Origin of the sequence: Ruminococcus sp. AM31-15AC (assembly GCF_003462045.1) — a bacterium.
In the GTDB taxonomy this organism is placed as follows: domain Bacteria; phylum Bacillota; class Clostridia; order Oscillospirales; family Ruminococcaceae; genus Hominimerdicola; species Hominimerdicola aceti.
Genome location: NZ_QTYG01000009.1, coordinates 1 through 57,671, shown reverse-complemented (window position 1 = coordinate 57,671; position 57,671 = coordinate 1). Strand labels below are relative to the sequence as shown.

Below are 57,671 nucleotides of genomic sequence, written 5' to 3'. Positions count from 1 at the left end.
GGCGCATAAATATACGGAAGTTCTTTTCGGTGAGGACCATGTGTTCAAAGCCGGTACTATCGGCATGATCCAGGAAAAGACAGCTTTCGGATACGTTATGAAATATCTTGACGAGCGTGGAAAAACAGTGCCAAAGGCTGAGATAGAGCGTCTTAAGCTTGGTTGTTGCGGCATAAAGAGAACGACTTCTCAGCATCCGGGCGGAATGGTCGTTATCCCAAGCGACTATGAGGTTTATGACTTCACACCTGTTCAGCACCCTGCGGAAAAAGTGGACTCTGACATGGTAACCACCCACTTCGACTTCCATTCTCTCCACGATACTATCTTGAAGCTTGACGAGCTTGGTCACGATAACCCGACAATGTATAAGTATCTGGAAATGTTCACAGGTCGAGATATTCTTGACTGCCCCATGTCTGACCCTGCGGTCTATTCGCTGTTCACTTCCCCTGAGTCACTTGGCGTGACGGAGGAGGATATAATGTGTCAGACGGGAACGCTCGGTATACCTGAAATGGGTACGCCGTTCGTAAGACAAATGCTTCTTGACTGTCAGCCGAAAAACTTCTCTGACCTTTTGCAGATATCAGGACTTTCACACGGCACTGACGTATGGCTCGGCAACGCACAGGAGCTTATCAAAAACGGAACCTGCGATATCTCAAATGTTATCGGTACTCGTGACAGTATCATGACATATCTGCTTTATCATGGCGTTGAGCCAAAGCTGTCATTTAAGATAATGGAAATAACCCGTAAGGGTAAAGCTCCGAAACTGCTCACAGAGGAAATGAAAGAGAATATGCGTCAGCATGATGTTCCTGAGTGGTATATCGACAGCTGTTTGAAGATAAAATATATGTTCCCGAAAGCCCATGCGGCGGCATATGTTACGGCAGCTATAAGACTTTGTTGGTTCAAGGTGCATGAGCCGCTTGCGTTCTATGCAACTTATTTCACAGTTAAGGGCGAGGATTTTGATGCAGAGATCGCTCTCAAGGGAAAATATATCGTCAGAAGCAAGATAGAAGAAATAAAGAATAAACCAAAAGACGAGGTGTCGGGCAAGGACAGCGGTGTGCTTGAAATTCTCATGCTTGTGAATGAAATGCTCAGCCGTGGATATGACTTTTTGCCTGTAAACATCAAAAAATCTCACGCAACTATCTATCAGATAGAGGACGACAAGATAAGGCTTCCGTTCTGTTCACTTAACGGAGTGGGCGAGTCTGCGGCGATAAGCATTTACGAAAAGGCGCAGAACGGCGAATTTATCTCTATCGAGGAGTTCCAGCAGCAGAGCGGAGTGTCCAAATCTGTTATCGAAACTTTGGAGAAAAACGGAGCTTTCGGCGATATGCCTAAATCTAACCAGATATCGTTGTTCTGATAGTTACTATGCACAATTTCATACTTTGCCCTTGTAACACTATTGACAAACAAGGGCGGGTGTGATAAAATTATTTGTGTTGATACTATGCTATCACTTTACTACGATAAAGTGAGTAAAGGCGTTACATAACAACATAGAAAGTACAATCTATAATTTATATACAGGAAGGAAAAGTGTATGAAAAGATATGATCTTATAACCCCTGAGGGTACGAGAGATCTGCTGTTTGAGGGCTGTCTGGCACGAAGAATGGTGGAGGACAGGCTGTCAAAGCTGTTTGAGGGCTTTGGCTACAGCGAGGTGGTAACACCGGGAATAGAGTTTTACGATCTGTTTATGGGAAGCTCGAGAAACTTCCAGCAGGAGAGCCTTTATAAGCTTACAGACTCAAAGGGCAGACTTATCGTTATGCGTCCTGATTCCACGATACCAATAGCAAGACTTGCTTCCACAAGACTAAAGGGAGCAAAGCTTCCCCTTAGACTATACTACAATCAGAGCATTTTTGAAAATAACTCCCTGCTCAAAGGACGTTCAGACGAGGTAGTTCAGGCAGGCATCGAGCTTATTGGCGGAGAAAATTCCAAGAGAGCAGATTACGAGGTGCTATGCACTGCTGTTGAAGCCCTTTCAAGCTTTGATAAGGAGAATTTCAGACTTGAGATAGGTCATATCGGATATTTCAAGGAGCTTGTGGCTCAGCTTGACGTTGACGACGCAGTAAGAGAGGAGATAAGACTTCTTATCTCTGCAAAAAACTATCCTGCACTTAACGATATTCTTGACGAAGTGGGCGACAATCAGGTGACTAACGCGCTCAGACAACTCCCAAGACTTTTTGGTGGTGTTGAGGTGTTCGACAAGGCTGCGGATATTTATACTGACGATAAGATAACAGGCATACTTTATAACCTTAAAGAGGTCTATACCAGACTTTCAAGCCTTGGTTATGAGGGCAAGATATCTGTTGACCTTGGCATCGTGAGCCATGCGGATTACTACACAGGCATTGTGTTCAAGGGCTATCTTTCAGAGGTCGGTCAGTCGGTGCTTAAAGGCGGAAGATATGACAGACTTCTTGCAGAGTTCGGCAACGATTGCCCGGCGGTGGGCTTCGGCATAAGCGTTGACTCTGTTGCAAGACATATCGAAAAGCTTGGCGGCGCACCAAAGCTCAGAACTCCTGACGCAATTGTGTTTGGCGAAAAGGGCTATGTGGTTGAAGCAATGAAATATGCTCAGACGCTCGTAAGAGAGGGTCTGACAGTTGAAAACTCGCTTTTCAACACCCTAGATGAAACAAAGGCTTACGCAAAATCAAAGGGAATAAAGAAGCTTGTGGCAGTTGGCAGCGAGATAACAGAGCTTGATATATAGTTTGGAGGATAAGTTAAAATGAACAGACCCCTTAGGATAGCTCTTACAAAGGGCAGACTTGAAAAGGATACAGTCGGTCTTTTAGAGAAGATAGGCTATGACTGTACCGCAATAAGAGAAAAGGGAAGAAAGCTTATTCTTCCTGTACCTGACGGAAACCTTGAAGTTGTGCTTGCAAAGGCAAACGACGTTATCACATACGTTGAGCATGGCGTGTGTGATATGGGCGTTGTTGGCAAGGACACTATCATGGAAATGCAGGGCAAGTTCTTTGAGCTTGTTGATATCGGCTTCGGCAGATGTAAATTTGCACTTGCCACAAAGAAAGGCTCAAAGTTCTACGGCGGATTTGATGTCAAGACAGTTGCAACAAAATACCCTAACATCACAAGAAGATTTTTTGAAGCAAAGGGAATGGACGTTGACATCATCAAGATAGAAGGCTCAGTTGAGCTTGCACCGCTCCTTGAGCTTGCAGACGGTATCGTTGATATAGTTGAAACAGGCACGACACTTAAAGAAAACGGTCTTGAAGTCATCGAGGACGTTTGCCCTATCTCTGCAAGGCTTATCGTAAATATGGTAAGCATGAAAATGCGCCAGCAGGAGATCGAGAATTTTGTAAAGCTTGTTGAAGAAAATATTGACAAGTAGTTTATATATACGGAAAGGACAGTATTGAAATGGCTGAAATAAAGAAGATTTTTGTCAACGGCAAAGACGAGGTAGAGTTTTTCAAGCAGCTTGAAAAGAGAAGCGGCGAAACAAATAAGAAGGTCACAGCCGTTGTTAATGAAATAATCGAAACTGTCAGAGAGGGTGGCGACAACGCTGTAAAGGCTTATACAGAAAAGTTTGACGGCAAGCTCCCAGAGTATTATGAAGTTCCAAGAGATGTTATAAACGACGCACTCACAGAGGCAGATCAGGACTTTGTTGACGCAATGCTCAACGCAGTTGCGAACATCACAGATTTTCACCAGAGACAGAAGTCACAGAGCTTTATAAACGCTAAGGATAACGGCTGTATTCTCGGTCAGAAGGTAAGAGGACTTAACAGAGTTGGTCTTTATGTTCCGGGCGGCACAGCAGCTTATCCATCAAGCGTGCTTATGAATGCAGTTCCTGCAAAGATAGCAGGCGTTAAGGAGATAATCATGGTGACCCCTCCTCTCAAAGACGGCACACCAAATAAGGATATCCTTGTGGCAGCAGCTCTCTGCGGAGTTGACAGAGTGTTCATGAGCGGCGGCGCACAGGCTATCGCTGCCCTTGCCTACGGCACTGAGGAGATACCAAAGGTCGATAAGATAGTAGGCCCTGGAAACATTTACGTTGCAACAGCAAAGAAGCTTCTTTATGGTGTTGTTGATATCGACATGGTGGCAGGTCCGAGCGAGATACTTGTTATGGCTGACGAAAAGGCTAACCCTAAGTTCATTGCCGCAGACCTTATGTCACAGGCTGAGCATGACAAGCTTGCTTCTGCTATCCTTGTTACAACAAGCGAGAGCATTGCAGACAGAACTATCGAAGAGATAAACAGACAGGTGCAGAGTCTTTCAAGAAAAGAGATAATCGAAAGCTCTCTTGAAAATTACGGTGCTATCCTTATCTGCAATACAAAGGACGAAGCTTGCAACCTTGCAAACAGATTTGCTCCTGAGCACCTTGAAGTGCTTTTTGAAAACCCTATGGAGTATCTTGGCAGACTTGATAATGCAGGTTCAATATTCCTTGGTCAGTATGCTTCAGAGCCGCTTGGCGACTACTATGCAGGCCCTAACCACGTTCTTCCAACAAGCGGCACAGCTAGATTCTTCTCGCCTCTGTCAGTAAACAGCTTTGAGAAGCGTTCAAGCTTTACATACTATACTGAGGACGCTCTCAGAGAAGCAAAGGACGATATCGTCCTTATTGCAGAAAAAGAGGGTCTGACGGCTCACGCAAATGCAATAAAGGTAAGATTTTAAGCGGTAAAGGTGATGAAAATGCGTACAGCGGAGATAAAAAGAAAAACTAAGGAAACTGATATAGAGGTGTTCGTGAAGCTTGACGGTGAGGGCAAGGTAAGTGTAAACACAGGCATAGGCTTTTTTGACCATATGCTTACAGCCCTTGGAGTACACAGCGGAATAGACATGGACATTGAGTGTACAGGCGACCTTTATGTTGACGGACACCACACCGTTGAGGACGTTGGCATATGCTTGGGCAAAGCCTTTGCGGAAGCATTGGGCGACAAAGCAGGCATTGCAAGATATGGCTCGGCTTTCGTGCCAATGGACGAAGCTTTGGCATTCTGCTCACTGGATATAAGCGGCAGACCTTTCCTTGCGTTCAATGCTGAGTTCCATGACGACAGGATAGGTCAGTATGACACCTGCCTGACAGAAGAATTTTTCAGAGCCTTTGCATTCAACTCTGGCATAACACTGCATATCCGTGAGGAGTACGGCAAGAACGACCACCATATTGCAGAAGCAATGTACAAAGCAGTGGCTCACGCTTTGAAGGACGCTGTAAAAATAACAGGAACAGGAGTTTTATCCACCAAAGGAGTGCTTTAAATGATAGCAATAATCGACTACGGTGCAGGCAATATATTCTCTGTAAAAAACGCTCTGGACTATCTTGGATTTGAAAACAAGCTCACAGACAAAAAAGAAGATATCGAAAAAGCCGACGCAATTATCCTCCCCGGCGTGGGAGCGTTCCCATGGGCAATGAATATGCTCGGTCTTAGCGGTCTTATCAACACTATCAAGGAGCAGGCTAAAATAAAGCCATTCCTTGGCATATGCCTTGGAATGCAGCTTCTTTTCGAGAAAAGCTATGAGTTTGAGGAGTGCAAAGGTCTTGACCTTATCGGCGGCTATGTTGACAAGATAAACGAGCCTGACCTTGTTATCCCACACATGGGCTGGAACAAGCTTGTGTATAACCACGATTGTCCTCTTTTTGACGGTCTGGGTGATGACGAATATGTCTATTTCGTACATTCATACAAGGCTTTCTGCGATAATAAAAATCTGTATGCCTACTGCGAATACGGCTCAAAAGTCCCTGCGGTGGTATCGGACGGAAGATATATCTTCGGCTGTCAGTTCCACCCTGAAAAGAGCGGAAAGACCGGTCTTAAAATACTTGAAAACTTTGCGAAACTGTCACAGGAGGTAAAATAATATGCTTGCAAAAAGAATTATACCATGCCTTGATGTGCGTGACGGAAAGGTAGTAAAGGGCGTAAATTTCGAGGGCATAAAAGAAGTCGGCGACCCTGTTGAATGTGCATATGAATATAATTTGCAGGGTGCAGACGAGATAGTTTTCTATGACATAACAGCCTCTCACGAGGGCAGAGGAGTTATGCTTGACGTTGTTCGTGAAACAGCAAAAAAGGTATTTGTACCGCTCACTGTTGGAGGCGGTATCAAAACTGTTGACGATATAAGAGATACTCTCCGTGCAGGCGCAGACAAGGTGTCTGTGAACTCTCAGGCAGTGCAGAATCCTCAGCTTATAAAAGACGGAGCGGATATTTTCGGCTGTCAGTGCATCTGCGTTGGCGTTGACGCAAAGAAGGTCGCTGATAACAAGTGGACAGTTTATATAAATGGCGGCAGAGTGGATATGCGAATGGATCTTATCGACTGGGTTAAAAAGTGCGAACAGCTCGGTGCAGGTGAGATATGCCTTAACTCTATCGACACAGACGGTGTAAGGGGCGGCTTTGATCTGCCTATGCTGAAAGCTGTGTGCAGTGCTGTAAAGATACCTGTTATCGCAAGCGGCGGAGCAGGAAAGCTTTCAGACTTTGCTGACGCTTTTCTTGAAACTGATTGCTCGGCGGCTCTTGCGGCAAGCCTTTTCCATTTCAAAGAGCTGACAGTTGGACAGGTAAAGGACGATTGCAGGAGCAAGGGAATTATCGTGAGGTGAGCATAATGATTGTTTTCAATATCGTATTTACTTTGTTTATACCAGTGCTTATGATATTGTGCGGCTATCTGATGTATAAGCATACACCGAAAGATATCAACGGCTTGGTGGGCTATCGCACTGCTATGTCAATGAAAAATCAGGAAACGTGGGATTTTGCCCACAATTATTGCGGACGTCTGTGGGTAAAGGTCGGAGCGGTCATGACGATAATTTCGGCATTGGTCTGTGTTCCATATTTCTTTATGAGCAGCGGCAAGGCGACTGTGATAATGTGCATAGCTGAAGTGATACAGGTGGTAGTTTTGTGCTGGACGATAGTACCAACAGAACGAGCACTCAAAGATAATTTCGACCAAGACGGCAACAGAAAGGACAAATAATGAACCCAATAAAAGTTGATATAAACGATCTGGATAAATACTTTGTAAAAAGTGAGCTTACACCTGCTATCGCATTTGATGTGGATACAAAAACTGTGCTCATGCTTGCTTATATGAATAAGGAGAGCCTGAAAAAAACGCTTGAAACAGGCTATACATGGTATTGGAGCAGATCAAGACAGGAGTATTGGAACAAGGGTGCAACAAGCGGTCATCTGCAAAAGGTAGTTTCTATCTATGCGGACTGCGATAACGATACCCTGCTCCTTAACGTAAAGCAGACAGGTGTAGCCTGCCATACAGGCTCATATAGCTGCTTTTTCAATGAGATATATAATACGGAGGAAGAATAAAATGACAGTTTATCAGGAAATTTTCGAGGTAATAAAACAGCGTAAAGCTGACTATGAAGCAGGCAAGGCGCAGGAGAACAGCTACACAGCTTATCTTTTTGACAAGGGCGTAGACAAGATTTGCAAAAAGGTGGGCGAAGAGGCTACAGAAACAGTTATCGCTGCCAAAAACGGTGACAATGACGAACTGAAAAACGAGATAAACGATCTTCTCTATCACGTTATGGTGCTTGCGGCAAATCAGGGACTTGAGTGGTCTGACGTTGAAAAGGTACTTGACGAGAGAAACGAAAAGATAGGCAATCTGAAGAAATTTCATCAGGTAGACAAGAACACCTGATTATGTGTATCCAAAGCTCTGCGTTCATGCGCAGGGCTTTTTTTTGCTTTATGAGAGGATTTTCAGAAATTTAAGCACACAAAAGCCTTTTGCCGAATAGAATATAGCGAAGTAAAAAAACTTCCATGATTTGATTTATAGGAGGACTTACTATGAGCGATTTTAACGGCAAACCTTTCAAGGAAGCAATGTGTATCGAAGCAATGCGTGTGTTTGATTCATGCTCGTCACAGGATTGTCTGGAGGATCTTGCGTTTACATTCAGCCAGGCAGACCAGACCGTGATAAACGCTGCGGCGTATATCAAAAGCACTTGTATCGACGTGACAGACGTAAGCTTTGCAATATCACCGGTGGCATTCAACCACGGCTTTTACGCAGTTGACGTTACTTACACATTCAAGGCGCAGATAGAAGCATATGAAGCGGCAGGCGCAGCTCCAACAGTAGTTTACGGCACATCATCATTCACAAAAAAAGTTATACTTTTCGGCAGCGACGGCGGCACACAGAGATTTTCGACCTGCGAAGCCGATCAGATCGTCACCACCTCGCCTACAAGCGGCTGCTCATGCTGTTGCTGCACAGCGGCAATGCCTTGCGCTTCTGTGAGCGTAGCAGCGCCAATGTGTCTTGACGCAAAGCTTGTCGCAGAGCCTGCACCAAGCGAGGAAAAGAACGTTCTTATCACTATCGGACTTTTCGCTATCATTCAGTTGTCAAGACCTGTGCCTATAATGGTGCCTGTATATGATTACTGCGTACCTGGCAAGGAGTGTTCCACAAACGGTGACAGCCCATGCGAAATGTTTGAAAAGATAGCATTCCCGACAGTAGAATTTTTCCCAAGAGGACTTGAAGAACCCCACTGCAAGGAAGAAAATGATACAGAGGGTCAGGGCGAAGCTCAGGGATAATATGTGATCTATGGGGGCGGAGTTTTCTGCCCCTTTTTGTTTTGAAAAGCGACCTGTTTGGCTCTTCGCTCCCAAAACGCTTGACAAGAAGCCTGAAAAGATTTATAATTAAAGGGAATGTACGAAATGAAATGAGGATATCAATGACTGAGAATTTTTCGGAAATAATAAATGAGGAAACAGCTCCGCAGAAGCTGCTCCAATGGTCTGGTGAATACGAAAGAACTTGCGGTCACAAGCCACTTGCCCTTATCCATTCATACGGATGTCAGCAGAACGTCAGCGACGGCGAGAAGATAAAAGGTATGCTCTCAAAGGTGGGCTATGAGTTCACGTCCGATGTGAACGAGGCTCAGCTTATACTGTATAACACCTGCGCTGTTAGAGAAAATGCCGAGGACAAGGTGTTCGGCAAGCTTGGCGACCTTAAACATCTCAAAGAAAACAATCCCGAGCTTATTATAGGTATCTGCGGCTGTATGGCTCAGCAGAAGCACGTTGCCGAGAAAATAAAAAAGACCTATCGTCAGGTGGATCTTGTTTTCGGAACTTTTGCATACAACGATATGTATAATATGCTGTGGGAGATAATATCAAAGCATGACAGGATATTCAATCTGTCAGAAAATCATGTTGACATAAACGAGGATTTCTTGCAACTTCGTGACGATAAGATAAGAGCGTTCGTGCCTATCATGTATGGCTGCAACAATTTCTGCACCTATTGCATAGTGCCTTACGTCAGGGGCAGAGAACGCAGCAGAAAGCCTGAGTCCGTTATCGCAGAGGTAAAAGCACTTGTGAAAAACGGCTATAAGGAAATAACATTGCTTGGTCAGAACGTTAATTCATACAGCTATGGTTTTCCTGAGCTTTTGAGAGAGCTTGACAAGATAGAGGGGGACTTCCGCATAAGATTTATGTCAAGCCACCCAAAGGACGCAAGCCATGAGCTTATTGACGCTATACTTGAGTGTAAAAAGGTGTGCAAGCATTTGCATCTTCCTGTGCAGGCAGGCTCAGACAGGATACTAAAGCTTATGAATCGCCGCTATACCACGGCGGATTATCTGAAAATAATCGACTATGCCAGAAGCAAAGACCCTGAGTTTTCATTCACAACAGACCTTATCGTAGGCTTCCCAAGTGAAACATACGAGGAGTTCTGCGAAACTAAGGAGCTTATCAAAAAGGTAAAGTACGATAATATCTATTCTTTTGTGTATTCAAGACGAAGCGGCACAAAGGCTGCCGAAATGGAGGATCACATCTCAGATAAGCAGAAGGGTCTGTGGCTGAGAGAACTGCTTTTGGAGCAGAGAGAGGTGTCAACAGCGTGGCTTTCAAGATTTGTGGGAAGAACTGTCACCGTGCTGCCAACAGGCGAGGGCAGAACCGGCGCTGATTATCTCACAGGCAAGAGCGACGAGGATATGATCGTCGAGGTGAAAGCAGATAAAAAATATATCGGTAAATTCATTCAGGTTCGCATAACAAAAGCAATGAACTGGGCTTTGAGAGGCGAGCTTGTTGAAGATAAATAACAGCGAAAGCTGAATAATATTTAAAGGAGAATTACCATGGATGTAATCGAAATGACAAGAAAGCTTGGACAGGCTATTCAGGAAGACGAGAGATACAAGGCTTATATGGAGGCTTGTTCTATCAATGATACAGATGTTGAGATACAGAACAAAATAGGCGAGTTCAATCAGCTCCGTTCACAGCTCAGCGTTGAGATGCAGAAGCCTGATAAGGACGGCGAGAAGATGACAGCACTTGACACTCAGATCAGAGAGCTTTATGACGAGATCATGGCTATGCCTAAGATGATCGCATTTAACGAAGCTAAAGAAGTTATGGATAAGCTTCTTGGCTCTGTAAACTATATCATCTCAATGGCTGCAAACGGCGAAGACCCAATGACTTGCCCGGAGGAAGCTCCTCATAGCTGTTCAGGAAGCTGCGCATCATGCGGCGGCTGTCACTAAGACAGTATCAAAAGACGAATAACAGTCAGGGGGAGCTTATCCCCCGTCTGCCCGAATCTGAAGACCACTTCAGACTGGGGCGGATAATTTCTATAGGGATATGTGCGTGGATAAATATATGAAACGGAGTGAGTTTGAGTGGAAACCAAAGATATAGATTTTTCAAAGCTGTCACCAATGATGAAGCAGTATTTTGAAGTAAAGAACAAATATAAAAACCATATACTGTTCTACAGACTGGGAGATTTTTATGAAATGTTCTTTGATGACGCTATCATTGCGTCAAGAGAGCTTGAACTTACTTTGACAGGTCGTGACTGCGGACTAGAGGAAAGAGCGCTATGTGCGGTGTGCCTCACCACGCCTGCGACGTTTATCTGAAAAAGCTTATAGAAAAAGGCTACAATGTTGCTATCTGTGAGCAGACCATGGACCCTGCTATGTGCAAGGGCATAGTGCCGAGAGAGGTCATAAGAGTAGTCACCCCCGGCACGCTTATCGAAAGCAGTATGCTTGATGAAACGTCCAACAACTATATCTGTGCATTTTATATGAGAGCCAAGGAAAGCGCATTGTGCCTTGCGGATATTTCCACAGGCGAGGTGCATCTGTTTGAGTTTGAGGGCAAGGAAATGACAAGCTCGGCTATAAATGAGCTGTCGAGATTTTCCCCTGCGGAGATTCTTATAAATGACGCTTTTCTTTCAAATAAAGAGCTTTCAAGCTTCATAAGAGAAAAGCTCAAGACCAGCGTTCAGCTTTTGGAGGAGAACGATTTTTCCCCTGAGATACATACAGAAGAGGTGCTGAAACAGTTTTCCACAAACAGCCTTGAATCTATTGGCGTTAAGCCTGACACAGTTGCAGCATTTGCGGTGTGCGGACTTTTTGCATACATACACGATACACAGAAAGCATTGGTGGGCAGATTTTCCGAGATAATAAAGCATGACGCCGACCCTATCATGACTATCGGCTTCACTGCAAGAAGAAATCTGGAGCTTACAGAAACTCTCAGAAATAAAGAGAAAAAAGGCTCGCTCCTATGGGTGCTTGACCATACCAAAACTTCAATGGGCAAGCGTATGCTAAAATCCTTCCTTGAACAGCCCCTTGTCAATCCTGCAAAAATAATCGACAGACTTGACGCTGTTGAACAGCTCACAATGAAGCCTGTTGAGCTTGGCGAGCTAAAAGAGATACTGGGCGGAGTCTATGACCTTGAAAGACTTATGACAAGGGTAATGTATAAGACCGCTACCCCCAGAGATCTTAAATCACTGTCGCTGACAGCACTTAAACTCCCTGAGATAAAGGAGCTTCTCAAAGGTTTTGATTCAAAGCTTCTTGCAAACTGCAACAATAAAATATCCACCCTTGAAGCTATCTCAAACCTTGTTGAGAACGCCATTGTTGACGAACCGCCTGTTAATGTCAAGGACGGCAACGTTATCAAAGACGGCTTCAACGAACAGCTTGACGGACTGAGAAATATAATCTCAGGAGGCAAGGGTATAATTGATGATATCGCAGAGCGTGAAAGAGAAAAAACGGGTATCAAAAATCTGAAAATAGGCTATAACCGAGTTTTCGGATATTATATCGAGGTAACAAAGTCTTACTATGACCTTGTGCCTGACAACTATATAAGAAAACAGACCCTTGCCAACTGCGAGCGTTTTATCACGGACGAGCTTAAAGTCGCAGAGAACACTATCCTCGGTGCAAGCGATAAGATAGTTACCCTTGAGCAGGAAATATTTGCGGAGATAAGAGATTTTGCAGCCACACAGCTTAGACTTGTGCAGGAAACTGCTACAGCAGTGGCGCAGATAGACGTGCTTTGCTCGTTTGCAACTGCGGCGGTGAACAATAACTATACAAAGCCTGAAATAGCCATTGACGGCATTATTGATATCAAAAACGGCAGACACCCCGTTGTTGAGCTTATGCAGAAAGACGAGGTTTTCGTGCCTAACGACACATATCTTGATCTTACAAGCAACAGAATGGCTGTCATCACAGGTCCGAATATGTCAGGTAAATCAACTTATATGCGTCAGGTTGCTCTTATCACCCTTATGGCGCAGATAGGCTGCTTTGTACCTGCGGACTATGCAAAAATATCTGTGGTCGACCAGATTTTCACAAGAATAGGCGCTTCTGATGACCTTACCGCAGGACAGTCTACCTTCATGGTGGAAATGAGCGAGGTAGCAGACATCGTAAAGCACGCCACCAAGAACAGCCTTGTTATCCTCGACGAGGTGGGCAGAGGTACTTCCACATTTGACGGAATCTCCATTGCAAGGGCAGTGTCAGAGTATATCTCCACAAACAGATCAATGGGCTGTAAGACCTTGTTTGCAACACACTATCATGAGCTTATAAGCCTTGAAAAAGAGCTCGAGGGTGTGAGAAATTTCTCTGTTGCAGTAAAGCGTCAGGGAGATAGTATCAAGTTCCTTAGAAAGATAGTTCCAGGCGGAGTTGACGAAAGCTACGGCATAGAAGTTGCAAAGCTTGCGGGTCTGCCAAACAAGATAATAAACAGAGCCAAAGAGCTTCTCGAACAGCTTGAAGCGGAAAACAAAAAGGCAAGAATTGCCGCTGAGCAAATGGAAAGCGACCAGATATCCTTTGACAAAATAAGCGACAGCATCGTTACAGACAGGCTTAGAAAAACCAACATAGATGAAATGACCGACAGCGAGCTTAGAGATTTTGTGAAAGACTTGCTGAGATATGTTTAGGTGAGCGTCATGAAAAAATGGTATGATGAAGAGTACGAGTTTGAAATAGAGGTCACGGGATTTCTCCGTGGCGACCATACTGAAAGATATTGCCGAAACGGCGAGGAGATAGGGGATAAATATTTCTGCACCTATGGTTGTCCTGTGAATAAGAACGGCTATGGCATTTGCAGTAAAACAATGATGATGCTTTATCCCATTATGGAAGCTGTCCGCAGCGGAGGAGATCTCACTAAGATAGGCGGCGACAGCAAATATACAAAAACTATCGTCTGTCCTGACGGCTGTGTCATGTTCCGCTTGACAGCAAAGCCGACAGGCAAGAAAAATTTTCATACAGGCGGCTTTTGGAAAGAGCCATAGAAAAGGATAGAAAAATGTCAGAAATAAAAGTTCTGAGCAAGGAAGTTTCCGAGCTTATTGCGGCAGGCGAGGTAATAGACAGACCTGCTTCAATAATAAAGGAGCTTCTTGAAAACGCAATAGACGCAGGTGCGAACGTCATAACAGTTGAGATAAAAAACGGCGGCCGCACCTATATAAGAGTGACGGATAACGGCAAGGGTATCTCAAAAGATGATCTGCCTATAGCCTTTCTTCGTCATGCAACAAGTAAGATATCAGTAAAAAATGACCTTGACAGTATTATGACCCTCGGCTTCAGAGGTGAAGCACTTGCTTCTATCTGTGCCGTATCCAAGGTAGACGTGCTTACAAAACGTCCCGAGGAGGATTATGGAACGCATTACGTTATCGAGGGCGCAGTGGAAAAGACCTGCGAGGAGTGCGGCTGTCCTGACGGCACAACTTTCGTTGTCAGGGATATTTTCTACAACGTTCCTGCAAGACTAAAGTTTCTGAAAAAGGACGTTTCAGAGGGCAATTTTGCCGCAGACCTTGTTACAAAGCTCACCCTTTCACACCCTGAGATATCATTCAAATTCATCAGGGATAATAAAGTTGAGATATTGACAGCAGGGGACGGCAAGATATATTCCGCAGTTTATTCAGTTTATGGCAGAGATTTTGCAAACTCCATGCTTGAAGTTGACTATACATGGCAGGGTATGCACATAACAGGCTTCACTGTGAAGCCTCTGTCTGCAAAGCCTAACAGACGTTTTCAGAATTTCTTTGTGAACAAAAGATATGTGAAATCAAGGGCTTGTGCGGCAGCACTTGAAGAAGCCTACAGAAATCTTCTTATGACGGGAAAATTCCCGGCTTGCGTGCTTTATATCGATATCCCACCGAACACCATAGATGTGAACGTCCACCCTACTAAAATAGAAGTGCGTTTTTCAGACGAAAAGCTTATGCACGAGGCTGTGTTCTTTGCGGTGAAAAATTCCCTTATGAAGAATGACAGACCTAATGAGATGCACCTTGAAAATAAACGGAATTTCACCGACAGAGAGCTTTTTGATATACCAAAAAAAGATAACAGCGTTCAGCTTAAATTCGCCATGGAGGATAATAGTCAAAAGCCTGCTGCCTCAAAGGCTGAGATACCTGCCCCAAAGCCGCAGACAGAAAAGCAGTACGAAAATTCGTACAGCTATCAAAAGCCCGCACCAACGCTAAAACTGTGGAGAGCAGGAGCATAACTGAGGAAGAAAAAGAAAAGCTCAGCGGCAGTGACGATATGTTCCTTGCAAGCCTTGAACAGCCTGCAAAGAAAGAAACAGCAGCAACAGTCCTTTCAGGCCCTGAGCCAAGACCCCATAAGGTGACAGTGGAGGAGATAAACAAGGCGATAAGCGAGATACCTCTCCCCGAAGAGCCGGAGGAGCAGAGCGGAGAAGCTTTCAAGTTTATCGACGCTCAAAGCTTCACAAAGAAAAAGCCTGTTTCCGTTATCGTGGAGGAGAAAGAGCCTGAAAAGCCGAAGCCGGTTGTGGTGGGCGAGCTTTTCAAGACCTATGTTGTGGCACAGGTGGGCGACGAAATGATACTTATGGATAAGCATGCCGCCCATGAGAGATATATTTTCGAGAGGATAAAAAGCGATGCCGAACAGCTTGAAACGCAAATGTTCCTAGAGCCTATCATGGTGTTGCTTTCCTATGACGAGTATGACGCTCTCACCGCAAACCTCGATAAGGTGTCACAGCTTGGCTTTGAGATAGAGCCTGACGTTGCGCCAACTGTTGCAGTAAAGGGCGTGCCTATCATTCTTGGTGACGATAACCCTGCGGACATAATCAGCGAACTTGCAAAGAATTTTATCGAGAATAAACTCAATCCGCAAATAGAGCTTTTTGACGACCTCTACCATTCTATCGCCTGCAAAGCGGCAATAAAGGCGAACGATACCAACAGCGGAATAGAATTGCAGGCGCTCGTGAACGCCGTTTATGGTCAGGAAAATATCAGATATTGCCCTCATGGCAGACCTGTTATGATAACCCTCACCAAAAGAGATATCGAAAAGCAGTTCAGACGAGTTCTATAAAAAAATGCAGGAGGCGAAAGCTATGGAAAATAAAATACCTCTCCTTGTCATTGCAGGGCCTACCGCCAGTGGAAAGACCGCCTGCGCAGTGGAGCTTGCAAAGATATATGACGGTGAGATAGTTTCCGCAGATTCTATGCAGATATATAAGGGTCTGAGCATCGCCACTGCAAAGCCTACCAAAGAGGAAATGCAGGGTGTGCCACATTATCTTGTAGATTTTCTCGAGCCTGAGCAGGCTTTTTCCGTGGCGGATTATGTGAAGCTCGCAGGTGAGCGTATCAGAGAGATATACAGCCGTGGCAAAGTTCCTATTCTCTGCGGGGGAACAGGACTATATATAAGCTCACTTGTGAACAACGTAATCTTTGACGATACCGAAACGGACGGCTCGGTCAGAAAACGTCTTGAGGAGGAAGCCAGGACGCTGGGCGGTCACGCTTTGTGGGAAAGGCTCAGAGAGGTCGATCCCGAAACTGCTGAGAAAGTCCATGAGAACAACCTGCCAAGGGTCATACGAGGACTTGAAGTCTTTGAAACTACAGGTATACCGCTTTCACAGCATAAGGTGAACAGCCGCCGTGAGAAGTCGCCATATAACGCCTGCATTATCGGTCTTACAGCTTCCGACAGACAGTATCTCTATGACCGTATAAACCGCCGTGTTGATGTAATGGTGGAAAACGGGCTTATAGAGGAGTGCAGAGCCTTTTATGACAGCTTTACCCCTGCTACGGCTTATCAAGCGATAGGCTATAAGGAGCTCGTGCCGTATTTTGAAGGCAAAGCTGAGCTTTCCGAATGCCTCGACAAAATCAAACAGGAAAGCCGTCATTATGCCAAAAGACAGCTTACTTGGTTTAGACGAGTTGACGGAATTCAGTGGGTGGAAACAGATAAATTTGATAGTTTTCAAAAAATTATAGAAAATATCAAAAATATTATAGCCAAATCGGAAATTATGTGATATAATATAATTTGAAAGATTTTATAGTAAAAAAAGCAATACATTGCTGTAAAAATTTTTAGGAGTGTTATTTATGAATAAGAATCTTAATCTTCAGGACGTTATACTCAACCAGATCAGAAAAGACAAGATAGCGTCTACTTTTATCCTTATGAACGGCTACCAGTTCAAAGGCGTTGTAAAGGGCTTTGACAGCTATGTTGTAGTTCTCGATTGCGAGGGCAAGCAGAACATAGTTTATAAGCATGCTATCTCACTATCGTTCCGTCAAGATATATCAACGTTCTTGACGCCGCAGGCAATTCAGATATTTAAGAGGGCAGTAAAAAATGAATTCTCTGACCGTTAAAATACTTACCGGTCTGCTTTCTGTGCTGATAATCACAACTATCGGCAGTCAGATATACAGTGCACTTACAGAGCGTCATGACACCGAGGAAGCTGTGCTTGTTACTATCAATGAGGATATTGCTTTTAAGGGCGTTGTAATCAGAGATGAAAAGGTTGTCACCTATGACGGCGGCGGAGTTTTGGATTATACCTATTCCGACGGCAGTAAAATATCTGTTGGCAATACCATAGCGTCAGTTTATTCTTCCGAGGACGCTGTTACAGCGAAAAACAAGATAAAGATACTTGAAAGCGAGATAGCCGCCCTTGAAAGAGCACAAAATCCGGGTACAACGAATTATGTTCAGCCTGAAACGCTCAAAAGCAAGATAGATAAGGAATATAAGGAGCTTCTCTCATATTCTTCTCAGGATAATTTCTCTGAGTTTGCAAAAACAAGAGAGGATATGTCCCTTGTGATGAATATTTATAATATCGTCACAAAGACCGAGCAGAGCTATGACGAAAGGATAAGCCAGCTTCAGGCGAAAGTCAAGGAGCTGGAGGAACAGACCTCAGGCTCAGGAAAAACGATCACTGCTGATGAAACAGGCTATTTTGTTTCCTATGCAGACGGCTATGAGAGCGAGCTTACTATGGAGAACGCTTCCCAGCTCACCGACAAGGATATCCAAAAGGTCATCGACCAGCCTAGTAAGGACGCACCGAACGCCATTGGCAAAATGTTTTCCGACTATTCATGCAGGATAGCAGGGATCATGGAAAACGATAAAAGGATAACAGAGGGCGCATGGCTTAGAATGACGCTCAGTACCACAAAAAACATCTATGACGTTAAGGTGGAGTCTGTTAAGCCTTGTGAGGACGATGAGAACAAAGTGGTCGTCGTGCTTTCATGCGACAGACTTGACGAAGCCCTTGTTGAGTCAAGAGTGCAGTCTGCGGAGCTTATCTTCGACGAGTATCAGGGTCTTAAAGTTCCAAGAAGTGCGATACGTTTTCAGGGCGATCAGAAGGGCGTTTATGTGATACTCGGCAAGGACGTTACCTTTAAGAAGATCAATGTTATTTACGAGGGCGATGATTATGTGCTCTCTGAAAATACCTCAAACGAGGATTATCTGCTGCTTTACGATCAAATTTTGTTAGAGGTGGTATCAGATGAAGATGTGCAGCAAAGTAGATCAGACAGCAACGCTGTCACCTCAGGATAATTATTTTCCGGAGGTTCTTGAAAACTGTAAGGAAATATGTTATAATGTAGAGAACGCCAAAGCAAAATGGCGTAAGCCTGACGAAGAAGTCAGGATAATGGCTGTCACAAAGACAGTGCCGCCTGAAAAGGTGAATTTTGCTGTGGCTCAGGGCTTTAAGCTGCTGGGCGAAAACAGGGTGCAGGAGTTTCTTTCCAAGAAGGAAGCTTACGATAAAAGTGCAGAAGTGCAGTTTATCGGACATTTGCAGACCAATAAGGTGAAATATATAATCAATGATGTTACTCTGATACAGTCTGTCGATAACCTGAAGCTTGCTCATGAGATAAGCAGGCTTGCAGTGAAGAATAATAAAACTATGAACGTCCTTGTGGAAATAAATATAGGCGACGAGGCTACTAAAAGCGGTGTTTCCGCTGAAATGGCGGAGGAGCTTGTAAGACAGACCGCGCAGCTGCCTAACGTTTCTGTTAAGGGTCTTATGGCTATCCCTCCTGTTGGCTCAGGGGAGGACGTTTTTGAAAAAATGCACGGTATTTTTCTGAGGGTGAAAGAGCAGGATATACCGAACGTGTCTATGGATATTCTCTCAATGGGAATGTCTGGGGACTATGAGCTTGCCATAAAGCATGGCTCAAATTTGGTGAGGATTGGAACAAAGCTTTTCGGAGCTAGAAAATATTTGGAGGATTAAAAATGGGTGCAATGCAGAAATTAAAAAATCTCTTTGTAGGCGAAGATGAACTTGAGCAGGAGGACGCAATGTATCAGCAGCCGATGTATGAGAATAAAACAGAATACAACGAAGCACCAAAGAACACAGGTGCATATGTCAATAACGCACGTCCGGTAAGAATGGAGCAAACCACGACTTTGCAGATAGTTCTTGCAAGACCAAACGATTTTTCAGAGGTCAAGTCTATCGGCGGCGATATAAATGAGGGAAAGACAGTTCTTCTCAACCTGGAAACTGTCAAGAGCGAGGACGCAAAGAGAATACTTGACTTTATCTCAGGCGTTGCGTATGCAAATGGTGCAGACATCAAGATGATGGCTCAGAAAACATTCGCTATCATGCCTAGAAACGTTGGCTTTTCAGGAGTTGACCTTATGAGCGAGCTTGAAAATAACGGCTACAGCTTCTAAAAATGGCTCGTGCTAAATATCAGTTTTTGCCCGACCTGTCTGAGGACGATATCCGTCTGTTAGACAGAGTGTCCGATTGGATAATGGCGGCTGATGAAAAGTATATAACAAAGTTTTCTGCGTTTCTCGATGAAAGGCAGTGTCTGCTGTGCGAAAAACTCATGGCATCTGTGAAATATGAGAATTATAGGCTTTGGGGCGGATATGAAAACGCCGCAAGGCGTATGCTGTGCGTCTATCCTGAATATGGCGAGGCAGAAAGTGAGGATTATCCTATCACCGCAATTACACTGCTGTATCGCAAAGAGGATAAAATAACTCACAGAGATATCCTAGGCTCGCTTATGGGACTAAGAATAAAAAGAGACAGCGTTGGCGACATTCTTGTGGGAGAGGGAAAGTCAGCGGTGTTCCTGCGTTCATCTGTTGCAGGCGAGGTGACAAGTGCTCTGACGAAAGTCGGGAGAGCAGGAGTGAAGCTTAGTGAAGGCTATGATGGCAGTATACATATTGAACAGAAAACTCAGGAAATAAGCGGTACTGTGGCTTCCATGCGTGCAGATTGTATCTTAAGTCTTGCCGCAAGGATATCACGAGAAAAGTCAGCACAGCTTATAAAAAACGTGGGTATTGAAATAGACCATATGCCGAAAAATTCACCGAAAATACTTCTTGAAGAGGGCTGTACATTTTCAGTGAGAGGATACGGAAAATTCAAGCTGCTTTCAGTTGACGGCACAACTAAAAAAGACAGAATACATATAACTTTAAATAAATTTGTGTAAAGATCACGGAGGTCCTAGTATGTTAAATCCAAATAATATTAAAGGAAAAACTTTTGATACCGAGAAAAACGGCTATTCAAAAGAAGACGTAAAAGAATTTCTCGGACAGGTAGCCGAGGATTATGCCGAAGTCGTAAAGGCAAATCAGGATACCGAAGCTAAGATAATCAAGCTCGTTGAGAAGATAAACGAGTACAGAGAGGACGAGGAAGCTATCCAGCAGGCTCTTGTCGTGGCTCAGAAAGAGTCAAATAAGATACTTACTGAGGCCAAAACTCAGGCTCACGATATGATCGAATCTGCCAAAACAGAGCAGGTAAGACTCGCAGAGCAGAGTGCGTCTGAGTGTGAGAGAATAGTTAAGGAACATAAGGAAAAGTGCGCTGAGCTTATCAGAACTAATACCGAGATAACAGAAAAGAAGATAAATGAAGTAAGAGCCGCTTATGACGAGGAGCTTGCTAAGTTTGAGAACCTCAAGGCTGAGGTAACTCAGTTCAAGGCTGACCTTACTCAGCTTTATAATAAGCAGATAAGACTTATTATGGAAATTCCTGCGTCCGAGCCTGCCGAGGATACAGCAGAGGAGTATGAGGAAGAAGAAACAGTCGAGGAAACTCAGGAAGCTGCAGAGGAGCAGGCAGAGGAAACAGCCGAGCCGGAGGAAACTGTTGAGGCTGAATCTGCACCTGTTACTGATAGTGAGCACGTTGAGAAGATACTTAACACTGGTTCTTTCGACCCTGTTATACCAAAGACAGCTCCTGCTGAGCTTAAATTTGGTAAAAATAATTAATTCAAAGGCTCTGTTTTCCGCAGAGCCTTACTGTTCATAAATGGAGTAGGGAATAGATGTTTGTAATTTCGCTTGTTATCATGGCAGTTCTCGTTGCCGCCGACCAGCTCATAAAGTTTGCCGTGACAAATAACCTGCCGCTGAACGGTCAGCCTGTGGAGGTCATAAAGTTCGGCAGCTTTAAGGTGTTCAGCCTGACCCATATAAGAAACTCGGGCGCAGCATGGAGCATGATGTCAGGAAAGACCTGGTTTCTTATCGGTCTGCCTGTTGTCGTACTGATCGTGGCGGTGATCTATATGTATAAGATACGCAAAGGCTCAAAGCTGGAGCTTGTGTCGTTGGCTATGGTGCTTGCAGGCGGTATCGGCAACCTTATCGACAGAATAAGGGTAAAAGAAGTTGTGGACTACATCAAGTTCGAGCCTGTCAATTTCCCTATCTTCAACTTTGCGGATATCTGTATCGTTATCGGCGGAATTTTGTTCGTTATCTGCTTCTGCTTTTTGGACGAAAAGAAAAAGCCGATCCGTGACGATATAAAGGTCAAAGACGAAAATGACAAAGCTTGATTTTATTGCCACTGCCGAGCAAACAGGCGAGCGTATCGACAGATTTCTGTCGGCGCAGAATACAGGTCTTACACGTTCCGCTGTGCAGAAGCTTATCGAGGACGGTGGCGTGACCGTTGGCGGCAAAAATGTAGCTAAGAATTATAAGCTCCGAAACGGCGATAAGGTTGAGATAATTATTCCCGACCCTGTGGAGCTTGACGTCAAGCCACAGAATATCCCCGTGGAAATAGTCTATGAGGACAGCGAGCTGCTTGTGGTGAATAAACCTAAAGGCATGGTGGTACACCCTGCCGCAGGCAATCCCGATGGCACTTTGGTGAACGCATTGCTTTATCATTGTCAGGGCAGGCTTTCTTCAATAAACGGCGTCATTCGCCCTGGGATAGTCCATAGGATTGACAAAAATACAAGCGGTCTGCTGATCGTTGCCAAGACCGACAGCGCACATAACTTTCTTGCGGCTCAGATAAAAGAGCATAGCTTTACAAGAGAGTATGAAGCTGTACTCACAGGCGGCCGCCTAAAGACCCCTACCGGCACAGTTGACGCACCTATCGGCAGAAGCAAATATGACAGAAAGAAAATGTGCGTGACAGAGCAAAACTCCAAGCACGCAGTTACCCATTATGAGGTGCTGGAGGAGTTAGGTCAGTATTCGCTGGTGAAATTCCGTCTTGAAACAGGCCGAACCCACCAGATAAGAGTACATTCTGCCTATATCGGTCACCCTGTCTACGGCGACGATGTTTACGGCAAAGCTGTAAAGGGAATCGAGGGGCAGTGCCTCCACGCAAAGAAAATTGGTTTTATACACCCTGCGACCAAGGAATATATGGAGTTTGACAGCGAATTGCCCGATTATTTTCAGGCGGTGCTGAAAAAACTCAGAGCAGGGAATTGACCCACGGAAGTGATTTTATGTTTGAAGATATATCAAAAGTCCTGCTTATAACGGATATGGACGGAACTTTTCTTCCCGCAAGCAAGATACCTACCCCGAAAACTCTCGCCGCTGTCAAGTGTTTTGAAGAGGCTGGGGGCAGATTTTCTATCGCTACAGGCAGAGCCATTCAGGCGGCTAGACAGTATTTTGACATGGTGAATGTGAATTGTCCTATCATAATGTCAAATGGTGGAATGGTCTACGATATCCATACGAAAGAGCAGATATATAACGTCTTTCTGCCAAGCTTTGCGGCGGATATCGTCAAGGAGATACTTGCCGATAATCCTTATGTTGGCTGTGAAGTGCTTACTGTCAACGAGGTCTATGTGCCAAGCATGACCCCTATGGAAAAGCGCCATAACGAGATTTGTAAGCTCATTCCCGTTCAGTGTGCCGTTGACGAGATACCTGACAAGAACTGGTATAAGGTGCTTTTTGCAGTTGAGCCTGAGCGTATGGACGAGCTTATAAACTATGTGGCAAAAAAAGGCTACAAAGGAGTAGATTTTGTGCGTTCAAGTATCGAGTATTACGAGATACTTCCACAGAATATATCAAAAGGTACGGCTCTTGAGGAGCTGAGAAAAGCTTGTGGCATGGAGGATTTTACTTTCGTGGCTGCAGGCGACTATAATAATGATATTGAACTTCTTCAAGCGGCTGACGTGGCATATTGCCCGTCAAATGCGGCAGAGGAGGTCAAAAAGGTTGCGGATAAGGTCTTTGAGCAGTCCTGCGAGGAGGATTTTATTGCCGCAGTCATAGATGAAATTTTTGAAAAACTGAAGAAATAATATTTTTTTGGAGGTCAAAAGTATGGACGAAACATTAAAGAAACAGCTTGAGATCACAGCCTGCAAGGTTCGTCTTGGAATACTCGAGGGAGTATTCAACGCAAAGTCGGGTCATCCGGGCGGATCGCTCTCTATAGCAGATCTGCTCACATATCTCTATTTTGCCAAGATGAACGTATATCCTGATAAGCCGGAAGAGCCTGAGAGAGATAGGCTCGTGCTTTCAAAGGGTCACACAGCACCTGCACTCTATGCAACTCTTGCAGAAAAAGGCTTTTTTCCAAAGGAGGAGTTGAAGTCCCTCAGACATATCGGTGCAATGCTTCAGGGTCACCCTTGTATCTCTATCCCTGGCGTTGATATGTCCTCTGGATCCCTTGGACAGGGCATTTCTGTTGCCTGTGGTATGGCGCTTTCAGGAAAGCTCACAAGCGATACCTATAAGGTGTATACTATCCTTGGCGACGGCGAGATCGAAGAGGGTCAGGTATGGGAGGCTGCAATGTTCGCCGCTCATTATAAGCTTGATAACCTCGTTGCTGTTGTGGATAATAACGGACTTCAGATCGACGGAAAGATAGAGGATGTAATGTCGCCATATCCTATCGTTGACAAGTTTGCAGCATTTGGCTGGCACGTTATCACAGCCGACGCTCACGATTTTGACTCACTTGAAAAAGCATTCAACGAGGCAGAAACAGTATGCGGTCAGCCTTGCGTTATCGTAATGAAGAGTATCAAGGGCAAGGGCGTTTCATTTATGGAAAACAACGTTTCATGGCATGGTTCAGCACCTAACAAGGAGCAGTATGAGCAGGCTGTGGCAGAAATAAACGAACAGCTTAAAAGTCTGGAGGGTTAAGCAATGGCAGAATTGAAGAAGAAAGCTACAAGAGAAAGCTACGGCGAGGCTCTTGCAGAGCTTGGCGATAAGTACGATAACCTCTATGTTTTTGACGCAGACCTTGCTGCTGCAACAAAAACAGGTATATTCAAGAAGAAATTTCCTGACAGATTTTTTGACTGCGGTATCGCCGAGTCAAATATGATGGGCGTTGCAGCAGGTATGGCTGCCACAGGCAAGATACCATTTGCTTCTACATTTGCAATGTTCGCCGCAGGCAGAGCATTTGAGCAGGTTAGAAACTCTATCGGCTATCCTCACCTCAACGTGAAGATAGGTGCAACACATGCAGGTATCTCTGTAGGCGAAGACGGTGCAACACATCAGTGCAACGAGGATATCGCTCTTATGAGAACTATCCCTGGCATGGTGGTAATAAACCCTGCCGACGACGTTGAAGCAAAGGCTGCCGTTGAAGCCGCTATCCTCCATGAAGGTCCGGTTTATCTTCGTTTCGGCAGACTTGCCACACCTGTTTTCAATGACCCTGAAACATATAAGTTTGAGCTTGGCAAGGGCGTTAAGCTCCGTGACGGCAAGGATATAGCTATCGTTGCAACAGGCCTTATGGTTTATGAAGCTATCGAGGCTGCAAAAACACTGGCAGCCGAGGGTATCGAAGCAACAGTTATCAATATCCACACTATCAAGCCAATCGACGAGGATATCATCGTTGAAGCCGCAAAGAACACAGGACTTCTTCTTACAGTTGAGGAGCATAGCGTTATTGGCGGACTTGGCTCAGCCGTTGCAGACGTTCTTGCAGCAAGACACCCTGCAAAGCTTGTTAAGATCGGCGTTAATGACGAGTTCGGTCACTCAGGCCCGGCAGTTGATCTTCTTAAAGAATATGGCCTCTGCGCAGACAATATCGTTGCAAAGGCAAGAGATGCTGTTAAGGCAAAGTAATAAAAGCACCAAACGGACGGATATCTTCCGTCCGTTTTTTTGTACACAAGAAAAGACACGCTTACGATCTTGTAAACGTGTCTTTTCTTATGCTTTTACAGTGCCTGCATGAGTGTCGATAATGTTGTTTATACATATGTAAAGATAAGGCTTAAGCTCGCCAATGTCCACAGGCTCGTTGTAAAGTATGGACGAGTAGCAGGTTGAGCTTACAAGCTCAACTATCATGAATATCATGACCTCAGGCTGAACAATATTATATGGAGCGTCAGCAAGCATAGCGTCATAAATGTTGCGGAAGTCGATGTCATCGTCCTTTATAGGCGATGTAAGAGCGTGCTTGAAAACACCCCAGCTAAGATTCTTTGCAATAAAAGTCAAAAGCGACTTGTTCTCGTTTAGCTGGTTGATGATGTTGTCAACAATAAAAATAATTCGTTCGTTAAATGTAAGCTTCTTGCCACTCGCATTTAATGCCTCGATAGCGTTTCTGAAAAGCTGTGACGACTTGTGAGAAACAAGCTTGTTTCTTATGTCATATTTGTCCTTGAAATAAAGATAAAACGTCCCTTTCGCCACACCAGCGTTGTTCACGATGTCTGAAATAGAGGTCTTGCTCACTCCCTTGGTGGTAAAAAGACTAAAAGCCGTGTTAAGCAGAGAGTCCTCCTTTACCTTTTTGTTGGTATCAAGCTTGCCCATTTTAACACGTCCTTCCTTATTGAATTATTTCGTATCCCGACCATGCATAGGCTTACTATGGCTGATCCTATACTTATTATAATACAAATTCTTGTTAAAGTCAACGGAGCAAAATGACCAATAGTCACTTATGACCGTTGGTCATTTTGTGCAATTCTACAAAAAGAATGACTAATGGTCATTTTACTATTGACTGTTGGTCATTTTTGATGTATACTATGAATTGTTAAAAGACCGAAAGGTCAAAAACTATGTGAAGGGAATGACATTTGATGCAGAAATTTGGCAGAGGAGTTGTAAAGCTCCGAGTACCGATACTCATAGTCAGCGTTCTGCTGCTGATACCGTCAATATTCGGATTTGTCAGCACAAGAATAAACTATGATATTCTTTCATACCTCCCGTCAGACATTGAAACCATGAAAGGTCAGGATATAATGCTTGACGAGTTCGGCAAGGGTGGCTTTTCGTTGGTAATGCTTGACGGCATGGACGATAAGGACGTTGAAAAGGTCAAGGAGAAGATCGAAAAGGTAGACCACGTTTGCGATGTTCTCTGGTATGACACCTTGGCAGACGTTTCACTTCCAAAGGAAGTTCTTCCTGATGATATTTACGATTTCTTCAATACAGATAACTCCACAATGATGGCTGTCTTTTTTGACGAAGCGACCTCCGCTGACGGCTCACTTGAAGCTGTCAAGGAGATAAGAAGCATTGCCGGCGAGCAGTGTTTCGTAAGCGGTATGTCGTCAGTCGTTGAGGATATCAAGGATCTGACAATGCAGGAAGCTCCGATGTACGTTGTTATCGCAGTTATCCTTACAAGTATCATACTTGCACTTACAATGGATTCGTTCCTTATCCCACTGTTCTTTATGCTCAGCGTGGGCATGGCGATAATCTATAACATGGGAACGAACTTCATACAAGGCGAAATATCGTTCATCACCGAAGCTCTGGCGGCCGTGCTTCAGCTTGCGGTAACGATAGACTACTCGATCTTCCTGTGGCACAGCTACAAAGAGGAGAAAGAAAAGCACCCCGGTGACAACAAAGAGGCTATGGCAGTCGCCATCGGCAAAACTATCACCTCAGTTGTTTCAAGCTCCATAACAACAGTTGCAGGCTTCCTTGCACTTTGCTTCATGAGCTACGAGCTTGGCATGGACATGGGTATCGTAATGGCAAAGGGCGTTGTTATTGGCGTTATCTGCTGCATAACTGTTCTGCCTTCGATGATACTTGTATTCGACAAGGCACTTGAAAAAACAATGCACAAAGACCTTGTTCCAAGCCTTGAAAAGCCTTCAAAGTTCATTATCAAGCACCATGCAGCATTTATCGTACTCTTTATAGTTGTACTTATCCCTGCCGTGTATGGTCAGATAAACACCAATGTCTACTATAACCTGACAGATACTCTTCCAAAGGATCTCAACAGTGTTATCGCAAACACAAAGCTAGATGAGGAATACAACATGGCAACGACCCATATGCTCCTGGTTGACGCTGATATGAAGCCAAAGGAAGTAAACTCTATGCTCGACGAAATGGGCAAGGTTGACGGAGTAAGCTTCTCAATGTCACTGGATACTCTTATCGGTCCGTCTATCCCTCGTGAGATAGTTCCTGATTCAGTAACAAAGATACTCAAGAGCGACAAATGGCAGCTCATGCTGGTCGGCTCTGAATATAAGGTAGCTTCTGATGAAGAGAATGCCCAGATAGATGAGCTTAGCAAGATACTTAAATCCTACGATAAGGACGGAATGCTGATCGGTGAGGCGGCGGCAACAAAAGACCTTATCGACATAACAGATCATGACTTCAAGGTAGTAAATATAGTTTCTATCGCCGCTATCTTTATCATCATTCTTATTGCACTGCGTTCAGTTTCACTGCCTATCATTCTGGTAGCCGTTATCGAATTTGCTATCACAGTAAACATGGGTGTTCCGTGCTTTACGAATACCACCATACCGTTCATAGCGTCGGTAGTAATCGGTACTATCCAGCTTGGTGCAACAGTTGACTACGCTATCCTTATGACAACAAGATATAAGACCGAGCGTAACGCAGGCAAGGATAAGCATGAAGCTGTCACTATCGCACTCACCACTTCAATGAAGTCTATCATGGTCAGCGCACTTGGCTTCTTCGCTTCAACATTCGGCGTTGGGGTATATTCAAGCGTAGATATGATCTCACAGCTTTGTACGCTCATGTCAAGAGGTGCAATAATCAGTATGATAACTGTTATCTGCATACTTCCTTCAATGCTTATGCTGTTCGATAAGGTAATAATCAATACAACAATGGGCATGAAGAAAAAAGAAAATAAGCTTTATAAGCTTCCTGAAATTCACTAATTCGTAAAGGAGATATAGTTATGAAAAAGTATTCAAGAGTTCTTGCAGGCATACTTGCCGTACTTCTTTCCGCAGGCTGCACAGGTCTTTATGCAGCAGCTCAGTCAGACAGCTCTTCCGCTGCCGACAGCACTGCCTCAACAACAAAGAGCGAATCAGATAAAAAAGATACAAAAGATACAAAGAAAGCTGATAAGTCTGACAGCGATACAGAAAAGCAGGCTAAGGAAGAAACAGTTTATGTTATCACTGACGCTTCCGGCAACAAGACAAAAACAGTCGTTTCCAGCTGGCTGAAAAACCCACAGGGCGTAAAGAAGCTGGAGGACGTTTCCGACCTGACAGATATCGAGAATGTTAAAACAGACGAGGGCTTTACAGCCAATGGTGATAAGCTCACATGGGATACCGAGGGCGGAGATATCTACTATAAGGGCTATACCGATAAGGCACTCCCGGTTGATGTAAAGGTAACGTATACCCTTGACGGCAAGGAGATAAAGCCTGAGGACCTCGCAGGCAAGAGCGGTAAGCTTACAGTAAGATATGACTATACGAACAACGATAAGAAAACTGTCAAGATAAACGGCAAGAAAACAGATATCTATGTTCCATACCTTATGGCAACAACAGCTATCCTTGATACTAACGTTTATTCAAACGTTGAAGTAACAAATGGCAAGCTCATTTCAGACGGAAGCAGACAGATACTTATAGGCGTTGCAATGCCTGGCCTTACAAAGAGCCTTGATCTTCAGGATAACGAAGATATCGAGATACCGGAGTACGTTGAGTTCACAGCAGACGTAAAGGACTTCGAGTCAACAACTGCTCTCACAGTTGCAACATCTGACATCTTCTCAAAGCTTGACCTTAGCGATATCGGTGATGCTGACGATCTTCAGGATAAGCTTGATGAGCTTTCTGATGCTACAGACGAGCTTGTAGACGGCACAGCAAAGCTTTACGCAGGCATCAAGAAGCTGTCCGATTCCTCAGGAACACTTATCACAGGTATCGACAAGCTTTATTCAGGCTCTAAGTCACTTGACGATGGTGCAAAGACACTTAACAGCGGTGCAACAAAGCTCCGTGACGGAGCAAAGACCCTTGATTCTTCAACAGGCGAGCTTATGAGAGGTATCTCCACAGCTCATAGTGGTTCAACAGCCCTCCTCGGTGGTTTCGATCAGGTAAACAGTGGTATGTCAACCTTGAAGAACGGCTCATCATCACTTTCAAGCGGACTCTCACAGGTATCCTCAGGCGCACAGCAGGTAAATAACGGTGCTGCAAGCCTTGCCGCAGGCACAAATAAGCTTGTTACAGGCGTAGGCGACCTCCAGACAGGCTCTAAAAACCTTGCCGCAGGCACAAAGCAGACCTATGACGGTTCAACTGCACTGAAAAAAGGCGTTGCAACACTTAATGCAGGCGTTTCCACACTCTATGAAAAGGTGCAGACACTCCCTGCAAGCGTTGAACTTCTTTCAAATGGCATAACAAAGGTAGATAACGCACTTACACAGTCTATCGCATACGACCAGCAGGTACTCGCAGGACTTGAGCAGCTTCTCGGCAATTACGAAGAAGGCTCAGCAGAGTATACGAGCATAAGCAATATGATAGCAGCCGTAAATGGCTCTATCCAGTATCAGCAGGGCGCACAGAGCGGCCTTGGCGATGTTTCAACAGGTGTCGGCACAATGGCAACCGAGGGCAAACAGCTTGTTGACGGTGTAACTCAGATATACAATGGTCTTAACGATAAGAAGAAAGGTCTTGTCGCAGGCGTTGACAATTTGAATACAGGACTTAAAACAGTAAACGAGGGTGCTTCTGCACTTAACACCGGTATCGGCACACTTGCTAAGTCCAGCAAGGAGCTTAACAATGGTGCAGCTACACTCTCCGCAGGCACAAAGAACCTCTCCGCAGGAGTAAGCTCAGCACAGGCAGGCGCAAGCAAGCTTGATAAGGGTGTTGACAGCCTGAACTCAGGCGTATCAAAGCTTTCAAACGGCGCAAAAACTCTTGACAGCGGTCTTGGTCAGCTTGACAACGGCAGCAAGCAGCTAAAAGACGGTACTGCAACACTCTATTCATCACTTGTAGAGCTTGCACAGGGTACAACAACACTTTCAAGCGGCAGTGCAGAGCTGTTCAGCGGTATCGGTCAGCTCAAAGACGGCAGCTCACAGCTTTCATCAGGTGTTAAGAAGCTTGAAAGCGGTGCAAAGACCCTTAAAGACGGCATGGCTAAGTATAAGGACGAGGGCATCGGCAAGCTCCTTGACATCTACAACAACGACCTCAAGGGACTTATCGACAGACTTGACGCCCTCAAGACAGCAGCCGAGGATTCAACAACATTCTCAGGCGCAGCCGATGGCGTTGAAAGCTCAGTTAAGTATATTTACGAAACTGCGGCTATTGAAAAAGCAGACGAGTAATTTTTACTTCCCACACATAGCAAAGACCCCCTTGGACAGAAATGTCCGAGGGGGTCTTTGTATTTATAAATGTATTATCTGTACAAAAAAACGGACGGAATCTTTCCGCCCGTTTTATATATCCTACTGTCTTAGATAAACGCCGTTTTCTTCGATGTAGTCCTCCATGTCCTGCTTGTATTCAAGATCAAGAGAATCTTTAGGAAGTGCTTTCAGTGCTTTCTGACCAATGTCTTTTCTGAAATGCTCTCCCTCGAACTTTATCTTGGAAACAGCCTCGTAAGACTTGTCCAGTGCGCCCTGAAGCGTGTAAGCATTGCAGGTAACGCCCAGAACACGACCGCCGTTTGTGTAGAATTTGCCGTCCTCATACTTAGTGCCTGCGTGATAAATAAACGCTCCGTCTACCTGACCCTTGTCGTCCATACCGAACATCTCGATACCCTTTTTGTACTTAACAGGATATCCTCCGCTCGCCATAACAACACAAGTGCAGTAACCTGACTTCCAGCCGATCTTGACATCAGCCAGCCTGTGATCATAAATAGCCTCGAATATCTCGCACAGATCGCCCTCCAACATAGGAAGAACTACCTGCGTTTCAGGGTCGCCGAAACGGCAGTTGTATTCAATTACCTTTGGACCATTAGGGGTGAGCATAAGTCCGAAATACAAACAGCCCTCAAAAGTCCTGCCCTCAGCATTCATTGCATTGATAGTCGGCAGGAAGATCTTCTCCATGCACTCCTTGGCAATGTCCTCAGTGTAGTAAGGGTTAGGTGCAACAGTACCCATTCCGCCTGTGTTCAGACCCTTGTCGCCGTCCAATGCTCTCTTGTGATCCATTGAAGAGATCATAGGAACAACAGTCTTGCCGTCAGTGAATGAAAGCACAGAAACCTCTGGACCTGTGAGATATTCCTCCACAACGATAGTGGAACTGCTCTCACCGAACTGCTTGTCGTCTATCATTGAGTGTATAGCCTCCACAGCCTCTTTCTCACTCTCCGCCAGAATAACGCCCTTGCCAAGTGCAAGTCCGTCAGCTTTTATAACAGCAGGGTATGTGTTCTGTTCCTTGACATATTTTATAGCGTCCTCACTGTTTGTGAACACCTCGTATTTGGCTGTAGGAATATTGTATTTCTTCATTAGATCTTTAGAAAAGACCTTTGAACCCTCGATTATAGCCGCATTTTTCTTAGGACCAAAGGTCTTGAAGCCCTCAGCCTGCAAAGCGTCTACCATTCCAAGTACAAGCGGATCGTCAGGTGCAACAGCCACCATGTCTACTTTAAGCTTCTTTGCCAGAGCCACAACGCCCTCGATATCCGTTGCCGCAACATCAAAACATTCTGCATAGCGTGAAATGCCACCGTTTCCGGGTGTGCAGTAAAGCTTTCCTACCTTAGGGGACTCCGCAAGCTTCATAACGATAGCGTGTTCACGTCCGCCGCCGCCAACAACTAATATGTCCATTTTCAGACCTCCTCAGTGTGTTTTTCCAATTATAACAATACCGCACACCTATGCTGTGCGGTATCGTCATTTATTTACTTCGTATATTATTACTTAAGCTCAAAGCTGTCAAGAACTGTCTTGAACTCGTCAGAAAGCTTGCTGTAAGCGTTCTCGCTTGCACCATATGTGATAACAACAAGGTTGCCGTTGTCAGAAGTGATTATCTGATTGAGCAGTACCTTCTGTGAGCCGATCTCGCCTGTTACGTCAACAATGTAAGCGTCCTTGCCTGCAAACTTATCTTCCTTGTCGTTTGTAACAGTGTAGCCGTCCATGGAATTATATGTTTGCTTGATCTGGTCAGCATAATCACTTGCTGTAAGACCATTGAGCAGATCGTTTGACATTGAGATAACGTTGATAGAAGCAGACTCAAGCTCAGCATCATCGCCTGCGTCAGCGTATGTGAACATTACGTCAACACCAGCGGACTCCTGCATTGCCCACTTCTTTGAGTCGATCTTGAAAGTATACAGATCGCTTGTGTAAACATTATCCTTATAAGTTCCCTTAGCCTCGTCACCGGTGCTTGTTGTGTCGTTAGCAGACGTTGTTGTGTCAGCAGCTGACTCCTCAGGTGCTGCAGTTGTAGTTGTTGTGTCAGCCTTAGACTCGACAGCAGGTGCGGCTGTAGTTGTAGTAGTTGTTTTAGCCTCAACCTTTGACTCACTGCTTGAATCGCTTGACTCTGAGCAGCCTGTAACTGCAAATACCATTGACAGTGCCATGAGTGATGCAAGTAACTTTTTCATAATAAATTTCTCCTTTTCTTCTTGACCTTTATTGTTTTGCATTAATGCACAAAAATTAGTGATGGAATAATCTTATTCCGGTGAATGCCATTGCCATGTTGTACTTGTTGCAAGTCATGATAACATGATCGTCCCTGATAGATCCGCCCGGCTCGGCAATGTAAGCCACGCCGCTCTTTTTAGCTCTCTCGATGTTGTCGCCGAATGGGAAGAAAGCGTCAGAACCAAGGCAAACGTCTGTGTTCTTTGCAAGCCACTCCTTCTTCTCAGCCTCAGTGAGCACCTCAGGCTTTACCTTGAATGTGTTCTGCCATACGCCCTCAGCCAGTACATCATCATGCTCGTCAGAAATGTAAACATCGATAGCGTTATCTCTGTCAGGACGTCTTATGTTGTCAACGAACTGAAGTCCCAGAACCTTTGGGTGCTGTCTGAGCCACCAGATGTCAGCTTTGTTTCCTGCAAGTCTTGTGCAGTGTATTCTTGACTGCTGACCTGCACCGATACCAATAGCCTGACCGTCCTTTACATAGCAAACGCTGTTAGACTGTGTGTATTTAAGTGTGATAAGTGAGATAACAAGATCAGTTTTCTTGTCCTCAGGTATCTCCTTGTTGTCTGTCACGATATTTGTGAGCATATCGTTGTCTATTTTCAGCTCGTTTCGACCCTGTTCAAAAGTTACGCCGAAAACCTGCTTTCTCTCGATAGGTGCAGGAACATAGTTCTCATCTATCTTGATGATGTTGTATGTACCCTTTCTCTTTGACTTGAGTATCTCAAGAGCCTCGTCAGTGTAGCCGGGTGCAATGATACCGTCAGAAACCTCTCTCTGGATCATCTTTGCAGTGCAAGCGTCACACTCGTCAGAAAGTGCGATAAAATCGCCGTATGATGACATTCTGTCAGCACCTCTTGCTCTCGCATAAGCGCTTGCAAGTGGAGTAAGCTCGCCCAGATCGTCAACAAAATATATCTTCTTTTCGACCTCGCTCAAAGGCTTACCGATAGCAGCGCCAGCAGGTGAAACGTGCTTGAAAGAAGTTGCCGCACACATACCTGTTGCCTTTTTAAGCTCTCTTACCAACTGCCAGCCATTGAATGCGTCAAGCAGATTGATGTAACCCGGCTTGCCGTTGAGCACCTCGATAGGAAGATCCTTGCCCTCCTCCATAAATACTCTTGACGGCTTCTGATTAGGGTTGCAGCCGTATTTCAAAAGCATTTCATTTGCCATAATTTTTACCTCCGTTTATTTAACCTATTCACTCCGCAGATATTACTTGCTGTACTTATTAACGATCTTAGAAACAGCCTTGCCGCTTGCGATATCAATGTATCTTACAAACAGCGATACCTTGTTGTCCTCGTTGAGTGCTTCCCAAAGCTTGCCCGTGAACTCCTCGATATCGTTCGGTATCTCAACCTTCTTAGGCTCGCCCTCAAAGCTTGGCAGAGGATTGCCGTCACCCATATAAGTGTGGATAAAATGGCCCACGCCGTCAAGAGGGTTGGTGTATGTGTAAGTAAATCTCTCGCAGCAGTCAGGGTTGCCGTCAGCGGATTTGAGTATGCTCATAGCATAATTATATGCGCCGTTCTCAACGTGCATGATACCTGAAATACGAGGAGTGTAGTTTGGAGCGTCGTCCTCATACTCTCTCGTCCTCAGTGACTGCTCAAAAGTCTGCTGCTTGTCCATAAGCTCGTAGATAGTGTCCGTCTGATCACCGTTTGTAACGATAGTTTTGTTTCCAAGCACACGAACAGGGGAGTATATAATAAGGTGTGGGTCAGAAAGCTTGCTTGGGTCAGCAGCCTCAGTCTTGATACCGTCCTCAGTTTCCGTGAAAACTCTGTTTCTGGAATTAACACTTCTGCCCATGATAAAATAAGCCGTTACCGCACTCTTTCCGTCAGCAGACTTGCCTATAACTATTCCTCTGCCCGGATATGAGTTGCTTTTAAGCTCGTCATAAATATTAAGGGTCTTCATATCTTGTCCTCCATAATTTTTCTCAGTCTTTAAGGTCAACGTAAGCCTTGCCGTCCTTAATGCTTATCCTGTCCTCGCAGAACAGCGAAACCGCCTTAGGCAAAAGCTTCCATTCAACGTTTTCCATTATCTTCTTCTGCAAACTTTCAGGCGTTTCGTCATTGGCTACATCTACAGCACCCTGCAAAATTATCGCACCTGCGTCAGCCTTTTCGTTTACAAAATGTATAGTCGCACCCGATACCTTTACACCGTATTCCAAAGCCTTTTCATGAACTTTAAGCCCATAAAAACCCTCGCCGCAGAATGACGGTATCAGTGCAGGGTGAACGTTTATTATCCTGTAAGGATAAGCCTTTGTGACGCACTCGTCAAGAATGACCATAAATCCGGCCAGCACCACAAGGTCAGCACCTTGTCTGTTAAGCTCAGCCAGAATAGCCTCGCTGTAACTCTTGCTGTCAGCATATTCCTTTCTCGGAATAACAACAGTGCCGATACCTGCATTTTTCGCCCTCTCCAGAGCATAAGCACCCTCCTTCGAGGATATAACGCAGGTTATCCTGCCGTTTTTTATAATGCCGCTTTTTTCAGCGTCAATAAGCGCCTGTAAGTTTGTTCCGCCGCCCGAAACAAGAACGCATATCTTCTTCATATCTCTTTACCCTTAGCAGATGATAACGCCCATGTCAGAGTCAACAAGCTCGCCCAGAACGTAAGCTTCTTCGCCTGCCGCCTTGATAGCTTCGATAGCCTTGTCAGCGTCAGCCTTGTCAACAACAACTGTCATACCAACGCCCATGTTGAATGTGTTGAACATATCTCTCTCAGGAATGTTTCCTGTCTTTGCGATAACGTCGAAAATAGGAAGCACCTGAACGTCGCTTCTTGCTATCTTAACAGAAAGACCGCTTGGAAGTGAACGTGGAATGTTCTCATAGAATCCGCCGCCTGTGATGTGAGATATAGCCTTTACCTTAACAGAATCAAGCAGGCTCATAACAGCCTTTACATATATCTTTGTAGGCGTGAGAAGTGTCTCGCCAAGTGTCTTGCCAAGCTCGTCATAGTGAACAGAAAGAGTCTTTTCGTCAACGCTGAATACCTTTCTTACCAGTGAGAAGCCGTTTGAGTGAACACCGCTTGACTTGATAGCTATCATAACGTCACCGGCCTTCTGAGTGCTTGGGTCAAGTATCTTGTCCTTGTCAACAACGCCAACAGAGAAGCCTGCAAGGTCATATTCGTCAACAGGGTAGAAACCAGGCATCTCAGCAGTTTCGCCACCGATAAGCGCACAGCCTGACTGTACACAGCCCTCAGCAACACCTGAAACTATCTGAGCTATCTTCTCAGGATAGTTCTTGCCAACAGCGATGTAGTCAAGGAAAAACTGTGGCTTTGCACCGCAGCAGATAATGTCGTTTACGCACATTGCCACGCAGTCGATACCAACTGTGTCATGCTTGTCCATAAGAAAAGCTATCTTGAGCTTTGTGCCAACGCCGTCTGTGCCTGAAACGAGAACAGGCTTTGTGATACCTGTCATGTCAAGCTCAAACAGACCGCCGAAGCCGCCGATGCCGCTGAGAACACCGCTCGTCATGGTCCTTGCAACGTGCTGCTTCATAAGCTCAACTGCCTTGTAGCCTGCCGTTACGTCAACGCCTGCTTCCTTGTAGCTGTTTGAAAAACTGTTTGTATTCATGATAAAATATCCTTTCAGTTATTTACTTCTTTTCCGATATCTTCGATTCAAATTTGTCCTTAGGCATATCCTTAGGAACTTCGATAGGGTATTTCTCTGTAAAGCAGCCTACGCAGAAATCACACTTTGAATTTCCCGCAAGCTTTTTAACGCTTTCAACACTGAGATATCCCAAGCTGTCTGCACCGATATATTCGCATATTTCTTCATTGGTCATCCTGCAGGCGATAAGATTTTCCTTGCTGTCTATATCCGTTCCGAAATAGCATGGTGCAATGAAAGCAGGGGAGGAGATACGAACGTGAACTTCCTTTGCACCTGCGTCCCTCAGCAGCTTGACGATACGTCCCGAAGTCGTTCCTCTGACGATACTGTCGTCTATCATAACGACCCTCTTGCCCTTAACAGTGCTTGAAATAGCGTTGAGCTTTATTTTGACGGAGTTCGTCCTCTCTGTCTGGCTAGGTTGAATGAACGTCCTGCCTATGTATCTGTTCTTGATAAATCCAATGCCGTATGGTATGCCGCTTTCCTGAGAAAATCCCAGCGCAGCGTCAAGTCCCGAGTCAGGCACGCCTATGACAATATCAGCGTCAACAGGGTGTTCTCTCCAAAGATATTTTCCTGCCCTGAGCCTTGCCATGTGAACGCTCGACCCCTCGATAACAGAGTCAGGTCTGGCAAAATATACATATTCAAATACGCATATAGTACCCTTTTTACCGCAGTGAGTTGTGATAGAGTTGACACCGTTTTTGTCAATAACTATCATTTCACCTGGTTTAAGATCTCTTATGTATTCAGCGCCGATGCTGTCAAAAGCACAGTCTCCGACGCTACCACATAGCCGTCGTCTATCTTTCCGAGGCAAAGTGGTCTAAAGCCGTCAGGATCTCTCGCCGCAATAAGCTTTGTCGGCGACATAACGAGCAGCGAATACGCACCCTTTATCCTGTACATTGCCTTTTCAAGTGCCGCCTGTATAGACGGTGCTTTAAGACGTTCCTCGGTTATGGCGTATGATATGACCTCAGTATCATTTGTGCTGTGGAATATCATGCCCTTGTTTTCATATTGCTCTCTAAGTTCTCTTGCGTTAGTAAGATTTCCGTTGTGAGCGATAGCCATAGGACCCTTTATGTGACGAACAACAAGCGGCTGAGCGTTTGAAGCATTGCAGTTGCCTGTAGTCGAATATCTCACATGACCTATAGCAATGTTGCCCTTGCCGAGCCGTCCGAGAGTTTCCTTGTCAAAAACCTGATTGACAAGACCCACGTCCTTGTGATAGCTGAACACGCCGTCGTCGTTTACAACGATACCGCAGCTTTCCTGACCTCTGTGCTGTAATGCGTAAAGAGATACATAAGTCTGAGCCGCAACATCGCTTGTCTTGTTAGTATAAATGCCGAAAACGCCGCATTCTTCATGGATACCTGTTACCAATTAGATCATTCCCTTCCGTTCCAGCAGTAGGTGCAAAGCTCACAGCTTGGCAGTCCCACAGCCTTTACAGTGCCTTCAAGCGACTGGAATTCAACAGAGGTAAGTTTAAGTCTCCTGCATATCTCGTCCCTGAGAAATTTTCCTCTCTCCGTGCTTGAATCGCTGTATTCTTCAATGTATTTAACTCCCTCGATACCCTCGTTCTCATCAATGATCTGTCTTGCGATAAGTTCAAGTTCCGAGGTGCTGCGTGAAAAGTTAAGATACTTGCAGCCATACATGATAGGAGGACAGGCTGATCTCATGTGGACTTCCTTTGCACCGTTCTCATAAAGAAACTCAACAGTCTCTCTCATTTGAGTTCCTCTGACGATACTGTCGTCAACGAACAGAAGCTTCTTGCCCTCGATAAGTTCGTGAACAGGTATAAGCTTCATCTTCGCAACTCTGTTTCTCATAGACTGGCTTGTTGGCATAAAGCTTCTAGGCCATGTAGGAGTGTACTTGATGAACGGTCTTGCAAAAGGTATGCCGCTTTTGTTTGCATATCCTATAGCGTGAGGAACGCCCGAATCAGGTATTCCGCAAACGAAATCAACGTCAGGAAGCCTGCCGTTTTTCATATCGTTCTCCGCCATTATCTCGCCGTTGCGTGTTCGCATAAGTTCAACGTTCACGCCCTCATAGCAAGCGGTAGGGTAGCCGTAATAAGTCCAAAGGAAAGTGCAGATCTTTTTCTTGTCTGTACCCTCGCTGAGAATATTGTAGCCGTCCTTGGTTATCTCAGTTATCTCTCCCGCCTTTAACTCGTGACAGGTGGAGTATCCAAGCTTCTGATATGCAAATGATTCAAAAGAAAAGCAATATCCGTCAGAACGCTGTCCTATTATAATAGGAAGCCGTCCGTCCTTATCTCTGGCAACGATCATCGACTTGTCTGTCATTATTGCAAGTGACATCGTGCTTCTATCTTGTCCTGTGCGTATCTTATGCCGTCAACAAAACTGTCCTTCTGTGCGATCAGCGCACCGATAAGCCCTGCGGAATTGATAGCGCCGCTGCTCATTGTTTCAAAGTTTGCGCAGCCCTTTTCAAGCAGTTCGTCAGCCAGTTTAGCGGCATTTTGTATAACACCGATAGAGCACACTGCGTAAAGTCCTAACTTGGAGCGTACCATTATCGGCTGAGGATCTGTGTCGCTTATGCAGCCGATACAGATGTTTCCTCTCATTTTGTCAACGTCTTTTTCAAATTTAGTACGAAATGGTGAGTTTTCAATGCTGTGAATATTTCTCTGAAAGCCAAGCTCAGGGGAGAATGAAGTCATTCCGCCCCGCCTTGTGCCTAAGTGTGAATGATAGTCGGTCCCGAAGAAAACGTCCTGAATACAGTCATTAGCTGAAACAGCTCCGAAAAAACCGCCCATAAAAATTATTCTCCCATTACTCTCTTTATCATCTCATGGTAAGCCTCTTCAACGCCGCCCATGTCTCTTCTGAATCTGTCTTTGTCGAGCTTCTCATGTGTCTTAGAATCCCAGAAACGGCAAGTATCAGGTGAGATCTCGTCAGCAAGAAGTATCTTTCCGTGGAATCTGCCGAACTCGATCTTGAAGTCGATAAGGTCAATGCCGATGTTCTTGAAGAAGCCGAGCATGAATTCATTTACCTTGAAAGCATACTTTGTGATATCCTCGATCTCTTCCTCAGTAGCAAGGCCAAGACCAAGAGCATAGTACTTGTTGATGAATGGGTCGCCAAGCTCGTCGCACTTGTAGCTGAACTCAAGTGTAGGCTGCTTGAGCTTTGTGCCTTCCTCGATACCGAGCTTCTTTGAGAAGCTTCCTGCTGCAACGTTTCTTACGATAACTTCCAGCGGAACGATCTCGACCTTCTTAACGATAGTCTCTCTGTCAGAGATCTCCTCAACAAGATGAGTAGGGATACCCTCTTTTTCAAGAAGCTTGAACATATAGTTTGTCATTTTGTTATTGATAGCACCCTTGCCAACGATAGTGCCTTTTTTCTCGCCGTTGAAAGCAGTAGCGTCGTCCTTGTAATCAACGATAACAAGATCAGGGTCGTTTGTAGCGAATACTTTCTTAGCCTTGCCCTCATAGAGCTGTTCTGTCTTTACAATGTTTTCCATAGATTTATTCCTCCATAAATTTATTTACATTATTTATATGATACACCGAAAACATATCCACTGCCGTTTTAATATGTAGGGGCGAACATCGTTCGCCCGCCGACAGCAGAACTTCCCCGATATATCAAATATAACATACAGCCGAGCTATATGTCTGTATCAAAAAATCAAAGTGCAGCAAGCTTGTCCTGTAAAGCCTTGTCCTTAGCCACAACGCCGTCTATCATATCCTGCTTAGCCTTTTCAAGCTTCTCAGCCAGACCCTCGTCAGAAAGAGCAAGCATCTGAATAGCAAGTATAGCAGCGTTCTTAGCGCCGTCAACTGCGACAGTGGCAACAGGGATACCACTAGGCATCTGAACGGTAGCAAGCAGAGCGTCCATGCCGTCGAAGTTAGCACCCTTGCAAGGGATACCGATAACAGGAAGCGTTGTGTGACCTGCAATAACTCCCGCAAGATGAGCCGCCATTCCGGCAGCGCAGATTATAACTCCGAAGCCGTTTTCCTTAGCCTTGTCAGCAAAATCGCTTGCAAGCGCAGGCGTTCTGTGAGCAGACATAACGTGACATTCGTAAGGAACACCGTAAGCTTTAAGTTCAGCAACAGCCTTGCTGACAACAGGGAAATCGCTGTCAGAACCCATTATTACCGCAACTTTTTTCATAAATTTATACCTCCAAGTAAAACAAAAAATTACAAATAAAAAACTGCAACAATGGCGTTGCAGTTTTAGTCAGTGCATAATTAGATTGTTAGAGTGCAAAAAATCAAGGCAGGACGCAATTATACTTAAAGACCTACCCATAAAAGAATATGTAATTGATGAAAAACAGCACATTTCAGTCATACATCTCTCCTGAATACATACAAAAAATACTGCACAATATTACCAGACAGTAAAGCGGAGCAAAACTGTCTGCGAAAGCTTTTTTTACTGATTTTCTCCATAACAGCATACAAAGCCTTACAATAATATTGTACAATATTTATAGATAAATTTCAACACATATTTATATAAAATTTATATCAATTAATCTTTGATTTATTGTGAAATTTGTCTACATTAACTTTTTGTTCAGAAAATACTTGTATCAGTGATCTGACCGTTTGACAAGCTGTTGACGAGATCATGCATTTCCTCTTTGGAGCGAATACAGTGTGCCGAGTCGATTATCTGCTGTCTTTGAAGCGGATCCAGCTTAGCAAAGTAAGCATATGCCGCAGGCACCTGAGCAAGAGCCATAGACAGCCCCAGCGGCAATTCCTGCCCGTGAGCAAAAGAGTTATTTTTCATTTTTATCACCTCCGCACATATTATTTCCCGGGCAATAAAAATAATAAACCCTTACGATCTTATATGTGATACTGCACAATTAATCACATTGTAATTTGTGCAAACAAATGATTTATCTTTTAATTTGGCAACATTTCTGCAATTGTTGCATTTTTTATGCAACAAAACGTCACATTTTCGGGATAAGTATAGGGGTGTCACTGCACCGCAAGTGTCTGGTGTACCCCAAGGATATTATCCCAAATCGAATATCCTGCAAGGTAGCAGAGTATGAGGAAACATTCTGAGGGCGTGAGTTAGGTGAACACGATGAGAGGTTCTGATCGCACAGAAAAGCACTTCCTGCACCTTGTTTGAAGCTTGAAAATTGAATATAAAACGACTGAAACACGACCCCCACGGCAACAAATTTGTAGGGGCGAACACTGTTCACCCGTCTTGGTCGCCCGTCAAACCCTGCGTTATCCGCACAATTTACTGCGTTTCACAAACCCTGTAGGGGAGCGGCGTAATTTCTGCTTTGCAGAAATCCGACGTCCCGCCCCCTCGACGTTTCGCATTATTGTTTATCCCACAAACCATGACAACCCCACAACGCATGGTAGGGGCGAACAGCGTTCGCCCGTTTCGTTCCCCCACTCAACTTCGTGAAAAATCCAAACCTCGCAACTCCCCCGAAACGGGCGGTCGTATTTCTGTGAGCTTGCGAACAGAAATTTCGCCAAGCCCCTACATATATTCGGGATAGTTTATCTTGCCACAGAATCGCTCCGCTGGGTCTTTCATTACTTCATTGGAATATTATTCTTTTCCAAATCAGTTGACAATCTTTTGTTAATATGATATAATTATTTTGTTAATTTTTTGTCGATTTATCAGTTAATCTGAGGTGTATTAATAAATGGATAATCTTTCTAATATAAGTGTGATAAAAGATGTTCTCGCAAGACATGATTTCACTTTCTCCAAGGCTCTCGGTCAGAATTTCTTAGTGAATCCCTCCGTTTGCCCCAAAATAGCCGAAATGGGCAATGCAAAAAAAGGCTTCGGCATAATCGAGATAGGCACAGGCATAGGCGTTCTCACAAACGAGCTTGCCAAGCGTGCCGACAAGGTGGTGGCTATCGAAATTGACGACAGGCTTATGCCGGTCCTTGCAGAAACTCTTGCAGAATATGACAATGTGAAGATAATAAACGCCGACGTTATGGAAACTGACCTCCATAAGCTTATTGCCGAGGAATTTCAGGGCATGGACGTTGCCGTTTGTGCAAATCTGCCTTACTATATAACCTCGCCCATATTAATGATGCTCCTTGAAGAACGTCTGCCCATAAAGTCTGTTACTGTCATGGTGCAGAAAGAAGCAGGCACACGTCTTTGTGCCCCTATGGGTACAAGAGATATGGGAGCAGTCACAGTGGCAATAAATTATTTTTCTGTACCGAAACTGCTTTTCAACGTATCACGAGGAAGCTTCATGCCCTCGCCTAACGTTGACAGCTGCGTGGTGCGATTCGATATCCGTGATAAGACCCCCGAGGGCGTGACGGACGAAAAATTCTTTTTCAAAGTCGCTAGGGGAGCATTTTCACAGCGAAGAAAGACCCTCTCAAATTCCGTATCATCATCAATGGGCATAGATAAATCTATAGTAAATCAGGCGATAGAGCAAAGCGACCTGCCTGCCTCCGTCCGTCCTGAAGCTCTTTCCATGGAACAATTTATAACCTTTTCCGAAACCCTTAGAAAGCTTATCTAATTGTACATATTTTTGTACAGTTAGACTTCATTACCTGTAGAGGAGTCGCACAGTTTCTGCAAGCAGAAATCCGACGTCCCGCTCTTCGGATATCTCAAATTAAAAATTATTATGCAAACATTGATCGTGTTTTTTTCAAAAGATGTATGGGAGTGGCTTTGAGATCTGTCCGTAAATTTGGTCAGTATTTCAATTTCAAGCCCATATTGCGACACCTTTCGCTTGATAGTCCTGCTAAAATGTAATTATTACATTTTGGAAACATAGGACGTGATAAGCAATGGAAAAAATACGGCATACGGCAAAATTTCATACCTCAGGCAAAACGAATGTACTTATGGCTGTTTTATCGGCGGCAGCAGCGTTTACGGCAAGCTTCGGAAAGATACTTGGCTTTCCGTCATCAATGAACGTGGCGGTGGCAGTGCTTTCGGGAACTAATGTGATACCTGCTTTTTTAGGTTCTGCACTTGCATATTTTGTAAGCGGAACATTCTCAGAGGGTATCGTTCAGCTTTGTGCGATACTTGTTATAGGGGCGGTAAGGCTTGTGATGCCCTCTGCTGACCATAAGGACGACCCCGTTTTTGTGTCGCTCCTCACAACAGGAGCAATGCTTCTTTTCAGCTGTGTAATGTCGGTGGCAATGCCGTCGGATACATATACGGCTTCACTGCGAATGATAAGCTCACTCATGTGTGGCTGTGTTGTTTTTATCGCACTGACCGTAAAACGTCAAAGAAACCGAAGCGGTGTTTTTGACCTCACAGGAATAAACGGAGTTTTCACAGCTATACTTTATATTATGTTTATCTCGACCATCACTGCCGCACCGCTCCATGTGGTGAATCTTGGCAGGATAGCAGGCACTTTGTTTATGCTTATGGCAGTGCGAAAGTATAGAAATATAGGCGGTGCAGTTGTTGGTGCATTGACCACCTGCGGTGTACTCCTTTGTACTCCGTCACTTGCGAGAAATACACTTTTGCTTGCCACGTCAGGACTTATCTGCGGAGCTTTTCTGCAATTCGGCTCTCTTGTGATAGTGCTTGTTTTTCTTGCAGTTTCACTTGTGAGCCTTGTGGCAATGGGCGTGAACGGTGATACATTTTCAATGTTTGCTGATTTGCTTATAGGCTCTGTGCTTTTTATCGCCCTGCCTGTTCCTGTGATAAAAAGGGTGGCAAAAAAAGTGGTGGGAGTGAAAAATTCCGTTGACCTTGTAGGGCAGACCACTTCTTCAAAGCTCAACATGGCTTCGAGAACTCTGGGCGGTATCAGAGGTCAGCTTACAATGGTCACTGCGGCGATAGATAAACGCTCAAAGGAAGCTACACTGTCAAAGAGTGTGCGATCTGTTGTTTGTACCGATTGCGATATGTACTCAGTGTGCAGTAAGCGTTGTGTACAGCTTGATGACAGCTTTTCAAAGCTTGAAAGCATAGTTTGTACATATAATAACCTCAGCCTTGACGACGTTGAAAAGCATTTGGGTGGCTGTGTGAGAAAGTCGCTTCTTTGCAAAAGCTTCAATGAATTGTATACCGACTTTGTGGCAGAACGTGCCGACAGCATGAGAGTTCGTGAAATGCGTGAGTTTTTAAGCGAACAGCTTTCCTCCATGGAGGATATCTTATCCGACCTTTCTTTCAGAGCAGGGCAGGTGAGAAGCGTTGATCCTCAGCTTTCAGCAAGAGTAAGGGAGCATTTCTCAAACCTTGGCTATCCAAATGTGAAAGCCTGCGTTTACATAGACGAAAACCTTTGTCAGCGTGTGGACGTTTTTATAACGGCTCAGTTCAGGGGCGATCTTGTAAGGCTCACAGCAACGCTTTCAGAAATGATAGATTATGACCTTGATATGCCTGTGATAGTCAAGGTGGATAATATAACCAGAATGTCCTTTGCGGAAATACCGAAATTCACAGTTGATATAAAAAGCTTTTCAGCTTCGTCAAGCGGAGAATATTCGGGGGACAGCTTTGAAGTCTTTGATTCAAGCGTAAACGAAAAGTATATCGTCCTTTCAGACGGCATGGGAACAGGAAAAAGAGCAAGACTGGATTCTTTGTTTTCCGTAAGTCTTGTTACAAGGCTCATACGATCGGGAATGTCTATGCAGACAGCCCATAGGCTTATAAATTCCATGCTCAGAGTCAAGGGCTGGGAGGAATCTTTTGCGACCCTTGATATAATGCGGCTGGAGCTTAATGGCGGAACGGTGCAGTTTCTGAAATCGGGTGCGGCGCAAAGCTTTCTTTTCCGTGACGGCGGTCTTAAAGCTATCGGCGGACAGGCTTTTCCTGCTGGTATACTTGCGGAGTGTACTCCTGATGTGAGCGAGCTTAAGCTCTTTGACGGGGACGTTCTGCTTATGACCTCAGACGGTGTCGAGGACGCTACAGCACGAGAGATACTCCGCTGTAACGGAATGAACGCTCAGGAGATAGTCACGGCGCTTGGCGCAAAGGCGCTTGCTCAGCGAACAGGAGGCAGGCGTGACGATATAACTATTATTGCCGCAAAAATTTTCCTTCGTGACGAGAATGAAAAATGAATGTAAATGACTTGGCCGACTTTTGCCTGTGATTTTTACTTTTGTATACTTTGACTTTACTTTTTCTATGTTATTATATAAAATCTATTGTGCAAAATATATAAAATCGTCTGTTGAAATATGTGCGAATACGAGAATAACTACTAAAACTATTGCAAATTTGTTCAAAAAAGATTAAAATATAAATATGAAACACCGAAATTATTCAGCGGTTTTCACAAAAAGACAAGGGAGGCTGAATTATGATAGATATTATTCCAAAGGATTATGAACTGCCGCTCTATCTTTTCCACAATGGCACAAACTGCGAAACATATAAGTTTCTTGGCTGCCATAAGGGAGAGAAAGACGGCATAGAAGGTTATTATTTCAGAGTCTGGGCAGCACACGCTGAGGGCATTTCTGTTGTGGGAGATTTCAATGACTGGGACGAAAATGCCACTCCAATGGAGAAGATAGACGACTCAGAGGTGTGGGAGGCTTTTGTTACAGGGCTTAAGACTTATGATACATATAAATACTGTATCCACGGCTGTGACGGCAAGACCCATTATAAGGCTGATCCGTACGGCACACACATGGAGGTCGCTCCGAACACCGGCTCAAAGGTTTTCGATATAGACGATTATCTTTGGAGCGATAAAAAGTGGATGACCGAGAAGAAGTCTAAGGATATCTACAATTGTCCTATGAATATCTATGAGGTACATCTCAATTCATGGAAGGCTTGTCCTGACGGAAAATATTTTTCATATGTTAGATTTGCAGATACTATAATCCCTTATATAAAGGAAATGGGCTATACTCATATCGAGCTTATGCCGTTGGCGGAATATCCTTTTGACGGCTCTTGGGGCTATCAGGGTATCGGCTATTTTGCGCCGACTTCACGTTTCGGAACGCCTTATGACTTCATGAAAATGATAGACCTTTTCCATTTGGCGGGAATAGGCGTTATCCTTGATTGGGTGCCTGCACATTTTCCTAGAGATGAAGCAGGACTGTTCGAGTTTGACGGAGGCCCGTCATATGAATACTCTGACCCGAAAAAGGCAGATCATCTCACCTGGGGAACGAGAGTTTTCGATTATTCAAAGGGTGAGGTAAAGTCATTCCTTATCTCAAACGCTCTTTACTGGATAGAAAAATATCACGTTGACGGTCTGAGAGTTGACGCTGTTGCGTCTATGCTTTATCTTGACTATGACAGACGTGACGGAGAGTGGACGCCTAACAAGTTCGGTGGCAAGGAAAATCTTGAAGCTGTTCAGTTCTTCAAGGATCTCAATACCGCTGTGTTCGGAAGAAACCCTAATACCCTTATGATAGCCGAAGAGTCAACTTCATGGCCTATGGTAACAAAGCCTGCAAGCGACGGCGGTCTTGGCTTCAACTTCAAGTGGAACATGGGCTGGATGAACGATATGCTCAAATATATGGCTCTTGACCCTATTGACAGAGCTTTTCATCATGATATGCTCACGTTCTCATTCTTCTATGCTTTCTCTGAAAACTTTATTCTGCCTATCTCTCATGACGAGGTAGTGCATGGTAAGGCTTCATTGGTAAATAAAATGTATGGTGGAGATATCGACAATAAGTTCAGGCAGTGCAAGCTGTTCATGGCTTATATGATGGCTCACCCAGGTAAGAAGCTTCTGTTCATGGGTGCTGATTTTGCTCAGTTCAGAGAGTGGGATTATGAGAATGGTCTGGAATGGTTCATGGTGGACGAATATGAGAACCACCGCAATTATCTGAACTACTCCAAGAACCTCAATCATTTCTATCTTGACCACCCTCAGTTCTGGGAGAGAGATTTCTCTTGGGAGGGCTTTAGCTGGATATCAAATGATGACTTCAAGCAGAGTATCATCATCTTCAGACGTTTTGACAAAAACGGCGGAGAGGTCATCGTTGTGTGCAACTTCGTTCCTGTGGAAAGAAAGTCATACTGCTTTGGCGTTCCTTACTGGGGCAGCTATACAGAGGTGTTCAACTCGTCTTCTGTTGACGGATCCCCTTGCACTAACGGCACTGTAAAGGCGGTAGATGAGAAGATGCACGGCTTCGATCAGTCTGTTTGTATCGATATACCTGCGTTCTCCTGTATGTATTTCACGGTGAAGAAAGAGGAAAGACCTGTGCCTGAGAAAAAGGCGGAGAATAAGAAAAAGACAAAGACGACGGCTAAGAAAACTGCTGTCAAGAAAGCCGCTAAGGCGAAAACAACTAAGAAGTCCACAGCTAAAAAGGCTGAGTAATATAGACTTAATAAAAATTGGTGGGTGAATTAATTATGTTCAACAAAAAAGAATGTGTTGCAATGCTGCTGGCAGGCGGTCAGGGAAGCAGATTGTATGCCCTGACACAGAGCGTTGCAAAACCGGCAGTACCTTTCGGTGCTAAGTATCGTATCATTGATTTCCCTCTCTCGAACTGTATCAATTCAGGTATCGACACAGTGGGCGTGCTGACGCAGTATCAGCCATTGGTACTCAATGAGTACATTGGAAACGGTCAGCCTTGGGATCTTGACAGAATACATGGAGGCGTTCATGTGCTTCCTCCTTATCAGACAGCTTCAGGCGCTGACTGGTATTCGGGTACTGCAAACGCTATTTATCAGAATATCGCTTTTGTAGACAGATATGACCCTGAGTATGTTGTTGTTCTTTCAGGTGACCATATCTACAAAATGGATTACAACAAGATGCTTGAATATCACAAGGCTAAGAACGCTGACGCTACTATCGCTGTTCTGGACGTTCCAAAGGAAGAAGCTTCACGTTTCGGCATCATGATAACAGACGAGGACGACAACATCATCGACTTCGAGGAGAAGCCAAAGAACCCTCGTTCAACCCTTGCTTCAATGGGTATCTACATATTCACTTGGAAGAAGCTGAAAGCTTATCTTATCGCTAATGAGAACGACAAGGAAGCTTCAAAGGACTTCGGCAAGAACATTATCCCTGACATGAGAGAAGCAGGCGAGAAGCTTGTGGCTTATCGTTTTGACGGCTACTGGAAGGACGTTGGAACTATCGACTCTCTTTGGGAAGCAAATATGGACCTTATCAATCCTAACATTCCTATCGATCTTTATGACACAAGCTGGAAGATATACTCAAGAAACCCTGTTATGCCACCTCAGAGCATAGGAAAGAACGCTCAGGTACAGAACTCTATGGTAACAGAGGGCTGCGTTATCGACGGCTCTGTAGAGTTCTCAATGATCTCTGACGGCGTTACTGTTGAGGAGGGCGCTGAGATACTGGATTCTATCCTTATGCCTGGCGCAGTTGTCAAGAAGGGTGCAAAGGTCGAGTATGCTATCGTTGGCGAGAACACTGTTATCGGTGAGAACGCTCAGATCGGTGCAAGACCTGAAACTATCGAGGACAAGGACTCATGGGGCGTTGCTGTAGTGGGCAATAATCTGACCGTTTCTGACGGCAGTGTTGTTGCACCAAAGGCAATAATTTACGAGAATATCTAAGAAAGGACCGAGTAAACATGGATGTAAATATGGGTAACGTACTGGGTCTTGTTTTCGCTAATATGCACGACACGACTCTTGGCGACATGACAAAGAACAGAACTATGGGTTCTGTAATGTTCGGCGGAAGATACCGCCTTATCGACTTCCCACTGTCTAACATGGTAAACAGCGGCATAAGCGAGGTCGGTGTTATAACAAAATCTAACTATCAGTCACTTCTGGATCACCTCGGCTCTGCAAGAGAGTGGGATCTGGCAAGAAAAAAGGGCGGACTTTATATTCTGCCTCCATTCGGCAACGTTGAAAGCACTCTTTACAGAGGCAGGATCGAGGCTCTTTATGGTGCTATGAGCTTTATCAAGCACTCAAGAGCTAAATATGTTATCCTTTCAGACTGTGACGTTGTAACTAATATTGATTACAAGCCTATCGTTGCGGCTCACATTGAGAGCGGTGCAGATATTACTGCTGTTGCACACACTGGCGTTTACAGCTCTGAGGATATCAAGACTTCAACTGTATTCAACGTTGACGCTGACAAGAACGTGACATCTGTTCTTATCAATCCTGACATCAGCGGAACTTGCACGACCAGCCTTAATGTATTTGTTATGTCAATGGATTTCCTTATTGAAACTGTTAATGACGCAATGGCTAGAGGAAATGTAAGCTTTGAGAGAAATATTCTTCAGGAGAAGTGCAGAGAGCTTAAGATAAAGATCTATGAGTATGATAACTATTTCAGCAAGCTCAACAGCCCTGAAAGCTACTTTAAGTCAAACATGGCTCTGCTTGAACCTGAGAATGCACGCAAGCTGTTCGTTCCAAAGCGTTCTATCTACACAAAGGTAAGCGACAACGCTCCTGTTAAGTACGATCTTGACAGCAAGGTATCAAATTCTCTTATTGCTGACGGCTGTATCATAGAGGGCGAGGTAGAGAACTCTGTACTGTTCAGAGGCGTTAAGGTAGGCAAGGGTGCAAAGGTCAAGAACTGTATCCTTATGCAGGGCACTGTTGTTGGTGACAATGCTGAGCTTAACTATCTTATCACAGACAAGAACGTTTCTATCTGTGAAAACCATATCCTTACAAGCTCGCCGCAGTATCCTATGTATGTAGGAAAGGGAGCTTCTGTATAAAAAGGTCGCAATGACTTAGGAAAGAGGGTTCGGATATGAACATACTTTATACTGCAAGTGAGGCTTTGCCTTTTATTGCTTCAGGCGGATTGGCTGATGTTGCAGGCTCACTGCCTGCGGCTATTAATGCCGAGGGTCACGATTGCAGAGTCGTGATACCTTTTTACAGCTCTATCAGGCAGGAGCTTAAGGACAAGCTGACATATGTAACTAATTTCACTGTGCCGGTGGCATGGAGAAATCAATACTGCGGCGTTTTTACAGGCGTTGTGAACGGAGTGACTTATTATCTTTTGGATAATGAGTATTACTTCCAGAGAAACGGTTTGTATGGCTTTTATGATGACGCTGAGAGATTTATATTCTTCTCAAGGGCAGTTCTCGAGCTGCTGAGATACATCGATTTTAAGCCAAATGTTATAAACGCCAACGACTGGCAGACGGCGCTTGTTCCTGTTTATTATGATATTTTCTACCGCTATCAGCAGGGTTATGAGGATATCAAGACGGTATTTACCATACACAATATTCAGTATCAGGGACAATATGGCTTAGAACTTATCAACGATATTATGGGCATTCCGCTTTATCATACGGATCTGCTTTCATATGACGGTGATGTGAACTTTATGAAGGCTGCTATTGAAACGGCTGACAAGGTGACGACAGTTTCGCCAAGCTATGCTTGGGAGATACTTGATCCATGGTATTCACATGGTCTTGACAGGGAGCTTGTGAACAAGCAATACAAGCTTTGCGGAATACTCAACGGAATAGATCAGAAGATCTATGATCCTGCAACTGATCCTGTTATTGCTAAGAATTATAGTTTGAATGACAAGACGGGCAAGGCTGTTTGCAAGCACGCTTTGCTCAGCGAGCTTGGCATGGCACATGGAAAAGAGCCTGTTATCGGTATCGTAACGAGATTTGTTTCACACAAGGGTCTTGACCTTATCAAGTATGTGTTTGAGGACATCATCAGGCTTGGCTGCAAGTTTGCTATTCTTGGTTCGGGCGAGAAGATATACGAGGACTTTTTCAGCGAAATGCATTATCGTTATCCTGACAGAGTGGGTCTGACCATTGGTTTTGTGCCTGAGCTGTCCAAGAAGATATACGCTGGTGCGGATATGTTCCTTATGCCGTCGCAGAGCGAGCCTTGCGGTTTGGCTCAGATGATCGCTCTGAGATATGGTACTATACCTATTGTAAGAGAGACAGGCGGTTTGAGAGACAGTATCCATGATGCAGGCGACAAGAATGGAAACGGCTTTACTTTCAAGTCTTATAACGCACATGATATGCTTGACGCTGTTGTTAGAGCCAGGGCATACTATGATGACAAGATGAAGTGGGGCAGGCTTGTGAACACTGCGCTCAAGCAGGATTTCAGTTGGACAAAGTCCGCCAAGGATTACATTGCACTTTACAACGACATTCACTAAACACCAATATCCGTTTATTTTGCCTGATAAACGGGAAAGACCGTCCCTTATCTTAGGGGCGGTCTTTTTGCGTTTATATAAGTGTACGATCAATTGTACATTTATTTAGGAATTTGTCAACAAACTGAAAGCGGACAGGTGTGTGCCTGTCCGCTTTGGTTTAATGCTGTTTTGTTCGCATTGCTTTCGCTTTTTCTTTCATTTTCTGACCCAAATAAGAGCCTATTTCCAACATTGCGGTGTATTTGTCGATACACACGATAACGTAAGATTCAGCGTATTTAGGGAATTTCAGGGTCAGCGGCCACATATGCTTGACTATCATATCCTCCTCACGCTTGCCTATCTCAAAATGCTGTTTCGCATTGTTGAGTGCGACCTTTGGGTGGGTCATTCCGTGAGGCATTTCGCCTTTTTTCTTCTCACGATCCCGCCAATCATAAAGGAACAGATCGTGAAGCAGACCTGCTCTTGCTGCGGATCTTGAATTTAGTCCCAATTTTCTGCAAACGAGATAGTTATAGTAGGATACATTGATGCAATGCTGATAGCAAGTCGTACTATAGTGATGACGAAAATTTTTCATTTCGTTTACAACATCGCTGTCAAGCAGGTCCTTTACAAACTCAAAATACTCCTTTGCTTCCTCGGAATTTTCAATGGAATATCTTGAACCGAAAGCCTTTGACATTTGCATGACCTCTTTTCGATAACTTATATGCAGGCGGCAATTTTGCTGCCCTTTTTACGGTTGGTGACTAATGTTTACCCCATAAGTTACCCCATTCAAGTTTGTTTTACCAAACTTACATTAACATTATAAACTTTTTTGTTCAAAATGTCAATAGGGAATGTATAACAATTTTATTACAAAAATATCGGGCTGTCTGCGTTAGCATGGCAGTCCGATAAAAAATTGCATATCAGTAGTATTTTTCGTCATAAAATTTGGGGATAAAATCTTTGGCGGCGGATGTGCGGCTTTGGACAAAACCCTCAAAACCGTATTTGTTCACGGCGTCAATGACGGTGTTATACTCGAAAGTTGATGTCTTACGGCAAAGCTCTTTGTAGTCAAAGGCTTTATACACGGGGGTGAACTGGCTCATAAGACTTATCATTATCTCGTTTTTGGCAAAATTTTTGCCCAGCCACTCCATAAGCTTTATGGAGTCTTTACGGTGGGTAGGGAGGACAAGGTGGCGGACTATTGTGCCACTCTGCATTATGCCCTTTTCGTCAAAGGTTGGCTTGCCTGAAAGCTCTGCCATTTTATGTATTGAAGCAGCGGCGTTTTCAAAATAGTCTGCGGCTTTGGAATATTTATCCGAAAGTGTAGGATCAAAATATTTAAGGTCGGGTAGAAATATCTGCACATAGCCACGAAGTAGCTCCAGCGTTTGGGGCTTTTCATAACCGCCGCTGTTATAGACCACGGGGATAGTGAGCTTATCTTTACAGAGGTCGAGCGCTTTGATTATTTGCGGAACGAAATGGGTGGGATTGACAAGGTTTATATTGTTTGCGCCCATTGATCGAAGCCGCAGAAAAGTGTCTGCAAGTTCTTGTTCGGTAAGCTCAAAGCCTTTACTCTGAGCGGATATTTCGTAGTTTTGGCAGAAACAGCATTTCAGACAGCAGCCTGAGAAAAATACTGTTCCTGAACCTTCTGTGCCGCTGATACAAGGTTCTTCCCACATATGAAGCTCGGCTCGTGCTATCCTTACTTTGGCAGTTTCACCGCAGAAGCCTTTATGCTCGTATCTGTTCACTTTGCACTCTCTTGGGCAGAGGGTACAGCTTTTAAGGATATCGTTCATGCCGCTGTGTCAACTCCGCTTATTTTGGTGTAGGAGTCAGAGGATAGGTCGCCTGATGAGTCTGTGTTTTCGTCAAGCGGGATATTGAACTGGAATGAATCTGTTATCAAATCGTCATTCTGGAAGCAGGCTGTGAACGTGGTGCGCTTTGAATCGGCTGGGACAAGGAACTTGATCGTATAGGTCATATCGTCTTCGTAGTCGCTTTCACCGGGGAAGAAGTTGTTTGAGAAAAACGAATTATCGTTTTCGTCATAGGCGGTGTTGTAGGCAAAGGTGAATTTTACCTGTCTGTTGCTATCGCTGATATTAACATCAAGGTCGAGGTCTATTTCCCATACTGTGTCACCGCTTATAATACCGCCTGAAAGGGAGTTTCTTTCCTCATCGGTCAGGTCGCTTACTTTACGTTCGGTGAGGGTATAGCCTTGATATTGAACGCTGTAGGTACCGTCCTCAGCGTCTTGCGCTACATAGAGGTTGGAATGGTCGGTGTAGTCATCATCGGCTTCACTATAGGTATCGTCATAATCGTAGTCATAGTCATAGTCGTCATATCTGTCGGAGATGAGCTTGCTTGAAAAAAAGCTAAAAAGTGTGGGGATAACGGACATGAGGATAATGATGATAACAACGGCTGTGACGCAGCCTTTGCCGCCATTCTTTTTGTTTGAGTGGTTTATGTTCGTGGCGTTGAAGCTATAGGAGCTGTTGTTTGGGCGGTTATAGCTTGTACGCTGTTGGCTGTAGTTATTGAGGGCGGCAAGCTTTTCGGCTCTTGAATCTGAATAGCTTGGGGGAGGAGTCGGGTTTTTAGGTGGGGTATAGGTGCTTTGGAAATTCTCGTCCCTTGCTTCCTCTTTACGTTCCTCGGAAACGAAATCGTTCTTTTCTTCTTTGAAAGTGTCATTTTCAGACTGGCTGAACCAGCCGTCCTGCTCGTTATCGGCACGGAGATCATGAGAGTGCAGGTCATCTGAAAAGCTGTTACAGCTTATATCCTCGTCACGGGCTGTGAAGCACTCTGGACAAATTATCTCATCATCGCTTTTAAAGCGGTATCCGCAAATTCTGCATTTATTTCTGCTCAATTATTTCACCTCATTAATATACAAATTCCCAGCCCTGTTTTACAGGCTGACAAACGCACTTATAGCTCCAGCCTGACAGCTTTTCTGCGGCTGTTTGTGCGGAAGCGATATCGGGGAAAACTCCAAAAACGGCTGAACCGCTTCCTGTCATAAGTGCGGAGAGAGCTCCGCTGTTTTTAAGCTCATGCACTGCATGAGCTATCTCCTCACGGTCGGCGGCATATTCCAGCACATTGAAAAGGTTTGAGCATATGCCGAAAAGCTTTCCGCCGCCGATATATCTCAGCAGGACGTCCATATTACAGCGTTTTGGGTTTGAAATGCTGTCATATTTTTTGAAAGCTTCGGGGGTGGAGATACCCACGTCTGGTTTTATTATTACGAAAGCGCAGTCGGGTGAGGGCAGGTTGCTCATTATTTCGCCAACGCCCTGACAGAGCCTTGTGCCGCCTGTAATACAGAAAGGCACGTCTGCACCCAGAGCCACGCCTATGGAGCAGAGCTGTTCATCGGTGAGCCTTGTATCAAACATGAAGTCCAAGGCTCTAAGGGTAGTGGCGGCGTCTGCACTTCCTCCGCCCATGCCGGCTTGTGAGGGGAGGTTTTTCTCCACATTCACTGTTATTTTACAGCCGAAGTCGATATGGGTGAAGTCGGCAAAGGCATGGTAGGCTTTTGTGATGATATTATCCTCGCCCTTTGGAAAGCTGTCAAGTTTGCAGGTAAGCTCTATGCCCTCGCCCTCAGAGAGGGTGAAGTCCAGGAGGTCGAAGCAGGACACTGACTGCATGACAGTATTTAACATATGGTAGCCGTCATCACGTTTACCAACGATATCCAATGCAAGATTTATTTTTCCGTAGGCTTTTATTTTTAAATTACTGCACGTTACCATTTTTGATATCCTCTAAAAATTCTCCGATACGTTTGATAGCCTCTCTCAGGTGGTTAAGGGAATAGGCGTAGGAGACACGCACATAGCCTTCTCCGCACTCGCCGAAAGCGTCTCCCGGCACGACGGCTACCTTTTTGTTGTAAACAAGCTTTTCGCAGAAGTCGGTGCTTGTCATGCCTGTGCTTTTGATACAAGGGAAAACATAGAATGCGCCTTGCGGTGCAAAGCATTTAAGACCAAGCTTATTGAAAGAATCCACCACAAAGCGACGGCGGATATTATACTCGTTACGCATGGCATCTATATCCTTCTGACAACTGTGCATGGCAACGATAGCGGCATACTGGCTGACAGTTGGGGAGGACATGATAGCATACTGATGGAGCTTGAGCATTTGGGACACTATCTCTTTTGGTCCGCCAAGGAAGCCAAGCCGCCAGCCTGTCATTGCAAAGCTTTTGGAAAAGCCGTTTATGACGATAGTACGCTCACGCATACCCTCTATTTCTGCGATAGAGCAATGCTTGCCTGAATATGTAAGCTCGGAATATATCTCGTCTGAGGCTATCATGATATTGGTATCTTTAAGCACCTTTGCGATAGCTTCGAGATCTTCACGGCGCATTATCGCACCTGTTGGGTTATTAGGATAGGGCAGGACAAGAAGCTTGGTTTTGTCGGTTATTTTTTCACGAAGCTCGTCTGCTGTAAGTCGGAACTCGTTTTCTTCCTTTGTTTCTATGACAACGGGAACTCCGCCGCATAGGGAGACGATAGGACGATAACAGACAAAGGACGGTTCGACTATAAGGACTTCATCACCTGGTTGGATAAGGCATCTTATGGTAAGGTCGATAGCTTCAGAACCGCCAACAGTGACGATTATTTCTTTATTGGGGTCATAGCTTGTGTGGATAGTACGCTGAAAATACTTGGCTATTTCTTCACGGAGTGCTATAAGTCCCGCGTTTGCGGTATAGCAGGTCTTGCCTTTTTCCAAAGTTGAGATAGCTTCCTGACGTATGAGCCACGGGGTCTTGAAGTCAGGCTCGCCAACGCCAAGGGAGATAACGCCTTCAAGCTGCTGTGCGATATCGAAAAATTTTCTGATACCTGAGGGCTTCATTTCCTTTATGGCAGGGCAGAGCACTTTATTATAATCTATCATGGGGAGATCAAACCTCTTTCGTCTTTATCATCTGTGCTTATCATGATGCCGTTGTCTTTATAGACCTTTAGCACGAAGTGTGTGGCGGTGGACTGGACAGCGTCGATAGTTGCAAGTCTTTGGGAAACAAACTGTGAGATATCCCTGATGTTTGCACCGTTCACGGCAACGATTATATCATAAGCACCTGACATAAGGCGGACGGACTCCACCTGCTCATAGCTTGCGATCTGGTTTGCTATCTCGTCAAAGCCTGACTGTGACTGTGGGGTGACTTTAAGTTCTATAAGAGCGAAAACGGAATTAGGGTCATAGGCACTTTCGTCAACGATCGCGGAATAGCCCTTTATTACGCCGTCTGCTTCAAGCTTGGCGATATCCGCCGCCACCTGTTCTTCTGACTTATCGAGAAGAACGGCAAGCTCGCTGTTTGTGATACGGGCGTTGTTTTTCAGTAATTTTTATAAGCTGATCCATAAATAAGCTCCTTTAGATTTATAAATATACATAATATATTATAACATATTATCTGTATGAACGCAAGTATTGCCGATGTAAGAAATGAGTAATTTCTGTAGTGCTACAATAGATATTGG

Annotated in this window: 54 protein-coding genes and 2 pseudogenes (1 of these 56 running past the window's edge); 38 read left to right on the top strand and 18 right to left on the bottom strand. The window is 44.7% G+C overall.

The window, feature by feature from the left end; translation table 11 throughout:
• From DW793_RS04230 to DW793_RS04095, 30 genes are all read left to right on the top strand, one after another.
• Nucleotides 1–1,393, top strand: partial view of a PolC-type DNA polymerase III gene (locus tag DW793_RS04230; protein WP_252969662.1) — the final stretch only. Its footprint begins 1,874 nt before the window's first position; 1,393 of the gene's 3,267 nt are visible here — the last part of the coding sequence; its start codon lies off the left edge, out of view; it ends in the stop codon at nt 1,391–1,393.
• 180 nt (nt 1,394–1,573) lie between these two features.
• Entirely contained in the window at nt 1,574–2,773 is a 1,200-nt protein-coding gene (gene hisZ / locus DW793_RS04225) for an ATP phosphoribosyltransferase regulatory subunit (protein ID WP_118157149.1), read from the top strand.
• Between the two features lie 18 nt (nt 2,774–2,791).
• Entirely contained in the window at nt 2,792–3,427 is a 636-nt protein-coding gene (gene hisG / locus DW793_RS04220; protein ID WP_022287384.1) for an ATP phosphoribosyltransferase, read from the top strand.
• 29 nt (nt 3,428–3,456) lie between these two features.
• On the top strand, nt 3,457–4,746 hold the full coding sequence (gene hisD, locus DW793_RS04215; RefSeq protein ID WP_117876419.1) for a histidinol dehydrogenase: 1,290 nt from the start codon (nt 3,457–3,459) through the stop codon (nt 4,744–4,746).
• An 18-nt stretch (nt 4,747–4,764) separates the two neighbouring features.
• A complete protein-coding gene (gene hisB, locus DW793_RS04210) occupies nt 4,765–5,343 on the top strand; it encodes an imidazoleglycerol-phosphate dehydratase HisB (protein ID WP_118157158.1) in 579 nt (192 codons plus the stop codon).
• Nucleotides 5,344–5,958 carry an imidazole glycerol phosphate synthase subunit HisH gene (hisH, locus tag DW793_RS04205; RefSeq protein ID WP_118157148.1) on the top strand — a complete coding sequence of 205 codons (615 nt, stop codon included), beginning with the start codon at nt 5,344–5,346 and terminating at the stop codon, nt 5,956–5,958. It abuts the gene before it with no gap.
• A 1-nt stretch (nt 5,959) separates the two neighbouring features.
• The gene (gene hisF, locus DW793_RS04200) at nt 5,960–6,715 is read left to right on the top strand and encodes an imidazole glycerol phosphate synthase subunit HisF (RefSeq protein ID WP_118157147.1); all 756 of its coding nucleotides are present in this window, start codon (nt 5,960–5,962) and stop codon (nt 6,713–6,715) included.
• 5 nt (nt 6,716–6,720) lie between these two features.
• Nucleotides 6,721–7,098, top strand: coding sequence for an SdpI family protein (locus tag DW793_RS04195; protein WP_118157146.1), 378 nt, complete (start codon nt 6,721–6,723; stop codon nt 7,096–7,098).
• Nucleotides 7,098–7,451 carry a phosphoribosyl-AMP cyclohydrolase gene (gene hisI / locus DW793_RS04190; RefSeq protein WP_022287378.1) on the top strand — a complete coding sequence of 118 codons (354 nt, stop codon included), beginning with the start codon at nt 7,098–7,100 and terminating at the stop codon, nt 7,449–7,451. Before DW793_RS04195 ends, hisI begins: the two co-directional genes overlap by 1 nt.
• Before the next feature lies 1 nt (nt 7,452).
• Nucleotides 7,453–7,791, top strand: coding sequence for a phosphoribosyl-ATP diphosphatase (hisE, locus tag DW793_RS04185; RefSeq protein ID WP_022287377.1), 339 nt, complete (start codon nt 7,453–7,455; stop codon nt 7,789–7,791).
• A gap of 152 nt (nt 7,792–7,943) precedes the next feature.
• Nucleotides 7,944–8,708, top strand: a complete 765-nt coding sequence (locus DW793_RS04180; RefSeq protein WP_118157145.1) for a hypothetical protein — start codon at nt 7,944–7,946, stop codon at nt 8,706–8,708.
• Between the two features lie 143 nt (nt 8,709–8,851).
• On the top strand, nt 8,852–10,252 hold the full coding sequence (gene miaB, locus DW793_RS04175) for a tRNA (N6-isopentenyl adenosine(37)-C2)-methylthiotransferase MiaB (RefSeq protein ID WP_022287375.1): 1,401 nt from the start codon (nt 8,852–8,854) through the stop codon (nt 10,250–10,252).
• 36 nt (nt 10,253–10,288) lie between these two features.
• Nucleotides 10,289–10,699, top strand: a complete 411-nt coding sequence (locus tag DW793_RS04170; RefSeq protein WP_022287374.1) for a YlbF family regulator — start codon at nt 10,289–10,291, stop codon at nt 10,697–10,699.
• A 138-nt stretch (nt 10,700–10,837) separates the two neighbouring features.
• Nucleotides 10,838–11,080, top strand: a complete 243-nt coding sequence (locus DW793_RS15150; RefSeq protein ID WP_252969659.1) for a hypothetical protein — start codon at nt 10,838–10,840, stop codon at nt 11,078–11,080.
• The gene (mutS, locus tag DW793_RS04165) at nt 11,041–13,452 is read left to right on the top strand and encodes a DNA mismatch repair protein MutS (protein ID WP_252969658.1); all 2,412 of its coding nucleotides are present in this window, start codon (nt 11,041–11,043) and stop codon (nt 13,450–13,452) included. The genes DW793_RS15150 and mutS overlap by 40 nt, the downstream gene beginning before the upstream one ends.
• Before the next feature lie 9 nt (nt 13,453–13,461).
• The gene (locus DW793_RS04160) at nt 13,462–13,815 is read left to right on the top strand and encodes a TIGR04076 family protein (protein ID WP_118157144.1); all 354 of its coding nucleotides are present in this window, start codon (nt 13,462–13,464) and stop codon (nt 13,813–13,815) included.
• Nucleotides 13,816–13,829: 14 nt separating this feature from the next.
• Nucleotides 13,830–15,059 carry a DNA mismatch repair endonuclease MutL gene (gene mutL / locus DW793_RS15145; protein ID WP_252969657.1) on the top strand — a complete coding sequence of 410 codons (1,230 nt, stop codon included), beginning with the start codon at nt 13,830–13,832 and terminating at the stop codon, nt 15,057–15,059.
• On the top strand, nt 15,041–15,907 hold the full coding sequence (locus DW793_RS15140; protein WP_252969656.1) for a hypothetical protein: 867 nt from the start codon (nt 15,041–15,043) through the stop codon (nt 15,905–15,907). The genes mutL and DW793_RS15140 overlap by 19 nt, the downstream gene beginning before the upstream one ends.
• Before the next feature lie 22 nt (nt 15,908–15,929).
• Nucleotides 15,930–16,874, top strand: a complete 945-nt coding sequence (miaA, locus tag DW793_RS04150) for a tRNA (adenosine(37)-N6)-dimethylallyltransferase MiaA (RefSeq protein WP_118157143.1) — start codon at nt 15,930–15,932, stop codon at nt 16,872–16,874.
• 73 nt (nt 16,875–16,947) lie between these two features.
• Entirely contained in the window at nt 16,948–17,223 is a 276-nt protein-coding gene (hfq, locus tag DW793_RS04145; RefSeq protein ID WP_390624620.1) for an RNA chaperone Hfq, read from the top strand.
• Nucleotides 17,204–18,439, top strand: a complete 1,236-nt coding sequence (locus DW793_RS04140; protein ID WP_117926990.1) for an HlyD family efflux transporter periplasmic adaptor subunit — start codon at nt 17,204–17,206, stop codon at nt 18,437–18,439. Before hfq ends, DW793_RS04140 begins: the two co-directional genes overlap by 20 nt.
• A complete protein-coding gene (locus tag DW793_RS04135; RefSeq protein WP_242992020.1) occupies nt 18,387–19,133 on the top strand; it encodes a YggS family pyridoxal phosphate-dependent enzyme in 747 nt (248 codons plus the stop codon). Before DW793_RS04140 ends, DW793_RS04135 begins: the two co-directional genes overlap by 53 nt.
• 2 nt (nt 19,134–19,135) lie before the next feature.
• The gene (locus DW793_RS15135) at nt 19,136–19,585 is read left to right on the top strand and encodes a cell division protein SepF (RefSeq protein WP_252969655.1); all 450 of its coding nucleotides are present in this window, start codon (nt 19,136–19,138) and stop codon (nt 19,583–19,585) included.
• A gap of 2 nt (nt 19,586–19,587) precedes the next feature.
• The gene (locus DW793_RS04125) at nt 19,588–20,370 is read left to right on the top strand and encodes a YlmH family RNA-binding protein (protein ID WP_118157142.1); all 783 of its coding nucleotides are present in this window, start codon (nt 19,588–19,590) and stop codon (nt 20,368–20,370) included.
• Nucleotides 20,371–20,389: 19 nt separating this feature from the next.
• Entirely contained in the window at nt 20,390–21,166 is a 777-nt protein-coding gene (locus DW793_RS04120; RefSeq protein WP_117863232.1) for a DivIVA domain-containing protein, read from the top strand.
• Between the two features lie 56 nt (nt 21,167–21,222).
• Complete coding sequence (gene lspA / locus DW793_RS04115; RefSeq protein ID WP_118157141.1) at nt 21,223–21,738, top strand: signal peptidase II; 516 nt, start codon at nt 21,223–21,225, stop codon at nt 21,736–21,738.
• A complete protein-coding gene (locus DW793_RS04110) occupies nt 21,725–22,642 on the top strand; it encodes an RluA family pseudouridine synthase (RefSeq protein WP_118157140.1) in 918 nt (305 codons plus the stop codon). The genes lspA and DW793_RS04110 overlap by 14 nt, the downstream gene beginning before the upstream one ends.
• A 17-nt stretch (nt 22,643–22,659) precedes the next feature.
• Entirely contained in the window at nt 22,660–23,481 is an 822-nt protein-coding gene (locus DW793_RS04105; protein ID WP_118157139.1) for a Cof-type HAD-IIB family hydrolase, read from the top strand.
• 22 nt (nt 23,482–23,503) lie between these two features.
• Nucleotides 23,504–24,343, top strand: a complete 840-nt coding sequence (locus DW793_RS04100) for a transketolase (RefSeq protein WP_022287361.1) — start codon at nt 23,504–23,506, stop codon at nt 24,341–24,343.
• Nucleotides 24,344–24,346: 3 nt separating this feature from the next.
• Nucleotides 24,347–25,294 (top strand): transketolase family protein, encoded by a 948-nt coding sequence (locus tag DW793_RS04095; RefSeq protein ID WP_022287360.1) that lies wholly within the window; start codon nt 24,347–24,349, stop codon nt 25,292–25,294.
• Nucleotides 25,295–25,381: 87 nt separating this feature from the next.
• Here the strand turns inward: DW793_RS04095 and DW793_RS04090 are convergent, their stop codons facing one another.
• Nucleotides 25,382–25,996, bottom strand: a complete 615-nt coding sequence (locus tag DW793_RS04090) for a TetR/AcrR family transcriptional regulator (RefSeq protein WP_117856574.1) — start codon at nt 25,994–25,996, stop codon at nt 25,382–25,384.
• Nucleotides 25,997–26,268: 272 nt separating this feature from the next.
• Between DW793_RS04090 and DW793_RS04085 the strand changes: the two genes are divergently transcribed.
• Both DW793_RS04085 and DW793_RS04080 read left to right on the top strand, forming a co-directional pair.
• On the top strand, nt 26,269–28,368 hold the full coding sequence (locus tag DW793_RS04085) for an efflux RND transporter permease subunit (protein ID WP_118157138.1): 2,100 nt from the start codon (nt 26,269–26,271) through the stop codon (nt 28,366–28,368).
• Nucleotides 28,369–28,388: 20 nt separating this feature from the next.
• Nucleotides 28,389–30,821, top strand: a complete 2,433-nt coding sequence (locus DW793_RS04080; protein WP_118157137.1) for a hypothetical protein — start codon at nt 28,389–28,391, stop codon at nt 30,819–30,821.
• A 123-nt stretch (nt 30,822–30,944) separates the two neighbouring features.
• Here the strand turns inward: DW793_RS04080 and purD are convergent, their stop codons facing one another.
• The 11 genes and pseudogenes from purD to DW793_RS04025 all read right to left on the bottom strand — a co-directional run bounded on the left by purD (nt 30,945) and on the right by DW793_RS04025 (nt 41,687).
• Nucleotides 30,945–32,300, bottom strand: coding sequence for a phosphoribosylamine--glycine ligase (purD, locus tag DW793_RS04075; RefSeq protein ID WP_118157136.1), 1,356 nt, complete (start codon nt 32,298–32,300; stop codon nt 30,945–30,947).
• A gap of 89 nt (nt 32,301–32,389) precedes the next feature.
• Nucleotides 32,390–33,094, bottom strand: a complete 705-nt coding sequence (locus DW793_RS04070; RefSeq protein ID WP_181983439.1) for a PsbP-related protein — start codon at nt 33,092–33,094, stop codon at nt 32,390–32,392.
• A 55-nt stretch (nt 33,095–33,149) separates the two neighbouring features.
• A complete protein-coding gene (locus DW793_RS04065) occupies nt 33,150–34,331 on the bottom strand; it encodes a phosphoribosylaminoimidazolecarboxamide formyltransferase (protein ID WP_117896655.1) in 1,182 nt (393 codons plus the stop codon).
• A gap of 42 nt (nt 34,332–34,373) precedes the next feature.
• Nucleotides 34,374–35,090, bottom strand: a complete 717-nt coding sequence (locus DW793_RS04060) for an IMP cyclohydrolase (RefSeq protein WP_046440844.1) — start codon at nt 35,088–35,090, stop codon at nt 34,374–34,376.
• A 22-nt stretch (nt 35,091–35,112) separates the two neighbouring features.
• Nucleotides 35,113–35,745, bottom strand: coding sequence for a phosphoribosylglycinamide formyltransferase (gene purN / locus DW793_RS04055; RefSeq protein WP_118157135.1), 633 nt, complete (start codon nt 35,743–35,745; stop codon nt 35,113–35,115).
• 12 nt (nt 35,746–35,757) lie between these two features.
• A complete protein-coding gene (purM, locus tag DW793_RS04050) occupies nt 35,758–36,798 on the bottom strand; it encodes a phosphoribosylformylglycinamidine cyclo-ligase (RefSeq protein WP_022287349.1) in 1,041 nt (346 codons plus the stop codon).
• Between the two features lie 22 nt (nt 36,799–36,820).
• Nucleotides 36,821–38,244, bottom strand: a pseudogene (purF, locus tag DW793_RS04045) (amidophosphoribosyltransferase).
• A gap of 5 nt (nt 38,245–38,249) precedes the next feature.
• A pseudogene (locus DW793_RS04040) lies at nt 38,250–39,670 on the bottom strand (amidophosphoribosyltransferase).
• A 5-nt stretch (nt 39,671–39,675) separates the two neighbouring features.
• Nucleotides 39,676–40,392, bottom strand: a complete 717-nt coding sequence (purC, locus tag DW793_RS04035; protein ID WP_022287346.1) for a phosphoribosylaminoimidazolesuccinocarboxamide synthase — start codon at nt 40,390–40,392, stop codon at nt 39,676–39,678.
• Nucleotides 40,393–40,559: 167 nt separating this feature from the next.
• Nucleotides 40,560–41,057 carry a 5-(carboxyamino)imidazole ribonucleotide mutase gene (purE, locus tag DW793_RS04030; RefSeq protein WP_041337200.1) on the bottom strand — a complete coding sequence of 166 codons (498 nt, stop codon included), beginning with the start codon at nt 41,055–41,057 and terminating at the stop codon, nt 40,560–40,562.
• Nucleotides 41,058–41,468: 411 nt separating this feature from the next.
• Nucleotides 41,469–41,687: a YdeI/OmpD-associated family protein gene (locus DW793_RS04025; RefSeq protein ID WP_243128156.1), complete on the bottom strand. Its 219-nt coding sequence runs from the start codon at nt 41,685–41,687 to the stop codon at nt 41,469–41,471.
• Between the two features lie 901 nt (nt 41,688–42,588).
• Between DW793_RS04025 and rsmA the strand changes: the two genes are divergently transcribed.
• From rsmA to DW793_RS03995, 6 genes are all read left to right on the top strand, one after another.
• Entirely contained in the window at nt 42,589–43,449 is an 861-nt protein-coding gene (gene rsmA / locus DW793_RS04020; RefSeq protein WP_118157134.1) for a 16S rRNA (adenine(1518)-N(6)/adenine(1519)-N(6))-dimethyltransferase RsmA, read from the top strand.
• A 280-nt stretch (nt 43,450–43,729) separates the two neighbouring features.
• On the top strand, nt 43,730–46,006 hold the full coding sequence (locus DW793_RS04015; protein WP_118157133.1) for a SpoIIE family protein phosphatase: 2,277 nt from the start codon (nt 43,730–43,732) through the stop codon (nt 46,004–46,006).
• Between the two features lie 242 nt (nt 46,007–46,248).
• Complete coding sequence (gene glgB / locus DW793_RS04010) at nt 46,249–48,270, top strand: 1,4-alpha-glucan branching protein GlgB (protein WP_118157132.1); 2,022 nt, start codon at nt 46,249–46,251, stop codon at nt 48,268–48,270.
• 35 nt (nt 48,271–48,305) lie between these two features.
• Nucleotides 48,306–49,508, top strand: coding sequence for a glucose-1-phosphate adenylyltransferase (locus DW793_RS04005; RefSeq protein ID WP_022287953.1), 1,203 nt, complete (start codon nt 48,306–48,308; stop codon nt 49,506–49,508).
• A gap of 17 nt (nt 49,509–49,525) precedes the next feature.
• Nucleotides 49,526–50,653: a glucose-1-phosphate adenylyltransferase subunit GlgD gene (glgD, locus tag DW793_RS04000; protein WP_117876447.1), complete on the top strand. Its 1,128-nt coding sequence runs from the start codon at nt 49,526–49,528 to the stop codon at nt 50,651–50,653.
• A gap of 35 nt (nt 50,654–50,688) precedes the next feature.
• Complete coding sequence (locus DW793_RS03995) at nt 50,689–52,101, top strand: glycogen synthase (RefSeq protein WP_118157131.1); 1,413 nt, start codon at nt 50,689–50,691, stop codon at nt 52,099–52,101.
• Between the two features lie 160 nt (nt 52,102–52,261).
• Here the strand turns inward: DW793_RS03995 and DW793_RS03990 are convergent, their stop codons facing one another.
• The 6 genes from DW793_RS03990 to DW793_RS03965 form a co-directional block, all read right to left on the bottom strand.
• Nucleotides 52,262–52,792, bottom strand: coding sequence for an HDIG domain-containing metalloprotein (locus DW793_RS03990; RefSeq protein ID WP_022287950.1), 531 nt, complete (start codon nt 52,790–52,792; stop codon nt 52,262–52,264).
• A 232-nt stretch (nt 52,793–53,024) separates the two neighbouring features.
• Nucleotides 53,025–53,921, bottom strand: coding sequence for a radical SAM protein (locus DW793_RS03985; protein ID WP_118157130.1), 897 nt, complete (start codon nt 53,919–53,921; stop codon nt 53,025–53,027).
• Nucleotides 53,918–55,012 carry a hypothetical protein gene (locus DW793_RS03980; protein ID WP_118157129.1) on the bottom strand — a complete coding sequence of 365 codons (1,095 nt, stop codon included), beginning with the start codon at nt 55,010–55,012 and terminating at the stop codon, nt 53,918–53,920. Before DW793_RS03980 ends, DW793_RS03985 begins: the two co-directional genes overlap by 4 nt.
• A gap of 13 nt (nt 55,013–55,025) precedes the next feature.
• Nucleotides 55,026–55,907 (bottom strand): 4-(cytidine 5'-diphospho)-2-C-methyl-D-erythritol kinase, encoded by an 882-nt coding sequence (gene ispE / locus DW793_RS03975; protein WP_118157128.1) that lies wholly within the window; start codon nt 55,905–55,907, stop codon nt 55,026–55,028.
• Complete coding sequence (locus tag DW793_RS03970; protein WP_181988280.1) at nt 55,891–57,075, bottom strand: aminotransferase class I/II-fold pyridoxal phosphate-dependent enzyme; 1,185 nt, start codon at nt 57,073–57,075, stop codon at nt 55,891–55,893. The genes ispE and DW793_RS03970 overlap by 17 nt, the downstream gene beginning before the upstream one ends.
• A complete protein-coding gene (locus DW793_RS03965; RefSeq protein ID WP_290126971.1) occupies nt 57,072–57,530 on the bottom strand; it encodes an Lrp/AsnC family transcriptional regulator in 459 nt (152 codons plus the stop codon). Before DW793_RS03965 ends, DW793_RS03970 begins: the two co-directional genes overlap by 4 nt.
• Between the last annotated feature and the right edge of the window lie 141 nt (nt 57,531–57,671).

Bases quoted from the DNA above. Each gene is read 5' to 3' on its own strand.
- hisI (WP_022287378.1), top strand. From the start codon at position 7,098: ATGAACCCAATAAAAGTTGATATAAACGATCTGGATAAATACTTTGTA.
- hisZ (WP_118157149.1), top strand. From the start codon at position 1,574: ATGAAAAGATATGATCTTATAACCCCTGAGGGTACGAGAGATCTGCTG.
- DW793_RS04100 (WP_022287361.1), top strand. From the start codon at position 23,504: ATGGACGAAACATTAAAGAAACAGCTTGAGATCACAGCCTGCAAGGTT.
- DW793_RS03995 (WP_118157131.1), top strand. From the start codon at position 50,689: ATGAACATACTTTATACTGCAAGTGAGGCTTTGCCTTTTATTGCTTCA.
- ispE (WP_118157128.1), bottom strand. From the start codon at position 55,907: ATGGTAACGTGCAGTAATTTAAAAATAAAAGCCTACGGAAAAATAAAT.
- DW793_RS03990 (WP_022287950.1), bottom strand. From the start codon at position 52,792: ATGTCAAAGGCTTTCGGTTCAAGATATTCCATTGAAAATTCCGAGGAA.
- miaB (WP_022287375.1), top strand. From the start codon at position 8,852: ATGACTGAGAATTTTTCGGAAATAATAAATGAGGAAACAGCTCCGCAG.
- DW793_RS04195 (WP_118157146.1), top strand. From the start codon at position 6,721: ATGATTGTTTTCAATATCGTATTTACTTTGTTTATACCAGTGCTTATG.
- DW793_RS04095 (WP_022287360.1), top strand. From the start codon at position 24,347: ATGGCAGAATTGAAGAAGAAAGCTACAAGAGAAAGCTACGGCGAGGCT.
- glgB (WP_118157132.1), top strand. From the start codon at position 46,249: ATGATAGATATTATTCCAAAGGATTATGAACTGCCGCTCTATCTTTTC.
- DW793_RS04180 (WP_118157145.1), top strand. From the start codon at position 7,944: ATGAGCGATTTTAACGGCAAACCTTTCAAGGAAGCAATGTGTATCGAA.
- DW793_RS03970 (WP_181988280.1), bottom strand. From the start codon at position 57,075: ATGATAGATTATAATAAAGTGCTCTGCCCTGCCATAAAGGAAATGAAG.
- DW793_RS04110 (WP_118157140.1), top strand. From the start codon at position 21,725: ATGACAAAGCTTGATTTTATTGCCACTGCCGAGCAAACAGGCGAGCGT.
- miaA (WP_118157143.1), top strand. From the start codon at position 15,930: ATGGAAAATAAAATACCTCTCCTTGTCATTGCAGGGCCTACCGCCAGT.
- hisD (WP_117876419.1), top strand. From the start codon at position 3,457: ATGGCTGAAATAAAGAAGATTTTTGTCAACGGCAAAGACGAGGTAGAG.
- purE (WP_041337200.1), bottom strand. From the start codon at position 41,057: ATGAAAAAAGTTGCGGTAATAATGGGTTCTGACAGCGATTTCCCTGTT.
- DW793_RS04060 (WP_046440844.1), bottom strand. From the start codon at position 35,090: ATGAAGACCCTTAATATTTATGACGAGCTTAAAAGCAACTCATATCCG.
- DW793_RS04170 (WP_022287374.1), top strand. From the start codon at position 10,289: ATGGATGTAATCGAAATGACAAGAAAGCTTGGACAGGCTATTCAGGAA.
- hisE (WP_022287377.1), top strand. From the start codon at position 7,453: ATGACAGTTTATCAGGAAATTTTCGAGGTAATAAAACAGCGTAAAGCT.
- DW793_RS04135 (WP_242992020.1), top strand. From the start codon at position 18,387: ATGAAGATGTGCAGCAAAGTAGATCAGACAGCAACGCTGTCACCTCAG.
- DW793_RS04085 (WP_118157138.1), top strand. From the start codon at position 26,269: ATGCAGAAATTTGGCAGAGGAGTTGTAAAGCTCCGAGTACCGATACTC.
- DW793_RS15135 (WP_252969655.1), top strand. From the start codon at position 19,136: ATGGGTGCAATGCAGAAATTAAAAAATCTCTTTGTAGGCGAAGATGAA.
- mutL (WP_252969657.1), top strand. From the start codon at position 13,830: ATGTCAGAAATAAAAGTTCTGAGCAAGGAAGTTTCCGAGCTTATTGCG.
- purC (WP_022287346.1), bottom strand. From the start codon at position 40,392: ATGGAAAACATTGTAAAGACAGAACAGCTCTATGAGGGCAAGGCTAAG.
- DW793_RS03985 (WP_118157130.1), bottom strand. From the start codon at position 53,921: ATGAACGATATCCTTAAAAGCTGTACCCTCTGCCCAAGAGAGTGCAAA.
- mutS (WP_252969658.1), top strand. From the start codon at position 11,041: ATGTGCGGTGTGCCTCACCACGCCTGCGACGTTTATCTGAAAAAGCTT.
- hisG (WP_022287384.1), top strand. From the start codon at position 2,792: ATGAACAGACCCCTTAGGATAGCTCTTACAAAGGGCAGACTTGAAAAG.
- DW793_RS04015 (WP_118157133.1), top strand. From the start codon at position 43,730: ATGGAAAAAATACGGCATACGGCAAAATTTCATACCTCAGGCAAAACG.
- DW793_RS04070 (WP_181983439.1), bottom strand. From the start codon at position 33,094: ATGAAAAAGTTACTTGCATCACTCATGGCACTGTCAATGGTATTTGCA.
- DW793_RS04120 (WP_117863232.1), top strand. From the start codon at position 20,390: ATGTTAAATCCAAATAATATTAAAGGAAAAACTTTTGATACCGAGAAA.
- DW793_RS04140 (WP_117926990.1), top strand. From the start codon at position 17,204: ATGAATTCTCTGACCGTTAAAATACTTACCGGTCTGCTTTCTGTGCTG.
- purN (WP_118157135.1), bottom strand. From the start codon at position 35,745: ATGAAGAAGATATGCGTTCTTGTTTCGGGCGGCGGAACAAACTTACAG.
- DW793_RS04080 (WP_118157137.1), top strand. From the start codon at position 28,389: ATGAAAAAGTATTCAAGAGTTCTTGCAGGCATACTTGCCGTACTTCTT.
- hfq (WP_390624620.1), top strand. From the start codon at position 16,948: ATGAATAAGAATCTTAATCTTCAGGACGTTATACTCAACCAGATCAGA.
- DW793_RS04005 (WP_022287953.1), top strand. From the start codon at position 48,306: ATGTTCAACAAAAAAGAATGTGTTGCAATGCTGCTGGCAGGCGGTCAG.
- DW793_RS04025 (WP_243128156.1), bottom strand. From the start codon at position 41,687: ATGAAAAATAACTCTTTTGCTCACGGGCAGGAATTGCCGCTGGGGCTG.
- rsmA (WP_118157134.1), top strand. From the start codon at position 42,589: ATGGATAATCTTTCTAATATAAGTGTGATAAAAGATGTTCTCGCAAGA.
- lspA (WP_118157141.1), top strand. From the start codon at position 21,223: ATGTTTGTAATTTCGCTTGTTATCATGGCAGTTCTCGTTGCCGCCGAC.
- DW793_RS04090 (WP_117856574.1), bottom strand. From the start codon at position 25,996: ATGGGCAAGCTTGATACCAACAAAAAGGTAAAGGAGGACTCTCTGCTT.
- DW793_RS04105 (WP_118157139.1), top strand. From the start codon at position 22,660: ATGTTTGAAGATATATCAAAAGTCCTGCTTATAACGGATATGGACGGA.
- purD (WP_118157136.1), bottom strand. From the start codon at position 32,300: ATGGACATATTAGTTGTTGGCGGCGGCGGACGTGAACACGCTATCGTT.
- purM (WP_022287349.1), bottom strand. From the start codon at position 36,798: ATGAATACAAACAGTTTTTCAAACAGCTACAAGGAAGCAGGCGTTGAC.
- DW793_RS04160 (WP_118157144.1), top strand. From the start codon at position 13,462: ATGAAAAAATGGTATGATGAAGAGTACGAGTTTGAAATAGAGGTCACG.
- glgD (WP_117876447.1), top strand. From the start codon at position 49,526: ATGGATGTAAATATGGGTAACGTACTGGGTCTTGTTTTCGCTAATATG.
- hisF (WP_118157147.1), top strand. From the start codon at position 5,960: ATGCTTGCAAAAAGAATTATACCATGCCTTGATGTGCGTGACGGAAAG.
- DW793_RS04065 (WP_117896655.1), bottom strand. From the start codon at position 34,331: ATGGCAAATGAAATGCTTTTGAAATACGGCTGCAACCCTAATCAGAAG.
- DW793_RS04125 (WP_118157142.1), top strand. From the start codon at position 19,588: ATGGCTCGTGCTAAATATCAGTTTTTGCCCGACCTGTCTGAGGACGAT.
- hisB (WP_118157158.1), top strand. From the start codon at position 4,765: ATGCGTACAGCGGAGATAAAAAGAAAAACTAAGGAAACTGATATAGAG.
- hisH (WP_118157148.1), top strand. From the start codon at position 5,344: ATGATAGCAATAATCGACTACGGTGCAGGCAATATATTCTCTGTAAAA.